Here is a 57,671-nt window from a genome sequence, read left to right on the forward strand (position 1 = left end):
AGTTCGAACCTCTCCACACCCACCAGTTGGTTAATTGTTTTTTTAAAGTGTTTTACGCCAGTAACTCACTGATTTTATTGAATTTATAAAAAACATTCATTTCTAGTTTTCTACTTTCACTTTTCTGAAATAAATAAAAATATTGCTTTAATTTTTCATGTGGTGAATCTGTGACCACTACGTGACCATATTCAATATTTCACTTTTCTGTATTTCTCATTAAATAACTTTTTTACTTATTTTTTAAGTGTTTTTTGACCTTCGCTTGTTTTGGTTTAGAAGAAAACCATGATATATGTGGTCACAAATATTATGTAACCACATTTTTTGCCAAGTGACTTTAATGTATCTAAAGTGTATTTTTCTTTATCAGTATAACTTACTGACTAATAAAGAATTTACTTGTTAGGGATGATTGGTCAGTTCAGTTTTAGCTAAAACTCCTATGTGACCAGAGCGCCTAAAATAAATCATTTTTTTGTTTATCTTATTTGAGAGGGTGTTTTCGTATTGGACACTCGCATATGGTTTTTACTCTTAATCAGAGGGGTAAATTGTGGGCACTAATTACACTGCGTTATTTCGTCAAATAGAGATCCTAAGAGCGATTCCAGATAAGCCAGGTTGTTATATATCGAGAAGTACAATACAGGTGGTGTTGGAAGGAAAAGGTTTTAGTGTTAAAACTCGAACTCTTCAGAGGGATCTCGAAGCTCTAGAAAAGTATTTTGGCTTAAGCTGTGATAAGTCTGGGAAGTCCATGCTTTAAAACGATTACATGCCCGTTATTTTATCCTTGATAAAAAATAACTCTTGGATAGGGAGCTAAATGCAGAGAATGAATTTGGTTGTAGCCAAACCCATTGCAACTTAGATATTATTGGAGATATAAAGTAGCGCCTACAAAAAATAGGCGCTGTTTTATAAAAGCTACATTAAAATTATAAATGTGCCTGCAATTGCAATTCCTGAAATTCCGAGCCAAATTACCAAATATCCCATGATGTCACGTGCTGATAGTCCAGCGACACTTAATAATGGTAATGCCCAAAATGGTTGAATTTGATTTGTCCAGCCGTCTCCCCAAGTAAAAGCCATAATTGTTAAGGCTGGGTCTGCGCCTAAATTATATGCGGCTTCCATCATGATTGGTCCTTGGATTGCCCATTGGCCACCACCAGATGGAATAAAGAAGTTTACGATACCTGCACACAAGAAAGTTAGTAGCGGAAATGTTTTTATAGTAGCTACAGATATTATTGCATTTGAAAAAATAGTAACCAACCCTGCATTTGTCATCATTCCTGCTATACCAGCGTATAGAGGGAATTGAACAATAATACCTCGTGCAGCTTTAACCGCTAGTTCTGCGGCGTTGAGATAAGAAGCGGAGTTCTTATGGAGTAATAATCCTAACGCTAGAAAGATTAAGATCATGGTGTTGAGATTAAGACTAAAAGTATCGCTAATGATTTTATTAATTATATAGCTTGCGGCTAATAGACCTAGAAACAAAGTCGGTATACGGCTGTGTTCAATCCAGTCCGAAAAACACATTTTTCCTTCAAACACTTTTGTTTCAATAATCTCTTCTTTTTCTTCTAATACAATAATGTCTTTCGGTTGCTTCTGAAGCAGAAAAAATGCAACTAATAGTACTAGAAGACCGATAGTAAGCGCTATGTTCCAGCTAGAATAGAGTGTCTGTGATACAGGAACTATACCAATCGCATCTTCCATAAAGTGGCCTGGAGTCGCAATAATCAAAGGTATAGAGGACGAAGGGCCACGTACTAATTCACCGCCGTATGCCGCGGCAACGAGGAGAGGGAAGTGTACTTTTACACTACTTCCCATTGCTCTTGCTAGAATAGCTCCAGCAACCATGCCAAACCCCCAATTTAGATAATAACAAATAAAGCTCACAACGATTGTGATTGCCAGAGCTTGTTTTGGGGTATTTGCTTGTTTTGCTAAGGCGTTAAGGGCATTTTTTATTATTGGTGTCATTGCCAGAACATAGCCTGTCAATAACACTAGAACCATTTGCATTCCAAATTTAAATAATTTCGAAAATCCATCGCCCCAGTAACCAGCCATTGTCATAGGACCTTGGTCTGCAATAGTAATGCCTAATACAAATATTATGGCGGTTAGTATCACAGCAAGTACAAAAGCACTTGGTAGGTATTTCTGTACAATACGTACAGAAAAATTTGTTATTTTTTCCATAATGATGTTCTCTTATTTTTATTAGTTTATTTACTCAATATTTATTTGGCTGCTCATTATTAATGAGTGTGATTATTGAGAAATTTTTATTGTTTTTAATGAATATATAGAAATATATCAACATTGAAGTTCGTGATATAAATTTTTATTTACTGATAAAAATATCATTCATTAGTAAGGTTTTTTGATCCAAAAAATCGATCTCAGAGATTTTTTATTCATACAGTTGATGTATAACTTGTGTAGATATAAGAGAGGTTAGATTTTTATAAACTAACTGCCTTTATCTGACAAAAAATACAAAGGTCAAATTTTATTGAATATCGAATCTTTCATTTAGTTAGAGTTAAGTGTTAATGAGTATCTGTTAGGTTTACCTCCTTCAGTCATTTTATTCATAGAGAGTTATTATTTTCAAAGCTCTGACGAAATGTATTTGGATCCATAATAGATAGATTTTTTTTCAGTGCATTTACTAAATCCTGTACTTGCTGTGCATTACTTTTTGCCAATGTTCCTGATTTTGTATAAAGATTGTTTTCAAAACCGATACGAACATCACCACCTAACTCAGCGGCTTTTATTAAACACTCCTGCTCTTTATTACCAAATGCACAGATTGCCCAGCGGACAGTCGTTTTTTCGAGTAAAGGTAAAAATGGCGAGAGATCTTCTGGTTGAGATTCTTGTTGGGCATGATAACGACCCAGTACCAATAGAAGGTGGTGATGAGAATCCGGTAGTAATTTTCGAGCCCTAAGATCTAGGTAATAGCTCAGTTGTTCAGCAGAATAAAGAATGTATTGAGCAATGATTTTTTGCTCGGCAACCCAATGAAAAAACTCGCTGGCTGCTTGTTCATGATGAACATCTGGAATCAACTCTGATAATGAAAAAGAGGCCGCTTCTGGCATGAGCGCTTTGATCAACGCCATTTGTTCAGACGGTTGATAAAGGCCAACAGCTTCAGTAGTGAGTTGGATGATGACTCTGTCACCTACAGCATCTTTTACAGCCTTCATCATTAATGCATTATCTTCGATTTCCAATGAATGACGACCGTCAGCAGTGCGTGCATGAAGGTGCACCATACCTGCCCCTGCATTGACGCAATCCTGAACTTCTGCAGCCATCTCATCTGGCGTGATAGGTAGGTTTTGATGATCGGTTTTTGTTTTCCGTGCGCCATTAGGTGCAACTATGATTAAACGTTGTTTCGAGTTGGTTAATTTCATTAGTACATACCTTCTTTAAATAAGGACTGAGTAACAGAATCAACGCTTTCAAAAAGTTTTTCTGTTAATTCATCAATTTGTGTATTGCTGATAATGAAAGGAGGAGCTAATAAAATGTGATGTCCGTTTTTTCCGTCTATCGTTCCTGACATTGGGTAACATATTAAGCCGAGATCCATTGCTCTTTCTTTTATTTGTGTATGTAGGTTTGAAGCCGTAGAAAAAGGTCGTTTAGTGTCTTTATCAGCAATAAGTTCTACTGCTCTAAATAGGCCTCGACCACGAATATCGCCAACAAAAGGATGATCAGTAAAGCGTTCAGATAAACGTGTTTGTAAAATATCACCTGCCTCTTGAACTCTGGGTAGAAGTGCTTCTTTCTCGAACGCATTTAATACAGCAAGAGACCCTGCCATGGCTGTTGCGTGGCCCATATAAGTATGACCGTGCTGAAAAAAGCCCGAACCTTGAGAAATGGTGTTGTGAATTTCGCTGGTAGCGATCATTGCTCCAATTGGTTGGTAACCTGCGCCTAAGCCTTTGGCGATTGTTACTATGTCCGCATGGATATCTTCTTGTTCGTGAGCGAAAAGTGTACCGGTACGACCCATGCCACACATTACTTCATCAAGAATCAACAAAACGCCGTATTGATCACAAATTTCTCGGATACGTTTAAAGTAACCTTCCTCTGCGGTTACCGCGCCAGCTGTGGCTCCGACAACCGGTTCAGCAATAAAGGCAATAACAGTATCTGGCCCCATCTCTAATAAGCGTGTTTCGAGTTCGTTGGCCGTGCGTTGGCCGTAATCAAAATAACTCTCAGATTCGAGTTTGTTGTGATATGCAAAGCAAGCTGAAATATGTTCTGTCGGCATGAGTAATGGTGCAAATGGTGCGCGACGTAGTTCATTACCGCCAACAGCAAGAGCTCCTAACGTATTGCCATGATAACTTTGTTTACGAGAAACAAATTGAGTTCGTTGAGACTCGCCTTTTTCTACAAAATATTGACGAGCTAGCTTAAGTGCTGACTCTATTGCTTCTGAACCTCCAGATACGAAATATACGTGATTTAGATTACCTGGAGCTGCTTGGGTGAGTTTCTCTGCAAGCTCTAGGGCGTTGTCTGTATTGAAGAAACCAGTATGAGCGTAAGCGAGCTGATCAATTTGTCTGTGTAAAGCCGCGCGAACATCGGGATGACTATGTCCTAAACAGGAAACGGCTGCCCCACCGCTTGCATCTAGATAAGCTTTACCTAACTTATCATAAAGATAAATACCATCACCTTTAACAGCGATAGGTAGGTTTGAATGGCAGTGGCGTTGAAAAATATTGTTCATTTAGAATAAGGCTTTATTATGATTATGATGGTCTAACCTTAATGTCTCTTTACAGAGAGCCGCAAACGATATATTTTCAGGCCCTATGAGAAAAAGTAATGGGGTATTGTAGGAGAAAAAAATGTCGATAAAACTTCCACCGCTCAATGCGTTAAAGGTATTTGAGGTAGCGGCACGAAAACTAAGTTTTTCTCAAGCAGCCATGGAATTGTGTGTTACTCAAGGCGCTGTTAGTAAGCAAATTAAGGCATTAGAAGAACACTTACAGTTGCCGTTATTTTACCGAACTCCAAAGGGATTGGAGCTGACAGCGCCCGGCAAACTGTATTTACCAACTATCATGAGTGCGTTGGAGCAAATTCATAGCTCTACGGTTACTTTGCAACAATTTTCCGCGGAAGTTCAACATTTGGTTTTGGATATTTCACCTTCTTTATCCAGTTTATGGATGATTCCTCGTTTACATTTGTTAGATGAAAGGTTTCCGTCTTTACGACTTAGCCTTATTTCTGGTGATGGTGCTTACCAATTTAATCAATCTAGTGCGGATGTGGCGATTCGTTGTTTGCCGCTTTCGTTAAGTCATCAAAATGCGACCTTACTTACAAAAGAAATTTTATTGCCAGTAATGCACAAAGACCTGCTGGTGAATTCACCAATCAATGAGGCGAAAGATTTACTGAAGCATTCATTAATTCGCCCAACTACTCGACCTCAGCTGTGGAACCAATGTTTTAATCGTTTTATTGGAGATGATTACGGTGATAATGTTCCAACATCTCGTCATGCTTTTGAACATTTCTTTATGTCTTTGGAAGTAGTAAAGCAAAAGCAAGGTATCGCATTAATACCAGAATTTTTAGTCGAAAATCTATTAATTGATAATCAAAATGAAGACGAGCAGATAGAATCTTTAAGTAACAAAGAATTGGTTAATCCTCTGGGACTGAAATACGAAAGTGGTTATGGTTATTATTTCTTAACTCCTTCATTTAGACATCAAGATCCCATGATAAAACAACTACTAGAATGGTTTCAGGTCAATCTTAGTGATGTGTAGAACCCAAATAAAGCTGTAGCTGAGTTATGTGTTGTTGGTATCTAGGTAGGTATTTTTAATGATTCTTATTATAATCGTTATTTTTTGATGAAAACGATGTTTTTTGCGACTAAAAAAGGTTCAATCACCTTGTTTAGTCGCGGTTTAATTTCATTAACTAGATATAAAAGATTTTAAAATATCGGCTAATGCTTTTGGTGATTCTACAGAAGGGACATGACCGACATGATCCAACTGAATGGTTGAATCAATATGCATTAAAGACGCTAAGTTATTCATTAGTTCGGGCGTTGTTGCGACGTCTTTTTCACCACAGATGAGCTGAGTTTTAACGTTCTTGATACCATGCTTTTTCGTTAGGTCAGTATTGCCTAACCATGCGCATAGTAAATCATAACTATGATTATCTACCTTCATTAACTGTTGCTGCCAAAATTCCATTAAGGCAGGTTTACTTTGGACACTGTCTTCGCTAAACCAGCGAGATACCAAGGCATTCGCCATGTTTTTGAGACCTTTAGCTGCAACATCATTTTGACGGTTTAACCAGAATTCTAACGTACCAATTTTAGCGCCAGTATTGGTTTGAGGAGGCGTTCAGAATAATCAATCAGCAATTGCTGTCCAATGACACCACCTATAGACGTTCCAATATAATGGAATTTTGTGATACCTAGCGCATCGCATTTCTCTATTAAAGGTGTCACTAAAGCATCTTCCTTAAGAGAGGTTACCGCTGGGTCTATTGCAGAGCTTTGTCCATGACCTGGAAGGTCCCAACGAATAATATAAAAATCGTCTTTAAGATGTGATGCGATCTCATCCCATACCATACCTGTAAGTTCATTCCTAATGGATGACCTAAAACTAGGGCGGGCTTGGTTTTATCACCTTCAACGAAAAAATGTAATTCACTCATTAAATAGTGTCCCTTTCAATTAGGATAGCAATGCCTTGGCCAACACCAATACACATAGTACACAGTGCGTACGTTCCGTTGGTGCGTTTCAATTGTAATGCGGCAGACTGTATCAAGCGAGCGCCAGACATACCGAGAGGATGCCCAAGAGCAATGGCACCACCATTAGGATTAATACGCGGGTCTTTAGGGTCAAGCCCTAGTTCTTTCATACAGGCAAGACCTTGAACGGCAAAGGCCTCATTCAATTCAATAACGTCTATATCGTTTAATGACAAACCAGTACGTTTTAATACTTTTTGCACCGCAGGAACGGGCCCCATTCCCATAATAGAAGGTTCAACGCCAGCTGTCGCCATACTTAGAATTTTAGCCAATGGTATGAGTTTATGCGTTTTGACTGCGCTTTCGCTGGCGACCAACATAGCGGCTGCGCCATCGTTTATACCTGAGGCGTTACCTGCCGTGACACTGCCACCTTCACGGAAAGGCGCTTTTAGCTTGGCTAAGCCTTCTAGTGTTGTACTGGCACGAATATGCTCGTCTTTATCGACAAGAATTGGATCACCTTTTCTCTGCTTAATGCTAATAGCGGTAATTTCTTCTGCAAACTTACCTTGATCTTGAGCTTTCTGGGCTTTTTGCTGTGACTGATAGGCGAATTCGTCCTGTTCTTCACGGGAAATCGCATAGCGAGTGGCAATATTCTCAGCGGTTTCTGGCATGGATTCTGTGCCGTATAAGCTTTTTAAGACAGGATTGATGAAGCGCCATCCCATGGTTGTGTCTTCGAGTGTTTGCTGTCTATCAAAGGCCATTGACGGTTTGCCCATGACGAAAGGAGCTCGTGACATGGATTCTATACCGCCAGCGATCATCAACTCAGCATCACCTGATTTAATGGCCCGAAATGCAGTACCAATAGCATCCATTCCTGATCCACAAAGACGGTTCATTGTGGTACCAGGAACACTCTGTGGCATGCCTGAAAGTAGGCTTGCCATGCGAGCCACATTTCGGTTGTCTTCACCAGACTGATTTGCACAACCAAAAATAGCATCTTCGATTGCTTCAGGGTTTAGGTCTTTTGCCTCTGTAAGCACGGCTTGAATCACTTGAGCAAGCATATCGTCAGGACGTATGTTCGCTAAGGCTCCTGCATAACGGCCTATCGCGGAACGTCTAGGGTGACAGATGTAAACAGAGCTCATATCGCCTCCTTAGCACTGTGTGCTTTTTCAGTTCGTGCTTTTAATTCACGTAATACTTCTAGCTCTTTTTTACTTGGCGTTGGTGTGGTTTCAAGTGTTTCGGAAAATTTAATTTCCCAGCCTGTTGCTTCAATGACGTCTTCTTTCGTCGTACCAGGGTGCAAGCTGGTGACAATCAACTCTTTGGTTGCTGAGTCTGGTTTTAAAATGCATAAATCCGTAATAACCACACTTGGGCCACGACCAATATTTGATAAATTATCTCTCCCTTTACCGTCACGACCAAAACCAATAGTGGTGATAAAATCCACGTCTTCCACAAACGTACGTTTGGAGTGTTTAACGGTAATAAAAACTTCTTTGGCATTGGTCGAAATTTCAGGTGCACCACCACCACCCGGTAAGCGGACTCTTGGATTAGCGTAGCTGTGTGCGCCATCTTTGCCTGTTTCTTGATGGTTAGCGGCAATAACGGTTGTATTTAAATTCGCAAATCGATCGATTTGAGCGGTGCCTAAAAAGCCCACATCGATGTGACCACCTTGTAGCCAATAACGGAACATTTCTGGTACTGAGACGGTGGTTAGAGCTGACTCACATAGTTCACCATCGCCAATAGATAATGGCAAAACATCCGGCTTGGTTTGCAAAGTACCTGATTCGTAGATCAGAGTAACATCAGGAGCATGAGTTAAACGTGCTACGTTAGCGGCTTCGCTTGGTAAACCAATACCAACAAAACAAGTCATGCCGTTTTGTAAGGCGCGAGCTGCTGTAATCGTCATCATTTCTGCCGAAGTGTATTCAGTCAATGGATTGTTAGTTGTCATATTAAATGTCTCCTTGAGTCAAAACATGTGACTGTAACCACTCATTAAAAGTTTCTCGATTACGGCTAATGGCATCCCATTCTTTGTAGTAGCTATTATCTCGGTCGTAATAACCTAAGGCATAAGAAGGTTTCGCGCCTTGAGGTGCAACGGCGACAACATCAATCGCCCAAGCAGGCAGTACACAAGCGTTTGGCGTGACCTCTAAGTTATCAACGATTTCTTCCACCGTTACAATACTGCGTTTCGCAGAAAGAACGACTTCTTTTTGGACACCGATAATACCTTCTATTAATACATTACCTTCGCGATCTGCTTTTTGAGCGTGAATAATACTCACGTCTGGTTTGATGGATGGAATAGCCGCCAGTTTTTCACCCGTAAAAGGGCAGGTAATGCTAGAAATGTCTTTGTTGGCAAGTGGCAGCTCGCTTCCGATATAGCCTCGAAAAACCGCCAGAGGTAAGCCAGCTGCGCCAGCTTCATAAGCGTTGGCCATGGCCGCGTGGCTGTGCTCTGTTATCTCTAGAGCACAAGGGTAACTGTGTTCAATCGCATCACGAACTCGGTGTAAAGATCCAACGCCTGGGTTACCACCCCAAGAAAAAAACAATTTTTTAGCACATCCTGCACCCACCAATTGATCGTAAATAAGATCTGGTGTCATGCGAATGAGAGTGAGGTCACGGAGCTTTTGGCGAATAATTTCATGGCCAGCGGCAAAAGGAATAAGGTGGGTGAAGCCTTCTAGGGCGACGGTATCGCCGTTTTTTACTATTTCAGCAATAGCATTTTTCAGGGTTAAAAATTTAGTCATATGCCTTTCCTTTTCACTATTCGTTATGCGAATATGTGTTTGCAATGCGAATATATTAAGTTGATACTTCTTCTTAGGTCAAGTGCTGAAACAACTCTTTCCTTCAATTTGGTTTAGTGATCTTGATATTGCTGGCTTGAATGGTATGAATCAGAAATAATGGAAATATATTGAATGGAAGTGAGTAGATAGATAATGAGTGAAGAAATACTGCTTCCCGATCATCGGGATTATGTAGGCGCATTGGCTTCAGGTTTGAATGTGATTATGGCTTTTAGTCCTGAGCATAAAGAAATGACGCTTTCGGAAGTCGCAGAGCAAACAGGTATGGATAGGGCGAAAGCGAGACGATTTTTATTAACCCTACATTCTTTAGGTTACATTAGTCGCCAAGGTCGAAAGTTTTCATTAACACCAAAAATACTTAGCCTTGGCTATGCTTATAATGCGAGTAATAATCATCTTAGTGTAGTGGAGCATTACCTGCACGATGTCACCTCTCGTCTTGGGGAGTCGTCGTCACTGGCGATATTAGATAAAAATGAAATAATGTATGTAGTGCGCTCCCCAGCGCCACACCGCCTAATGTCTATAACGTTAAGTGCCGGAACACGATTACCTGCTGCCTACACTTCTATGGGGCGTATGTTAGTCACATTGATGAGTGAAAGTGAGCAAATTGATTGGTTGGCTGATGTGAGGCTAGAAAGTCTTACAGAGAACAGTATTGTCGACAAAGCAATGTTTCTAAAAGAATTAAAAACTATTTCTCAGCAAGGGTATTGTTTGGTCGATCAAGAACTAGATCTTGGCTTACGTTCTTTAGCTATTCCTGCTGTTGCACATGATGGCACTTTATTAGGAGCTATTAACTTGAGTACGAATGCTTCGAGAGTCAGTTATCAAAAACTAGTCGATGAATTTTTACCCGTACTACAAGAGGCCGCAGAGCTGATTCGAATGCATACACAGTAGTTATTTTAATTCAGCTTTATTTATCGACTTTCGATTAATGTATTTAAAATATCCATTGTTGATTTGGTTATATCATCCATTGGCCCTTTGCGACGGCTGAAAATAACTGGACTGGTAATGGATTTGTCTTGAAGTGGTATGAATACAACATCATCACGCTTAAGTCGATTTACTTGCTCAGACACCAAAGTAACGTCCATTTCAGACGCTACTAATCCTAATGCTGTTTGTAGGTCATTTACTTGTTGAGTAACATTTAATGTCAATCCTCGACTAGTAAACAATGAACTGCAAATATCTGCAAAAGTAGGTGTTGAGGACGTTCCTGCAGGATAGAGAATCATTGGGTTTTCGGCTAACTCTTTCAATGTAAGCTCAGATTCAGCAAGGAGATGGTTTGCTGGAAGAGCGGCGAATAAAGGTTCATGAAAGAGAATGGTTTGCTCTACTAATTCATCAGGAATAATCAACCGTCCAAACCTGTAATAGTCTAATGATTCTAGAAGGTCTTATAGCCTATAATTTACCTCAATGTAGGGATCAGATCATGACCATCAAAACCCGAAAAGAGCGATTAAGTTACACTGTCAAGCCAAAGTGTGAATACGCTAGATTGATGGTAGAAGAGCACTATTCCAATCAGCAGATTATGGATATATCAGGTTCCGGAGCGACTGCTGTAGCACGTTGGAAAAAACAGTATTTAGATGAGCTGCGCGGTGAGTTTACTCAAGGTGAAATTCCTTTAGATCCAGATAAGCGATTGATAGGAGAACTTAAAAAAGAACTCACTGAATCAAGAAAAAATGTGCGTTTGTTAAAAAAGGGAACCGCCTTGTTCATACGCGACAATCCAAATTTAAAGTGATTCGTCAATTGATCAAGATAGAGCCTCAGACAACCATAAAGAGAGTGTCAGTTACTTGAACTACCCGTGTCGAACTATTATTACACGCCTGATATTTGACCTGAAGATGAGGCAATTAAGAAAAGAATCGTAAAGATATTTGAAGGTTCTTTTCAACCTTATGGAAAACGCCGACTGGCCTTTGAGTTAAAAAAAGAGTCGTTCAACATTGGTGTGTTCAAAACAGCTAGTTTGATGAAAGCATTGGGATTAGTCGCGAAAAGGTCGAAGAAACCGCATTACTATACAGCGGCTAAAGAGCAACCAACGACACGACACTTTTAAAAACATACTTTTTTGAAGTATGAGAGATCCAAGATTCTCAAATAGAGAAAATCTGATTAAGCCTTTTTACCCTTATCTTATAGCATTAGTCGCGATATGGACGGAGCAAATTGCGTGTTCAATGCCAATGCGGCTGCGCCAGCAGCAATAGACCATTTACCTGCTCTCCCTCGGAGTACAATAACGTCTTTTGTGGATCCTATTCTTAGTGGATATGGCTTAGCTTCTTCCATCAATAGGTTCAGTAATTCATCAGGAATGGTTCCTGTGATAATAATTTCGGACGGAGATAAAAGCGCATCCAAAAATTGTATTGCTTGCCTAAGCCTTAAAGCGGCCGAAGTAATCCAATTCATTAACTCAGGAGAGCGAATGGTTATTAAATTTCGAATAATTTCATAGCTCTCTGACTCATCTGGAGATAGGGCTAATTCTCGGCATAATGAGTCATAAGATAGGTATTGTTCTAAACACCCTAATCGACCGCAGTGACACTTTTTCCCAAATGGATCGACTTGAATATGGCCGATCTCTCCAATATTGCCATAAGCACCTTGATAAATAGTGCCGTCAATAATTAAAGCAGCACCTAGCCCCGCACCAAAATGAAGCGTTGCGAAATCCGCCTGATTGCCATTACCACGGTATAATTCTTCACCTATTGCTGCCGCATTGGCGTCGTTACTTAATGCCACAGGTAGAGCTAACGTTTCCTTTAAATAAGTCAAAGAGTCAGTAGAGCCTAGGCTACTAAAACCAGTAGGGTCAGGTAGGTGGGTTTCAGTATCGAAAGGTCCTGCAGCAGCGATACCACAGCCTAATATATTGGAAGCAAAATCTTTGGTTTCTTGCCTACCAATTGAAATTCCTTGAACGATAACTTGATGAATATGCTTAATATTTTGTTCTGGTAAAGATAATTTTAAGTTCCATCTGATCTCTCCAAATACATCTGTTAGTACAAAATTGATCCAAGTACGGTCAGCGTGAACGCCAAAAAAATGCGCTGCGTTGCGTCTCATTGAAACGTTTACTCCTGGATGGCCACGGCCAACCGCAACACCAGAGCGTAGTTCAACCATTTCGAGTTCATCTAATTTCGCGACAATGTTTTGTACTGTCTGACGAGAGAGAGAGGTAGACCTTGCTATATCCGCTCGTGATATAGGGCCTTGGCTACGAATAAGATCCAGAACAACTGCACTATTATGATCTTTCGCTTTAATTAGGTTTGTCCCTGACATTCTTAAAGCACTTAGTTTGTTCATAGACTTCATATTTCATTCCAGATTCGAAGAAACGCCCTAATTTGTATCAAAGATCGTTTAAATGCACTCATTTGAGCTCCATATAATATAGAATTTATTTTTTAAATCAATTTGACAAAAAAAAGGAAGTGCGCCATCTTTGTATTTCCTAAACACGGTGAAGGGGAACAAAATGATAATTAAAAAGTTACTACCGATGTCAATGTTAGCACTTGCAACATCAATGGCATTTGCAGATACAGAACTTAATGCACTGTTCATGAGTCAAGCGGCGTACAGCGAAGCCGACATAAAAGCAATGACGGCTGAGTTTGAAGAAAACAATCCTGGCATTTCAGTTGCGTTGGAATTTGTTCCTTATGAAGCGTTACATGACAAGATCATAACGTCTGCAGCGGCTGGAACAAATGGCTATGACATTGTTCTTTACGATGTAGTTTGGCCTGCGGAATTTGCTGAAGGCGGCTTCTTAACAGACGTAACTGATCGTGTGCCAAAAGATTTGGGGAATCAAATCTTTGATGGTGCATGGACGACAGTTACCTACAATAGCCGTATTTTTGGAATGCCTTGGATTCTTGATACGAAATATCTGTTTTTTAACCGAGAAATGCTCTCTCAAGCGGGCATAGAGACACCGCCTTCAACCTGGGCTGAAGTCATGGAACAATCCCAAATTCTTAAAGATAAAGGGGTTGTTAAATATCCTTTGGTTTGGAGTTGGTCGCAATCGGAAGCAATGATCTGTGATTACACCACATTAGTGGCTGCACATGGTGGCAGCTTCTTTGAAGGGGCTAAACCAGCCTTCAATAAAGATGGAGCTCTTGCTGCTATTGATTATATGGCAACGTCATTGAAAAGTGGGCTTACTAACCCCGCTTCCACTGAATATTTTGAAGAAGACGTCAGACGTGTATTTTCCAATGGTGAAGCAGCATTTGCTTTGAATTGGACTTATATGAATGCGTTGGTTAATGATCCTAGTGAAAGTAAAGTTGCAGGTAAGATTGGTGTAATGCCTGCTCCGGGTGTAAAAGGAGTTTCTGAAGCTTCCGCTGTCAATGGATCCATGGGCTTAGGCATACCATCAAACAGTGCACATAAAGATGAAGCTTGGGCGTTAATCTCGTATTTGACTGATAAAAAAGTACAAGAAAATTATGCGAAGTTAAGTCTTCCAGTATGGAAAGAATCTTATAGTGTGAAATCTGTCACTGAAGGTCAGGAAGAATTGGTTTCTGCTGCGAGCAAAGCTATTGCAGTTATGTCACCACGACCAGTGGTGCCAGCCTACACTGAAGTGTCCAACATACTGCAAAAGCACTTACACAGTATATTGTTAGGTGAGGAATCTTCAGAGGATGCGTTAGCGGATGCCGTGAAACGTGTATCACGAATTCGTTAAAGTCAAAAATCATGCATCGGGAGAGTGAGTTATTATGGTAATAAACAAAAGACTAGAGAAATGGGCGTTATTGAGTCCTGCTCTAGTGGTACTTGGGCTCGTTACTCTTGTGCCGTTCGTTCAAACTTTGTGGCTCAGCTTTACCGATGAACGTATTACTGCTATCTCCAAGCCGGTCAATTGGATTGGTTTGGAGAACTATATTTATGCGATAACCGATCCTGATTTTATCGAAGCTCTCGGACGTACCATTTATTTCACGTTGACATCAGTTGGTATCGAAGGTGTTTTAGGTGTTGCAGTGGCTTTATTGCTGAATCAAAAATTTCCAGGACGTAACGTGTTGCGGTTTTTAATTATATTACCGTGGGCTGTACCGACAATTGTGAACGCAATAATGTGGCGCTTAATTTATCATCCTGAATATGGGGCATTAAACTCTTTTCTATGGCAAATGGGGATTATTCCTGACTATCAAAGTTGGTTAGGAACACCAGGACGCGCCTTGAATATGATCATTTTTGCGGATATTTGGAAAAACTTCCCACTAGTCGTTTATATCTCACTTGCAGCTCTACAAACTGTTCCTATGGATTTGCTTCAAGCGTCACGAATTGAAGGTGCAGGTGCTTGGAGACGATTTCGAACTATCACATTACCTTGGATTATGGGGCCACTATTGGTTGTGTTAGTACTGAGGACAATCGAAGCCTTCAGAGTATTCGATATTGTTTACGTTATGACTCGTGGTGGACCATCTGATAGCACCAAAACTGCCAGTTTCTTTGTCTATCAAGAATATTTTAATTATCTGAGGTCTGGAAGCGGTGCTTCTTATGCAGTGCTTTTAGCGGCCATCAGTACTGTGTTAATTTCAATTTACTATATCGGCGCACGCCGTCAAGCGCAGGGATGAGAGCATGAAAAATACTAATTTTAAGTTATTTGGATTGCTAAGTGCCTCTTTAATCTTGGTGGTTTTTACGCTATCTCCACTGATTTGGCTAATCATAATGAGTGTTTCAAGTGCCGCTGAACTCACCGCTAAACCTCTTGTTTGGTGGCCAGATACGATAGACTTTTCACGCTACAGTGATCTCTTAAATATGGATTCAGGTAGTGGTGAACGGTTTCTCATGGCTCTAAGAAATAGCCTGATTACAGCGATAACAGCCACTTTAATGGCATTAATTATATCTATCCCCGCTGCTTTCGCATTTTCTCGTCGTGGTGCTTCTCTTGTGTTGTTGTTTGGCTTTTTGGCTACAATTATGATGCCGCCAATCACGTATATATTACCTCTTTATAATATTTTTGGGTCGCTCAGCCTTTTGAATAGTTCGACGGCGCTAGCCATTGTTTACTGTGCGATGTTACTACCATTTGCAACATGGTTGATGAAGAGCAATTTTGATGCAATACCTGCCGAGTTAGATCAAGCATCTATGCTGGAGGGGGCAAGCACTTTTTATACATTACGTCGGGTGATATTACCCTTGGCATTACCCGCTATTGCAGCAACTTTCATGTTGTCATTTTTAGCCGCATGGGATGAATTTTTCTACGCGTTAATTTTCACTAGTGATTTGTCAACCAAAACACTTCCTGTTGCCATCGCTGATTTTACGGCAGGCCGAGTGACAGATTATGGCGTTATTGCAGCAGTAGGGGTTTTAGCGTCACTGCCTCCAGCTATTGTTGCAATGTGCTTTCAACGTTTCATTGTGTCTGGCCTGACGGCAGGCAGTGTTAAAGGATAATTAGAATGACTCAAATAGCCAATACGAAGACATCAGATCAGCATCAAGCGCCCATTCTGACAGTGAGTAATCTCACCAAAAGCTATGATCAAACGCTCATTTTAAAAGATATTAGTTTAACCATGCCAAAGGGCGAGTTTCTTGTGTTAGTTGGCCCATCAGGCTGTGGTAAGTCTACTTTGCTGAGTTGTATCGGTGGACTAACTGATATCTCCTCGGGCAGCCTAGCTATAGCTGGACGAGATGTAGCCAACTTGCCTCCGGCGAAACGCGATATCGCAATGGTATTTCAGTCCTATGCACTGTTTCCGAATTTAACTGTATCAAACAATATTGCTTATGGGTTAGATGTGCGCGGTGTTGATAGTAAAGCTCGTGAAACCTCAATTCTACGAGTGGCTGAAATGTTAAATATTGTCCATTTACTGGATCGTAAACCGTCGCAGTTATCGGGAGGTCAGCGTCAAAGGGTGGCCATGGGGAGAGCCTTAGTAAGAGAGCCGCAATTATTTCTCTTTGATGAGCCACTGTCGAACTTGGATGCAAAGTTACGCTTTTCAATGCGAACGGAAATTAAACGATTACATCAACGCTTAAATGCTTCGATAATTTATGTTACTCATGACCAAATAGAGGCTATGACTTTGGCCACGCGGATTGTGGTAATGCGTAGCGGTGTTATTCAACAAATTGGCTCACCTCGCGAGATATATAATTACCCTGCAAATGCTTTTGTTGCTGATTTTATGGGGGCACCAGCGATGAATTTAATAGAAGCTCATGTTACGTCTACACCAACAGGATTGGATATTTGTATCTCTACTCCAGGCAGTGAACCGGACCTGATATTGCATGATACTTTGCCGCCAGAAACTCTGAAAAAGTCGTCTAACCAAAGGGTTATTTTTGGCATTCGCCCTGAAGCAATTACCGATCGTATGACTGGGAATGACAAAGTTAGTTTTCAATCTTGTCTATTGGATGTCGTTGAACCAACAGGTTCAGACACCTATGCGACACTAAAATTTAGCCAAGGTGACATGGTTACACGTCTTCATGGACAGTGTGAAGCAGTTATGGGTGAGCGCATTGATTTGGAATTTGATATGTCACTGGTTTCTTATTTTGACCCAGAAACAGAGGTACGATTTTGAGCATTAGCTTACTTGCAGATATTGGTGGAACCAATACTCGCTTTGTATTGGCGAATAATAATTGTGATGTGTTATTTGACAGCTATGAAGCCTTTCGCAATACCAGTGCAGAGAGTCCAGAATTACTGATTAAGCGTTATATGAAACGGCAAGGCATTGATTCTTGCGATCACGTTGTATTGGCATTGGCCGCACCTGTCAATGAAGAAGAAGTCGTTCTAACGAATCATAACTGGCGATTTACAGTTAAAAGTATTTCAGCTGCATCAATGTCGAATGATGTTTTATTTATTAATGACTTAGAGGCATTAGGGTACGGTTTATCGGAATTGGGCGCTGAGCAATTACAACATTTAGCAGGGCCTCGTTCTCTTGATAAAAAAGGGCCACGAATAGTGATTGGTGCAGGTACAGGGTTTAATGCTGCCATAGTCACGCAACTGGAAAATGGTGAACACTTTGTAAAAGCAATGGAAGCGGGGCACATGACTCTTACAGTAGAGACTCAAGATGAGTTCGAATTGTGGCAATACCTGGCAAAAGGGCGTGGACGGGCATCAGTTGAACGTGCCATTTCAGGGCGCGGTATCGAACAAACTTATCAATGGTTTTGCCAAAGAAACTCAACACCCGTAGTACATATGAATGCACGTGATATTTCTATTGCAGCATCAAATCAGTCCGATTTAATGGCAGAGAAAACTATGCAAACAATAGCCAATATTTTTGCTCGCACAATAGGTGATCTCGTTTTAGCTTTTTTACCGACTGGTGGGATATTTTTATCCGGCAGCGTAACCCGTGCAATGATGCCTTGGTTGCGACGTGCCAGTTTCTTCGATGCTTTTGTTGCCAAAGGCAGGCAGTACGATTTGATGCATCAGTTTCCACTTTATATTCTGAATGATGACCAAGCGGCTTTGCATGGTTGTAAAATCGCAGCAAAACAGCACTCACTCCGCTTACGCGGAATGTAATGTGTTAGGAAGTGATGGAGGCCACTTAAGTTGAGTTATATAAAAGGCTTTCTGTCTCTTTTTAAGCAAGTATGAACAAGTACAACAGAGAAGAGCTTTATATTACGCTTTTAGAGAGTTATTTATGCGGATAGTTATTTTAAAGGATGATCTGGCGGTCGCGGAATTCGGGGCAAACTATATTATCGAGTCTATTAATAAAAAACCAAATACAGTACTAGGTTTGGCCACCGGCTCAACTCCAATCAGACTTTACGAAAAAATGATGATTGCTAATCAAACAAAAAGAGTGTGTTTTAAAAAAGTTACTACTTTTAACCTTGATGAATACCTAGGGCTTGCGGTCGGACACCCTCAAAGTTATCGCTATTTTATGGATCATCGTTTATTTAATCATATAGATATCGACAAAGAGAATACTTTCGTACCCAATGGCGCTTCTGATAATCCGATAGCTGATTGCACTCACTATGAGGAATATCTAAGAGAAAAAGGCGGTGTCGATTTACAGCTCTTAGGGATAGGAAGTAATGGTCACATTGGATTCAATGAGCCAGGCTCGAGTTTGGCGAGTAGAACTCATATTGCAGTGTTATCAAAAGAGACTATTTCAGCGAACAAGCGTTTTTTTTCTGTGGGTGAAAGTCAGCCCCATTTATCGATTACGATGGGGATAGGAACGATACTAGAGTCCCGTGAAATTATGCTGATAGCTACTGGAGCTAATAAAGCTGAAGCCATTAAAAATACGATTGAAGGGCCGGTAAGTTCAAGTTGTCCTGCTTCAATATTACAAATGCACCCTTACGTTACGATAGTTATGGATGAAGAAGCCGCTAAAAGCTTAAGAAATATTGATTTTTATAAATACACGGAATTAGAAAGTCAAAAGTTTATGTTGAGCCAGTATAAATAGAATTTATGGCTCTATATGAAATTGATGATTTGGAAATTAAATATAGTAAAAAATCAAAAGACCATAATCGAATAAAGATAGTTTCTTAAAGAAGAATTATTGATTTTTTGATGGGAAAGTATTTATTTAGTACTGTAAATTAGATATGCCTAAATAAAATAAAATAAAATAAAATAAAATAAATTATTATTTAGGCATATTTTCTATTTCTTATATTCCAAAAATCTGTAATAGCATGCGTACACCAGTAATAAAAAGAACAATGCCGAATGCTTTTTTCAACTGAGCGGAGTTTAGCTTAGCGCCTATTTTTGCTCCTATTGGAGCAAAAATAATAGTGAGCGGGATAATTAATAAGAATGCAGGTAAATTTACTAGTCCTATGGTGCCAATCGGAGCATCGATACGACTACCACCAACAGCAAGGAGGGTAACAACTCCTGGCAAAGCAATTAATAATCCAAATGCAGCAGCGGTACCAACTGCTTTGTGAGCAGCGACGTTAAAAAGAGTCAACAATGGTACACCAATGGTGCCTCCGCCAATACCGATCATCACTGATAAGCCACCTACAGCGGAAGCCATAATGCTTTGGCCAAATTTACCTGGTAGTTTACTAAATAGGGCAGGAGCACCAGCGCGAAACAGCATGTTCATGCTGACTACAATCGCAATGATAGCGAATAAAAGAGTGAGAGTATTACCTGGGACATTTGATGCAGCTAGGCTACCTAGTATGGCAAATATTAATACGAATCCACCCCAAGACTTCAAAATATTAACGTCGACATTACCTTTAATATAGTGCGCGCGAATTGATGAAATAGACGTTGGGACAATAGTTGCCAAACTTGTTGCGGTAGCAATTGCAATAGCAGATTCTGGGCTAACATCGAAAAGCTGAAGCAAAAAATATAGCACTGGTACAATGACTATTCCACCACCAACACCAAGTAAGCCAGCTAATAACCCAGCGAAAACCCCAGTAATTATTAGCGCTATAATAATCGGCCAAGCGGCTAAAACTTCATTCATAAAAACCTTCTTTACTTTTAAGAGAATTAATCTCAATTTATCAGAGCTTATAATGGAATATCGGCACATAATCTTCTTATAAAATATGCCGATATTCCTTACTTGCTTACATTAAAAACCAGCTGCTTGGCCATCTTTACGAGGATCAGAGCCTGCGGCATAACTTCCGTTTTCAAAGCGCTGGACAATTTGCGCTCCGCCAAAACCAAAAGCGTTATCAGGTGCTTCAACTGTGATTTTGTGACCCAAGCTTATGAGTCCATCGATAAGTGATTTTGACATAGTTGGTTCACAAGCAACTTCAAGCCCTTCTACCATACGCCAGCGAGGGGCGTCTGCGGCTACTTGAGGGTCTTGATCCCAAAGTTGAGTGCGTAATAATAATTGAACATGACCTTGTGCTTGTATTGGTCCTCCCATCATGCCAAAAGCCATTAGAGGCTTGCCATTTTTCATTGCAAAGCCTGGAATAATGGTATGAAAAGGGCGCTTGCCAGGAGCAACCTGATTAGGGTGTCCTTGTTTATTGGTAAAACCAAAGCCTCTATTTTGCATTGATATTCCAGTTCCTGGTACAACAACGCCTGAGCCAAACCCTGAATAGTTTGATTGAATAAAACTCACCATCATGCCTGACGAATCACCAACATTTAACAATACGGTGCCACCAGTTTTAGGTGCACCAGCTTCAAAGTCTTGGGCTTTATTTATGTCAATAAGCGCTGCACGAGATTGAAGATACGCTGCATTAAGTAAATCATCTTCGTCTATGTCTTTCATATGGTCGCGGTCAGCAACAAAAGCATCAAGATCGCGATAAGCAAGCTTAATAGCCTCGATTTGTAGATGAACTGCAGAGATGTCGTCAGGTTCATAATTACGAATATTTGTATGTTCAAGTATACCAAGCGCCATTAATGCAGCAATTCCTTGACCGTTAGGCGGGATTTCATGGAGCTCAACATTATCAAAATTATGACTGATTGTGCCGCACCAGTCATTGCTATGGGAAGCTAAGTCGCTTACTGTCATAGCTCCACCGTTCGCTTTAGCAAAAGCAGCGATTTCTTCAGCGATTTCACCTTCATAAAATGCCTTGCCATTAGTTTCTGCAATTGCTCGAAGGGTTCTGGCGGCACCTGGATTACGGAATCTTTCACCTGCTTTTGGTGCATGTCCATTCGGCATAAAAGTTTCTGCGAAGCCTGGTTGATCTTTTAAAACTTCAGCGCCTTTGGCCCATGCTGCGCCAACTACAGGAGAAACAATAAAGCCTTCTTCTGCATAGCGAATAGCAGGAGCGAGTACGGTTGAAAGGTCAAGCTTTCCGAATCGCTGGGAAAGAGCAACCCACGCACTTACTGCACCAGGAACGGTTACTGAATCCCAGCCGTGTTGAGGCATACCTTCGGCAAAACGCTCTGGCGTCCAAGCTGCTGGGGCTCTGCCAGAAGCATTGAGGCCATGTAATTCTTTGCCATCCCAAAGAATACAAAATGCATCTGATCCCAGACCACATCCTGTAGGCTCGACAATTGTTAGAGTCGCTGCAGTTGCAATAGCCGCATCAACGGCATTACCACCTTGTTGTAAAATCGAAATCCCAGCCTGAGTCGCCAATGGCTGAGAAGTCGAGACAATATTTTCCGCAAGAATGGGTGAGCGGCGAGAAGGGTATATAGGATCATGACGCAGGTTCATTAGACGTCCTTTTGGTTGTTTTGCTATTTTTAAGATGGCTTCGAATTGCCCAAGCAATAGAAAGCACAGCGGCTACTAAGAAGATTAGACTAATAGGGCGGCTTATAAATAAACTCATATCAGCGTCAGTCATAAGAGCGCGACGCAGATTGGTTTCAGCAATAGGACCTAAAATTACACCTAGCACTAATGGCGCAAGTGAATACCCTAAAGCTCGCATGGCATAGCCGACTATACCGATAATAATTAATAGATAGAGGTCTGTTACGCGGTTATTAAGTGCAAACGCACCCACTACGCAACAGGTCATTACGACAGGTACGATTGCCCATTTTGGTACTTGAGTAATTCGTAAAAAGAGGCGCATTGAAAAAACGGAAACGATTAACATCATGAAAGATGCTACAGCCATTGCGATAAACATACCGTAGACTAAATCGCCATGGTCAAGAATTAAGCGTGGTCCAACTGAGATACCATGAACCATAAGTGACGCCATTAAAATTGCATCAACAGCAGACCCTGGGATTCCAAGCCCGATAAGAGGTATAAGGCCACCGCCTGCAGTTGCAGAGTTACCTGCTTCAGAAGCGACAATGCCATCAGTTTCACCTTTACCAAATCTCTCAGGGTATTTTGATGAGCGTTTGGCTTGGTCATAGGCTAATAGATTCGCGATTGAGCCGCCTGCACCTGGAAGCGCTCCAATTAGAACTCCGAGGATTGAAGACCGTAATAAATTTACTGGTCGCATTAATACTTCTTTAAAGACTTTCCATGTCTGAAAATCTATTGCGCCAGTTACTAATGAGTTACCAGAACGTATATTTTTGGCATCTTCTACTTCAGAGGCAAGTTGTGAAATTGCAAAAATACCAATTAGCACGACGAGAAATGGGAAGCCGGTTTGTAGCATTTCGATGTCGAAATCAAATCGGGCTCGACCTAAAATTGGATCAGTTCCGACGGTTGAAATTAGAAGGCCGACAAGACCAGCAAGCATCCCACGAACAACTGAACTGCCAACAAGACTGCCAACAATTGTTAATGCAAAAACAATGAGAGAAAAGTACTCCCAAGGACCAAGCTGTACAGCAAACAGTGCAAGCGGTGGGGCAGCAAAAATCAACACAATTGTTGAAATTATTGTTCCAAAAAACGATGCCCAAACACCGATGGATAGGGCGCGCCCTGGTTCACCATTTCGCGCCATGGGATACGCATCAAAAGTTGTTGCTACAGACGAGGGTGTACCTGGTATTCCTAACAATGCTGCAGAAATTAAACCTCCTGTATATCCACCGACGTATACGGAAAGCATGACTGCAATACCTTGTAGTGGCTCCATAGCAAATGTAAGAGGAAGGGTTAAGACGATTGCCATAGTAACAGTGAATCCTGGTATGGCGGCAGCAACAATACCGGCAATGGATCCTGCAAACATATAAATAAGTGTTGAAAACGTAAATATTTGCGTGGCTCCGGTGAGAAAGTCATTCATGTTAAAACACTCCTCGTGGAAGAAATACCGTAAAGACTTCAGAAAATAGCCAATTAAGCCCGAAAGAAAAGACCAGTGCAGTTATTAGGGCAATCACAATGGACTTAGTGTTACGAGGCATCAAAATCACTTGAACTGAGAATATGAAAATCATGCTCGCAATTGAGAAACCTATGATAGGAATTACAAGGATATAAAGTGCTAGTGCGCCAAGCGTGATGAATACTAAATAACGACGGCACATCCAGGCTTTCACCTCAGTATAAAAGCGACCATAGCCTAGGTAAGAAATTTTGCGTAAGGAGTCAACGATGGCAACTATAGAGAGCAACCCAATTGCGGCACAAACAATTTGTGGAAAAGCGCCAGCTCCAAGTGTTTCAAATCGTGATGTTGGTATTTCACTCGCTGCAAAGAATAATCCAACAGAGGCTATCAGAATAATAAAATAGCTTAGCAGACGGGCAATCTCGCCCGCCTCCATAGCTTTGTCATGACTTAAATTACTCATGGAGCAAGTACCGCAGATAGTGATGTTACGGTTTTTTGTAGTGTGCGAAGGTACGTTTTATATTCTTCTTGACCACGAAACCCAACATTAGCACCCGCGTTGTTTGTTTGTTTAATATAGTCAGGGTCTTTAGATAGTTTTTCGAATGCTACTTCGAGAGTTTTGCGAACATCAATAGGAGTGCCTTTTGGAACAACAATACCTCGGGTTACATTTAGCTCTAAGTTCTGGCCTAGTTCGGTTAATGTTGGAACATCTGGGGTTTCGTCCATTCGTTCAAGCGATCCAACGGCAAGGAAAATCAAATCACCATTGTCAACAAATTGCTTAGAAGAGCTGACATCTCCTATAGCGGCATCTAGATTGCCTCCAACGAGAGCTCTCACTCGTTGACCTGTTCCTTCGTAGCCAACATATTTAAATTGAAGACCGAATGCTTGCTCGATCATAGCGGCATGAAGATGTGGTACGCCTGCAAGAGTGACACCCATTGTTATTTTACCTGGATGAGATTTAGCAAAGGAGACGAACTCTTCAAAATTGCTATAGTTCTCGTTTATTCCAATAACAAGGTATTGTGGTGAAGATGTCATCAATGCAACAGGTTCGAAATCATCCCAAGCAATATCAGTGATGCCAGTTTCAGTTGCCACGAGAAGGCCTTCGTGAATTTGGCTAATAGTATACCCATCTGCATCGCGACGAGATGTTTCACGCAAGCCAACGGTTCCACCTGCCCCAGGCATATTGATGATTGGCATTTTTACACCAAGAAAAGGTTCCGCATTATTAGCGATTAACCTCATTAGAGTATCTGACCCCCCACCTGGAGACCAAGGAACAATAAATTCAACGGCATGCTCTGGATAAGCTTCTGCATAACTTGGTGTCGCGAACGTCGTTGCTAAGGTAATAATAGCAGCACTGATTTTCATGGAAATACTACAGTTTTTCATTGAAACACTCCTGATTGAATGAGGCCGCAGTTTTAATGCCACAGCTAGGGTTACCACTCGATACTAACACAAGTAAAACATAGGGAAAGCTCGAATAATTTGACATTATGTTTAGTAAAACTTATCTTATCGATATGGATACAAAACAACTTGAAACACTTCTCGCTATTGAACAGTGCGGAGGATTTGCTGCCGCAGCGAAAAAAGTGAATATTACCGCCTCTGCAGTAAGTCAGCAGATTACTTCATTAGAATCAGAGGTTGGTGCGACGCTTTTTGATCGTACCTATCGTCCTCCAATGCTTACGGCTAAAGGGGAGGAGGTCGTTCGCTCAGCTCGAGCTATATTGCAAATTATGACTGAAACCAAGACATCGGTTTCGGGCATGCAGGTGCGTGGAACCATAGCGTTTGGTTCACTCCGAACTGGGACAAATTCGTTGGTTCCACGGTCACTTGCAAGCTTACGTAAGACCTATTCTGAATTAAACTTTCGATTGCGTATCGGTATGTCTGAAGAGTTGATGAATGAAGTTGTTTCAGGGCAGCTTGATGCTGCACTCGTTGCAGACTATGTCGCGGTCCCGCAAAGCTTGACCTGGACTCCAGTTGTTAATGAGCCACTTGTGGTTCTATTGCCGAGAGGGACAGGTGCACGAACTCTTGAAGAATTGGTACGTAAAATCCCCTTTATTCGCTATCGCACGCAGGTGCAACTTTCTAGGCAAATCGATACTGAGATTGCACAACTCTCATCGGAACCGATAGAAGTCGTATCAGTTAATACAATGACTGCTGTGGTCGGATGTATTCAAGCAGGACTTGGTTTTTCCATTGTGCCAAAAATGGCGTTACAGGATACGATTACTACTTCACTTGACTGGTTTCCATTTGGCTCTCCGCCGATTTATCGAAGACTTGGTGTTGTTCAGCGGGAAAACTCAAGTCGTAAAGATGTTCTTGGTGCGCTTATCGTCGCGTTAGAGCATCAAGGTCAAAAGATGTTAGAGGATATCTAGGCTGAACACATACAGCCAATGGGGGAAGCCACCTCACATGGCTGCTTAAATGCAGTTAAAAAATGGAGGGTTACCTAACCACCTTTTCGTATGAGAAAAGGTGGTTTAGTTAAGTTTTTTAATTTTTCTGACACAAAAATAGTATTTCTTTGGTTGTTTTACCTCGTTCAAGACAGATCCAATTTGGATAGTTTGTCGCATCGTTTTGAGATTGAACAATAAAGAAAGCATGTTGTTGTGATGGGAGCCAAGTACTCAAATTACCTATTCTTTTTTGAGCTTTTCCTGATGAGTAGTATTGGCCAGAAAAAGGGCGTTTATGAAGGTAAAATAGATCGCTTTCTTTAGCCTCAGATTGTCGTTCCCATATTGAAAGAATGGCTTGTTGTGATTTAGGGTGAATAAGGTCAAGGTGTAACGCACCAACTAAAATAATCAAGAGAGCTGGTGTTATGAAACCTATCTTGTATACCCAATTAGACAAAGGTCTTTGATGGTGAAGGTGAGATAATAACAAGGCCGCTGCGGGTAAGCATGGCATTGTATAGCTGGCGAGAATGTTTCCAGAAAAACTGAATAACAATAACGGTGCCATAACCCACAATAAGAGAAAACTGCCAAAACCATCAGAGCTTTCTTCTGTGTCTTTCCCTTCTTTTAGCGAGCGAATCCATTGCCATAATAAAATAGGGCTCCACGGCAACATTGCAGTAAAAGCATATACCCAAATTGTTCCGCGTGTCCTTTCATGTGCTGTACCATATAAATCACCTTGCCAGCCACTGACGATAAAACGCTTAATGTGTTCGCCAATAATAAAGTAATCTAAAAAACCCGGCGTTTTAAGTTCTGCAATTGCATACCAAGGCACAAATAAAACGAGACACAGCAGACTTCCATAACCCCAAGGTAAAATATTCCAAAGCCGTTTCCAACGACCATGTGGTAATAGCCAAAGTGTTAAGCTAATGCCAATCAATACAACAGCTAAAGGGCCTTTAGATAACATTCCTAGCGCTAATCCCACAAAGAACAAATATCCCCAATGCTTTCCTTTATTAGACCAAGCCTGCCAGAAACTAATCATGCTAAGAGTGATTGAAAAAGTGAGTGCTGTATCTGTCATCACTGCGCCGCTTAACAAGATAAACGAGAATGTAGACGCTAATATGACGGCGCTGAATAATCCCATTTTTACGGAATGGAATACTTCTTTTGCTAATAAATACACCAAATAAATCACACCAAGACCAACAACAAGATGCGGTACACGCGCTGCAAATTCATTAATACCAAAAAGACTAAACCCTAAGCTGCTTAGCCAAGTAAAAATAGGTGGTTTACCCCAAAATGGAATATTGTAATCAAACATAGGCGTGATCCAGTCGCCAGTTTCAAACATGATGCGTGCCATTTCTCCGTATCTTGCTTCTGTCGTATCCATTAATGGATAGAGTGACAGTGAAATAAAACGAAGTACCAGACAGCTTATGAGTAATATTAATAATGATTTTACGGACGGCAAAGATAGTGTTGTTTTCTTCATCATTCTGCCCCCATTGATTGAAAGGTTGGCTTCATCGTAGCGTCTTCCATAAGGATATATAAGGGGCGTTGTTTCGATTCAATAAAGAGCCTACCGACGTATTCGCCCAGTACGCCAATAGACAAAAGTTGTATTCCTCCAAGAAATAAAATAATAAGAATCGTAGAAGGATAACCTGCTACAGCATCTCCCCACACCAAGGTTTTAGTAAGAATGACCATTGCCATGACAAAGGCAATGAAAGACGTTACAAGCCCGGCCATGGTGGCCCAACGTAGTGGTTTGGTACTGAATGAAGTAATGCCTTCTAATGCTAGATGAATTAATTTCGGGTAATTCCATTTTGTAATACCCGCTAGTCTAGGATCGCGATCAAAAGTCAAAATTGTGCGAGTAAAACCCGGCCATGCAAGTAAGCCTTTCATAAAGCGAGTTCTTTCTGGCAAGGTGTTGATGACTCTCACGACTTTTTGATCCATTAACCGAAAGTCGCCAACATTTTCTGTAATTGGATAGTCACTTATATAGGACATAAATCGATAAAAGCAATGTGCTGTGGTGCGTTTTACCCAACCTTCGCCATGGCGTTCTTTACGCTGCATTTCTACCACTTGAGCGCCTGCTACCCATGCTTTGACCATATCAGGTATATATTCTGGGGGATCTTGTAAATCAGCATCTAATAAAATGACGCAACGGCCAGAGGCTACTTTCATCCCCGCACTCATTGCCGCTTCTTTTCCAAAGTTTCGACTTAAACGAAGGCTGCGTACTTGGTGAAGCCTATGGGTGAATTGGCTAACTAATGCCCAGCTGCTGTCTTGGCTTCCATCATCAATGTAAATGATTTCACAATGCTGGTGTAGGATAGACAAGGCATCGCAAACTCTCTTATGGCAGGTACTTAGAACCTCAGCCTCATTTAGAAAAGGAATGATGACAGTCACTAAGGGCTGTGCTTTTGTGATGGGCTCTAGTTGTTCGTATGCTTTATAAGGCAATGCATTCATATAAGTTTCCTAACATGTCAGTCGTTTTCGACATAGTAAGAAGGTAAGTGTCGCAAAAAGGTGATTCACTTTTTTTTCACGTAATTGTGTGACAATGTCGTTTATCAAATAACGTGAGTTATAGTGCGTGAATAGCCTCCTTTATACAGAGAAGACGATGAAACTATTGTTGGTGGAAGACCATAAAGATATTGCAGGCGTAATTTTTGACTATTTTGAAATCAAAGATTATGTATTGGATTACGCTAATAACGGCTTACAGGGCTATGAGTTAGCGAAAAAAGGCCATTATGATGCGATTGTGTTAGACATTATGTTGCCAAAAATGGATGGGTTGACTGTGTGTAAAACATTACGTGCGGAGGGGATTGATACTCCAATTCTAATGCTGACAGCGCGTGATACAAAAGATGATATTTTAGCTGGCTTTGAACATCTTACAGATGATTATTTAGTGAAGCCTTTTGATTTAGATATTTTAGATTCTCGTCTGCAGGCCTTAGTGAGAAGGCGAAAAGGGAGTGTGGCAAACCGTACATTGGTATTTGGTGAGCTTAAGCTTGATATGAATACTCGAATCTTACAAAGAGAAGGAAGCCGATATTCTTTAAATCCCTCTCAATACACTATTTTGAAATGCTTAATACAGAAGGCGCCAGATTTAGTATCCAAAGAAGAAATTTGTGATGCTTTATGGGGTGATGAAGAACCAGACAGTAAAGTGTTAAGAAGTCATATTTACCAACTACGAAGCTTAATTGATAAACCCTTTGAACATGCGTATTTAAGAACCGTTTCAAAGGTAGGTTATCACTTAGTGCAGGAAGATGAAGTATGAAACGTATAAAAACGGCTAAACAGCTCACCTTTACTTACTTTTCTATTGTGGCGTTCGCCATCATAGCGTTTCATTTTTCGATGTTTGAATCCTTGATTGAAAATATCGAGAGTATCTACGCTGAAAACCGCATGTTGAAAGACAAAAATACAGCCGTAAGCCTATTAGAAGGGACTGATTTTACTTATGTATCCGTACCGCCTTTTTCTGAGGCTTATGTAGGTAAAGAGAATTTGCCTGCAGGCATTGTATTAAATTCAAATATTACGGATGACAAGCCCTATGAACTGGATGAGCGTTCAGATATAGATCGTGAGATTTTTTCGATGCGCTCGCAAGTGATATTAAACGGAAAACGTAAAGAACTGTATTTACTGCATTATGATGAAATATACGAAATCAGTGAAGTGCAAATGTTTGAGACGCAAAGTACGCAATTGTTTCTGTCTCTTTTGTTGCTGGTGGTTAGTTTATGGGTGGTGATGCGTATATCTGCTCGACTAACAAAACCTTTGGCCCTGTTATCTAGAGATCTTGGTAATCGAAGTTCAAGTAACCTGTCTACTATCGAATTACCAGAAGGTGCCGCAACATTGGAAATACATCAATTGGTAGAGCGCCTTAATGTTTATCAAAATCAAATTAAGGCCATGATTGACAGAGAGCGAGCCTTTAATCGTTATGCAAGTCATGAGCTGCGAACGCCTTTGATGGTGATGAAAGGGGTTGTGACTTTATTGGGTAAATCAGATTCAAAGGAGTTCTTAGAAAGACAGCGTCAACGCATAGATAAGGCGTGTCAGGAGATGGAAGACTATATTTCGACCTTGTTATCGTTAACTAGAGCGGAAGATTTGTCGTTGACGGCGTATCGACTAGTTGAAGATAAAGAGTTTTATGATATTCGAGAAGCGCATTTAGTGTATCTAGCGGATAAAGCAGTCGAAGTTGATATTATCAATACCGGGCAGATAATTACTCAATTACCGATGCCCACATTTCATATATTAGTGTCCAATCTACTCAAAAATGCAATGGCGTGTACCGAGACAGGGAGTGTGACAATAAAGGTTTTTGATAATACGTTGTCAGTAGTTGATACAGGTTGTGGTTTGCAAGGTAAGCCTGGTGGTGAAAGTTATGGCCTCGGTTTAATGATTGTTCGTGATATTTGTGAAAAATATGATTGTGAATTTAGCTTATTGGATAATGAAAGTGTTGGTTGCACTGCCAAAGTGAGCTTTCCTAAACAATCCAGTTAACTATTATTTCATGGTATTAGAGAAAATCCAGAACCGAGAAAATACGTAATTAATCGTCATGCCCATTAATACTCCTGGCGCCATTGCTAGGTAAGGCCATAACTCATAAAGTGTTTGGTTGGTAATATTGGGCTGAACAGCAAGCAAAACGACATAGCAGCTCCAATTTGGTATGAATGCGATAAAAGAGCCGCCAATAAATTGCAACCATTGCAAGACGGCGGCTTTTTTATAACCTGAAGTAAGACTTTTGTTATGGGAATAGACAAAGGTGATATTTCTGTTTAGCCACCAATTTGATGTGGCTGCAATCCAGAATGCGATACCCCTCGCAACAATGAAAGGAATCCATGTTGAAAGCAACAACATGGAGATTACATCGACAGCAAAACCACTTGCGCCAACTAAAGCGAAACGAAAAAAAGAGTGATTAAATAAAGTTTTCATTGGGTGATTTTACGACGGAGAACATCAAAAAAAAGTGAATTTAAAGATGAATAGAACTTTGAGTGGTCAAGAAAAAATAGACGCTTGACTCGGGATTGTTGGCGAAGTAGCTTTCGTCCTAATATTAAATTGCAATACTGATGGGGTGGTTAATATTACTACTGAAAAAAGTCATTGTGAGGCAATTGTAGAATTTTGGTTTTGTCTCGTGCTTGCTTATACAAAACAAATAGTTGCTCACTTCAGAGCTCTTTTAAATCGTAAGTGACATTATTGTATAAATCATCTATGCAAGCGTATTCGAAATAGGGCTAGGGTTGATTGGTTTAGTAAAACGCATGGGAAATAAGGAGTAAAGAAACCTATTTTTAAAAATAGCCACTAAATAAAGTCTTTTTATATCTATAATATTTGCTTAGCTTTTGACCTATCTCCTTAATGGAATTGTTGGGGAGTGTGCTTTATTGAGTATCTTGCTTAATCACCATAAAGGATTGAAATTAAGTGTAAAAAATATAATGGCCACTTCTGTAAAAAAGATTAGACAATACTAACTTTTAGTGTAATATACGCCCCGTCTTGAAGTGAAGATCATTCGTTGATTTATAAGGGATTTTTCTGTAAATTTGAATTATGGTGATTTTGAGTTAGATGACGTAGCTCAAGTTTTCACGCCTTACAAGGCGAATCCCCACCACTTACTAAGCAGTGGTACTTATGAGAAGTAAGTAAAGAGCTAGATTGTGTTGGAGTGGTAGTTCAGTTGGTTAGAATACCTGCCTGTCACGCAGGGGGTCGCGGGTTCGAGTCCCGTCCATTCCGCCAATTTACTTAATAGTGATAATTCTATTAAAATTAAGTAAATTGATTTGTACAAAAAATCTATGATTCTATAGATAGTACTTAACCTTTATAAATTTCAACACCTTCAAAAATTCTTTGTTTTCAATCCTGTCTTAGTTTTTATCTGATATTTTCAAAAATTCTTTGTTTTTCAATCCTATCTTAGTTCTTATCTGATACTTTCATCTATATTATGGTGATGCCTTTTGTTTTTTACATAATTTTTTTGAATATTCTATTGCAGAAGAAATGCATACTGGTAATATCTGGTTATGAGCTTCTATAATGGAAGCGTATAACTAATGCATTCAAAGAATAATTCCGAATAAAAATAACAATGGAGCTTATTATGACTACCTCTTCAAAGCATCTCTTCAAAGCAAGTTTGGTCGCTGTGTCTGTCGCAGCGGCTTCTTCAGCGTATTCTGCTGGTTTTGCTTTAAATGATCACAGTGCAACAGCATCTGGTACCGCTTTAGCTGGTGCGGCCGCATCTGGGGCAGATATTTCCTTTAGCTACTGGAACCCCGCTTTATTTCTAAATGCCACAGAAACGACTGTGTATGTTTCTGGTGCGTATGTCATGCCGAGTATGGATGTGACGGTAAATTCTGCAAATAGTGCTGATGCAAATGGTTCTGCTCCTGGTGGTGTTTCGCCCTTAGGCACTCAATCAACGAATGACTCTGTTGATAATACCTTGGTTCCATCTTTATATTTAGCAATGCCAGTATCTGAGAAAACAGTAGCGGGTATTTCCTTAAATGTACCTTTTGGTCTGTCTGGGGATTATGGCGATGAATGGGCTGGACGGTATCATGCAACGGAGACTGGAATACAAGATATAGCGTTAAGCTTTGCGTTAGCTCATCGCCTAAGTAGTTGGGCGTCAGTTGGTGCAAGTGTTCAAATTCATACAGCGGAGGTTGTGCTCGCATCTCAGGTTGGCTTTCCTAGTGCCGAGGGTAATGGCTACATTGAAGCTGATGATACTAGCTATGGATATAGCCTTGGTGCAGCTTTGGAGCCTGTTAAAGGTACTAGAATCGGTTTGGGTTATCGAAGTGAAGTTGATTTTGATTTCAAGGGAGATGTTAAATATAAGAACGTGGCAACTCTAAACGGAGCACTTGGTGTTGCAGGTCAACCTACTCTTGATAATACCACTGTTTCAGATTCTATTACTTTTCCTTCGGTGCTTACATTAAGTGTTGAGCAGGATTTAACAGCTAAGTTAATTTTAAGTTTGACGGCCATGCGAACTGGTTGGGGTTCTATGGATGAGTTAAGGATTGATTTTGACAGTAATCAATCAGATTCTGTCTTGACTTTTGGCTTTGAAGACCAATGGTTTTATTCTGCCGGTTTGACTTATGCCCACTCTGAGAAATTAACCTTACGTACCGGTGTTGCTGTTGATAATTCTCCAGTAACCGATGAGTATCGTTCTGCTCGTACGCCAGACGGAGACCGTACTTGGTTATCACTTGGTGGAACCTACAGTTTGAATGACATGACGTCACTGACGTTTGCTTATACCCATGTGATGATTGATGATGTGTCTGTGAGTCGTGATGGTACAGGTGAAGATGCTGCGCGCGGAACGTTGGACGCAGATTATGAATCATCAGCCAATGTGTTCTCTGTTGCGATGAATATGGCGTTCTAATTAGCCATAAATAAAAGTGTTAATGAAAAACCAGAGCCTATTAAGGTTCTGGTTTTTTTATGTCTGGATATTGAGTTTGTTTATGTTGTTACAGAATAGGTGAACGTGCGGATTTCAATCTTTTTTAGAGTTTAATAGACCATGCGAAGTTCTTTTGCTTTTTCATTGTCACGGGCTGTCCAATCAGACAGGGGAGCTGGTTTACCAAAGTAGTAACCTTGTAGAGTATGACACCCTAATGACGCGAGTAAATTTGCTTGCTCTCTTGTTTCTACACCTTCTGCAATGACCTTCATATTGAGCGATTCAGCCATTTGTATTGTCGATTTAACGATCTCTATGTGGCGCTGATCACCAGGTAGTGGCTCTATAAAGCGACGGTCTATTTTAAGTATGTTTGCTGGTATATCAATTAATTGACCTAGGGAAGCTTGTCCTGTTCCGAAATCGTCAATAGCAATGGATATACCATACTGAGAAAGACTTCTTAGGCGTTTGTGTATAAGGGGATTCGTCATCACTGAACTTGTTTCAGTTATTTCTAGTTCTAGCATTTTGTTTAACCAAGGGTTGTCAGAAATAAGCGACATGAGTAATGCGAAAAAAGCATCGTTCATGAGCTCTTGACCAGCAAGATTAAAAGCAATAGGTGTGTGTATGTGTTCTTTGTTCCACACTGAAAGCGTTGTGACAAGTTCACGCAATAAGTTCTCAGCAAGACTGGGTAATAACCCTAAATCCTCGGCTACTTTGATGAAAGTAGTTGGTGGTATAAATCGTTTACCATCATTCCATCGAGCAAGCGCTTCGAATGATCGAATTTGTCCATTTGGAGAAACTTGAGGTTGCAGCCAAATACTCAATTCTTTGTTTTTGATGGCGGCACTTAGCTTTAAGCCGAGCTCATGCTCTTCAATCAGTTTGTTTTCAAGGTTGTGATTGTAGTATGAGAGTCTGTCTGTGCTAGTAGAGTATTCTAAAGCCATTTCACAGTGCTCAAGTAATTCTTCGGCGGTTGATCCGTCTGTATGGTAATAAGCAATACCCACTTGGTATTCCATATTTAACATGCTGCCATCAATATTGATTTGTCTAGGTAGTACCGAATGAATCAAGGTGGATAGATTTTTCTGAATTAAATAAGCTTGACCTAATGGCACGAAACACGCAAATTTTACTCCGCGTAACCTGCCTATAATGGCTTGATCTGATAGTTTTTTCTGTAGAGATTTTGAGAAATTAAGGATGATTTTATTCGCGTTATCTTTGCCATATTGCTTATTAAGAAGTTTGAATTGGCAAATCCGAATAATAAACATAGCGCCTGTTAAATGACTCTCTTGTTCTTTGAACTTTTGATTAACCTGACGACAAAAATGCCGATTATTTGGAAGTAACGTTAATAAATCAAAATGAGCTAGGCGGGTGTTGGTTTGTTGTGAGGTTTCTAATTCTTGCTGTATCGCCCGTAGCTGAGTGGTATTTTGTAAATGTAAAACGTAATGCCCATGTTTAGTCAGTGAGGCTCTTCGGATTTCTATATGGACATCTTTGTTTTGTTTTAATGTGCACTCTGCTGTATTTGATTGCCAAAAAAACTTACCAGAGTCACCAAGTGGTGAAAGCCAATCAGACATTCTTGTATCCGCAAGTTTATTCTGTTTGGAATGAGCCAAAAGGTCTCGAGCAAGTTGATTTACTTTAATAAGCCTGCCCCGTTGGTCACAGAGTAAGGTAGGTGTACCGGTATTTTCAAAAAACTCTTCATACAGTGCATAGTTTTGATTTAGTTTTCGATAGAAGCCTCTCATACGCGAAGCGTTGTTTTCCAATGTGTAAATAATTCTTGAAACGGCTAGAGGTAACCCAACGTTAAGAGTAATGAATGTAAGTAGTTGGAAGTAAAATGAAACGGCTATGTTTGCTTGGCTAGAAATAAGGTTTTCACTGGTGATTAAGTAAAAAGGAAAAATATTCGCAAGCATGGTCACTAAAGAGACTTTAAAGCTAAACAATAGACGAGTTATTAAAGGGAGTGAGTAGAGTGAGATAAGGGCGTATTTTTGCGCGTTTAATTCATCGTTTAATGTTAGCAATAAAGAACTGGTGGTTAATAAGGTGATAATGAAAAGACTTGCAGAGATTTGAGTGTATTTTTTACTGAAAAAAAGTAAGCCTACGAGAATACATAGGAACAGACTGTTCATACCGAAAAGTGATGTTTCAGTGAGAATGAAAAAAGAATGCACTTCTGAAATAGCAAAAATACAGATAGTGAGCGCTAGAAGGATTCTAAGAGCGCTTTGTTGGAGTGCTTTTTGGTTTCGCCCAAATGTTTGGTCCGAATCGACAAAAAAATAATTTTTAAGAGAATCAATAAACATTATTCAACTTCATAATGTAGGAAAAAAAGAAGCCATAACGAATTATGACAAAATTAAACATTACCTAAAAAGCGCTAATATCGCCACGCTATTTACAACACCGATATCATATTTAGGTAAAAATCATGTATTAATTTGCTGAAAATGATTATCCCAATGAATGCCTGGGTGTTTTTTAATCATTTTTGTGACGTCTTGTATTGGGTTATTCTTCATTTGAACACCTGTGCCACTGGTTAATAAAAACTCATGTGAATTATTTGTAGCAGCAAGACCGCAAACATCGCGGCAGTTTTCTATGCCTAAAAAAGTTTTTGAGGCAATATGCCAATAGGCAACTAAGCCGCCTCTTGGTGTGCTGATGGCTAACACTTCCCCTGATTTATCAAAACAAACGCTACCGCAATATTGTTTAAAGCGCATACGAACGTTTTCCGGTATAGGAAGATATTCCATTACAGGGTTGTCAATTCTAGATAAGGCGACCAAAGGAACTTGATCCCAGATTTCCCCTTGATATTGAAAACCTAGAGCAACAACACCTTGCTGATTGACATCCAAATGTCTAATGCTGAGTTGATGTAATTCATCTTCATGAGAGGCGTGATTTAATACTTTTCCATTTTCTAGTGATAGATAAGTAACGTTTGGTTGCATTGTATCAAGGTTTAGTATTTCTCTGTCTTCATCTGGTCGAGTCATCAGGCCGCCGTTTGCAATGACAAGAACCTTATCACTTAAAAAGACAGATTCATGAGGGCCAATTCCATTACTATTAAAAATATTGAGTATATTTCCGCTGGGCCATTCACGAATAAATATTTTGCCTTGGCCTGTTGGGTAGTGGTTTTCTTGAGTAATTAAACGCTTACCGTCTGATGTAAATAATGCATGACCGTAAAAATGATGATCTTGGGTTGGCTCAATGCGCTGAATTTTTTGATGACTGGATACATCAAAGAAGTCTATGAAAAAACCTGGCCTTCTGGCGACGATGCCAATAATACTTTGACTTGGATGGATGATTGGAGCGTGCGCTCTTTGACTTAATGGTGCCGACCAGAGTATTTCGCCTTCATCATCAAATACACCGAAGAAATGCTCCTGTTTACTCAATGAATAAGCTGAAGCGTACAGCTTACTCTTTGAGTTGTTGGGAATGACAGTGGCCCAAGATGGTACTGTCGCTATAACGCCTCCCAAGGCTAAAAAGGAGCGCCTAGATATCACGACTAATCTCCATCTCTACTATTAAAGCCAATTTGAAAACCTAATGAGGTAACGAGGCTTGATAAGTAGGATTGGCTGTTTGATATAGATTTAACCAAAGGTGTCGCCAAAGCAATACGATCTTCTTTTGATTTGCTCGTGTGGAAAAAATCTATTGGCAACTGAAGTGCCAGTTTTACGTTTTCAATCAACTGTTGTTCAAATTGTGTGGCTAGTGCAGGGTTTGACTGCTTAGCAATATCATACAAAGAAGGCGACCCTGCATGATAAATTTCACGATAAGACGTCAAGTTTTTTTGCATAGCTTGAAGAGACAAATCGCTTCGATAAAATTCTGCTAGTTTTAAATTTTCACGGCTATTATAACCAATTGGCGTTTCAAGCTTTGCGTCTTTAACGGCAGACATATGTTCGATCCATTGTTGCAAGAATTGCTCTAATGCAACCTTTTCTGGATCGAAACCAGTACCTTCTTCATCAAATACCCAGTCTTCCGCTTTTCCTTCTTTCCACTGGTTTGCAACGGCATCAGCACTTTCAAGGTGATGTTTCGTGACTCTTGTAAGAAGTTGGCAATGGTTGGCGGAATTTAATGGCTCGAAGTCAGGGTGATAAAGTAAGCTCTCTATCGCGGTTAATCCGCGTACGGCAATACTGGCAGAAGTCCAAAACCTAGGTGCATCCATTACAGATGGATCACCTTGAGTTAAGGCGCGAAGTTGGCGCTGTGTTACGCCTTTTTTATCTGGCCAATACTCAAAAGCGTAATAACGCATAAAGTAGGTGACAGGGCCAAAATTTAACCATTGGACTTGTTGCCAATCTAATACGTTTTCTTTAAACGCTTCTTGGGCAGAATGTAATGATTGTCTGGAGGGCGTGGTGCAAAGTTCATCAGTGCGTTGCTGTAATGTTTTTGATGAAATAGCATAGGATTCATAACCTTGATTAATGACATTGTTAACAATGCCATTAAGAGGACCTTCCCATTGACCTGCAGATGCGAGTAAAGGGGCGGACGCGCTTATTGCTAAAGCAATTAGCTTAGGAAAATATTTCATTAAAGCGACTCCAAGAAGTAAATGAGTTTTTTTCGATGTTCTTTATTTAACTGTTTGTAAAATTCTTTGCTCTGCTGTGCTTCACCGCCATGCCAAAGGATTGCTTCTTCAATCGTCTTGGCTCTACCATCGTGTAAAAAACCGATGCGACCTGATACTTTTTCAGATAAACCTATCCCCCAAAGAGGGGCTGTTCGCCACTCGTTTGGTGCAGCAGAGAAACTTTGGAAACCACTTGAAAGCTCTGGCCCCATGTCATGCAGCAACATGTCTGTAAAAGGATAAAAAGTGCGATTGCTTAACTCGCTAAATGTCACGTCTTTGCCAGTTTGCATTTTGGGTATGTGGCAACTGACGCAACTTCCTTCTTCGAATAAAGCTTTTCCTTCAAGAAAATCAGAGTTACTTAGGTTGCGCATTGCTGGTGGAGAAGACAATGAAACAAAAAGATCAACCAATCTCACTTGCTGTTTATCAACTTCCAAGTTGTCTAAGTGTGGACTGTTCCCATTTGGGCTTTCAATACATGCTTTTTGTAACTGGGTACAATCTCCAGATGCGGCCGGGTTTAATGGCGTAGATAGTCCCAAATCAGTATTAAACGCTAATTGATTCTGTGCGCTAACACTTGGGGTGGCTGCTTTATAGCCAAAACGACCAATAGCTTTGCCCTTACCATCATTACTTGGGATCCAGCTTACTCGACCACTAATGCCGTTATTGTCAATATCTTCAGGGTCAGCATTCTCGATAATTATATCATCTGAAATATTGCCTAATAAACCCATTCCAACCAGCGCAGGGGCGACAAGGAGGGTTACGCCAGTACTATCCTCTAATTTTCCATAATTCAATGTCGTCCAATGAATATTTGGCTTTCTTAATTCAACCTTTGTGCCGTCAGAAAGTGTTTCAGTGTGAGTAATGTAAGTAAGATGGTAGTCACCTTCAGGAAGAATACCTGGAGAGGCGTGACCTTGAAATTGACCACCGTAATTTTTGTCGCCAATGTTTGGGTAGATAAAGTCTGCTACTTGAGAGGTGTTTTTATATGACTTACCAAACCGAATTAAAAAAGAGGGAACAGTTGCTCCACTTACGCCAGACTCGGGTGCATGACCGCGACCATTTTTGATATGGCAGCTGTTGCACGATCGAGTATTGAACAGAGGGCCTAAGCCATCGCTGGCTGTAGTTGAGGAAGGCGAAGGTACCCAAAATTTCTGGAAAACACCTTCACCAATGCGAAAATCTAATTTGTTCTCAGGTTTTATGCCTGAAATAGGTTGTGAGTAATCACTTGCAAAAGCAAGGTCTTGAAAACAAAAAAAGCTGGCGAAAGCGCCAGCTGTAAGAAAAGTTAACTTCTTCAAATTTGTTGTCATAAGTAGACAAATACCATTAACTGACTAAATGACACATCTTTCCAGGTATCCCATTTAATTATTTATTTATCGGGATAGCAGTATTATTCAAATACTGCGCTTGGGTTATCAAGGCTATCTGACCCTTCTAGAGCAATGCCTTGAAGATCCAAGTGGTGGATGATCTCTTCGGTAACACGAGTTTCATCAACCAAGGAGTCAACAAATGTTTGTACTAGCTGATTGCCAGCAGTATTGTTCATAGCAATTAGAACATCAAATGTTTGGCCTTGTTTCGCTGCTTCAACCATAGCTTGAGCTGCAGTTTCAGTAGTTTCTAGTTTGGCTTTCATTTCAAGATCTAAAGTAGCGTCTTCTTGAGAAACCAATTTAGACAAAGATGGGCCTTTTACCCAGCTACCGTCAACGCGTTTGTATTCACCTAGATATACATTTTTGATGCCTAATGCGTCGTGGTAATGAGACCAATGAGTGTTATCGGAGAAACAATCATGCTCTTCTTCTGGATCATGCAACATCAAACCAAGTTTCGTTCTTTCACCGCCAAGTTCGCCATAGGCTAAGCTACCCATACCAGTAAGGATAGTTGAAAGACCTTCATCTGTAGATTGGTCTAATAGGGCAACACGAGCGTCACCGCCATTTTTCCAATTATTTGCCATTTCTTCTAGATCAGAAATTAACAAATCAGTTGCAGCGACTAGGTAATCACGACGACGGTCACAGTTGCCGTTTGTGCAGTTTTCTAAATCGAAATCTGTCGCTGGGCGCTCACCGGCACCTGGATTAGTCCCATGTAAATCTTGGCCCCAAAGCAAGAATTCGATTGCGTGGTAACCACTTGCTACGTTCGCTTCAACGCCATCGGCTTCTTGTAGCGTTTCAGAAATAAGTTCAGGGGTAATGTTTGTTGTATCTACTTTCTTGCCACCGATGATTAGGCTTTTAGAGGAGATAACATTTGCAGAGTAAAGAGGGTTTAAATCAGATTCTGTGCCGTAGCTGCTTGTAGAAACATAATCGATCAGGCCTTCGTCAAGAGGCCAAGCGTTAACCTTGCCTTCCCAGTCATCTACGATTGCATTACCAAAGCGGTAAACTTCACTTTGTTGGTAAGGTACACGAGCGGCAATCCATGATGTGCGAGCGGCTTGTAAGTTTGCTTCTGTTGGATTAGCCAAAAGTGTATTAATTGCAGTACGTAATGTTTTCGCAGTGCTTAATGAATCACCATAAATAGCTTCAGCAATGTCTGCATAATGAACAACAACTGAATCAGCGGTAACTGAGCTAGATTCATTTTTTATTGCTGTAGAACCGCAAGCAGTAAGCATCGCGCTTGCAACGCAAATTGCAATAGGGGTTAACAATTTTTTCATATCCGAAGCTCCAATATTAGTTAGTGGAAATATAGTATTCGAAATGAAAACGATTATCAATATGTGTCTTTACACATTGTTTATAATTTTTCTACAAAGTCTTTGAGGCTGTACTTAGCAGTGTTGTTAATAGTTGCATTGTTGTTCAAAAGCATTTCCAGCTGAACCCTTCAAATTATACTCACATGCTTTTTCTCTTAATGGGCTATCTCCTTCCCAAGAAACACTCATGGTGATTGGTGATTTATTCTTATAGCTGGGTATAAAGCGATAAGCTGCAACAACATCAATAGAACTATTTGCACCTAATTGAATTGATTGTCCAATCAACCTTTGACGCGTTTCTGAATTGTATAAAGTGTAATCAGTCGTATATTCCTGATCACCATTTTCATGGGAAAAGTTTAACCAGATTTTTCGATATGTTTTTGAGTCAGATGTTGGATTTGTCAAACGCAGCTTTGTATAAATGATTTGAGAGCGAGATAAACTCGACTGTGCATTTTGACTTACTTTTAAATAAGATGCGTTGTTTTCTTGCCATGGCATCTTTGTACCAAAAGAGGCATCAACAATCTGGATGGTTTGCTGTGCAAAATGCGTTTTTGTAAATTTAACTAAGTCCTTCGCTGGAGCGTATAAAGCCAGAGCAATTAGACTAAATAGTGCTGTCTTATGAATAGAGCGAGTGGAGTTTATTAACTTAATCATATTCACAACCTTTAAATTATCTTTACTGTTCATTTATACAGTACTGTATATAAAAACAGTTTTTGTGTATAGATTTTTTTTAGAAAGCATTTGCATTTCTTAGAAAAAATTATTGTTTTTCTTATTGCTTATAAATTTTAAAAATTTATAAAATAATGTTTGATTTTATTTAGTTGATTGAATTTTAAGGATATTTTGATGATTCCCACAGCCTTCTTAACGGTTTCTGTGGACAATATTTTGAAATATATTTTTTCTTCTCTTTAGGTGATAATTTATTCAGATTCGATAGCAATAAAAGGATCAGACACTATAATGCAGCCATTAATAGGTGATGAGGTTGGTTGTGGATAAAGTCGATGTGATTGTGGTTGGCGCGGGTGCGTCTGGTTTAATGTGTGCGGCGACGGCAGGTTACCGTGGGAAAAAAGTACTTGTCTTAGATCATGCCAATAAAGCTGGTAAGAAAATTCTCATGTCAGGAGGAGGGCGTTGTAACTTTACCAACATGGATGCAGCGCCAAAACATTTCTTATCTGACAATCCTCATTTCTGTATTTCTGCGTTACGTCGTTTTTCTTCTCAAGACTTTGTTGATTTAGTGGATCGACATGGATTGGAATACGTTGAGAAAACGCCGGGGCAACTTTTTTGTGAGCATTCTGCCAAAGATCTACTTGAAATATTAATGACCGAACTTGAATGGTCAGGCGCAGAGTTAAAACTCAACACAAGCATTTCTAACATTGACTATAAAGATGACCATACAATAGTGACCACCAATCAAGGTGTCTTTACTTGCGAATCATTGGTAATCGCCACAGGTGGATTGTCGATTCCAACCATGGGCGCTTCAGGGTTTGGTTACGACATTGCAAAACAAGTTGGCCATGATGTTTTATCGACCAGAGCCAGCTTGGTTCCGATTACTGTACAGCCAGATCGTAAAGCACAACTTGCTGAATTATCCGGTATCGCGTGCGATGTCTCCGCGACGGCTAATGGCACAACATTTAGCGAGCCAATGTTGTTTACCCATCGAGGCGTGAGCGGCCCAGCTATTTTGCAAATCACCAACTTCTGGCATCCGGGCGTCGCACTAGACATAAACATTACGCCAGAGTTGTCATTGGACGATTTGTTCGCCGTTCGCCAAGGCAGCCCAAAGAAAAGCTTTGAAAATATATTATCGAATGTTTTGCCAAAGCGTTTGGTCGAATTAATCAAAGCCGAATTTCCTTGGTTAAACGAACGATCAGCGCAAACCTCGAATGATCAGATTGAAGCCTTGTATCAATACTTAAGCCATTTTGACATCGCGCCAAATGGCACAGAAGGCTACCGAACCGCCGAAGTGACTCTTGGTGGCATTAACACCAACGAAGTGTCCTCGAAAACCTTTGAGTCACAAAAACAAAAAGGCTTGTACTTTATAGGCGAAGTGCTCGACGTAACTGGTTGGCTAGGCGGATACAACTTCCAATGGGCGTGGGCGAGCGGTTACTGCGCAGGGCAGTACGTGTAGTGACTCCTACCAATTAAAACTAAGATAAACTAATTGCAACGAAAATAATCTCTTGTTAATTGGTTTTGATTCAAAATCAGCGTATAGATAAAAAATCGGTTGTTTGGTAATTCGCTTTGGGCTTATGGAACTGGAAAGCAGCAAGCCCAATATGGTATTACTCGCCCTAGAGACATTATTAAACAATGGGAAAGTGAAATTGTAGAAAATGGATTTATTTAGGTTTTATTTTAGGTGAATAATGTCTAGTTACACAAAATCATTTACAGTCGCTGCATTCATTTTTTTCCTATTTCTTATTACGCTCTAGTGCTTTAATAATCTGTCTTTAGACTAATCCTCTCCAAACTAATGAGTTCACTCAATGACGGTTTCTATGTTCAATAAAATTCCAGTCGGCATTCGCTATGCATTAATGTCTGCGATTGGCTTTGCCTTGATGTCGAGCTTGGTTAAATTAGTTGGCACGTATGGTATTCCTCTTTTTGAGATTGTCGCGGCGAGATCCTTAGTGTCTATTGTCATCAGTTATCTCGATGTTAAGCGTAAGGGTATTTCTATTCTTGGCAATAATAGAAAACTACTACTTTTGCGCGGCGCGGTAGGGACATTCGCATTGGTGTGTGTATATTACTCGTTGATTACTTTGCCTTTGGTGGAAGCGATTCTTCTGCAATACATTCATCCTATTTTTACCGCTTTGCTTGCTTTATTTCTACTTGGTGAAAAAATTGGTAAATACACTATTGTGTGTATTGTGCTGAGTATGTTGGGTTTACTCTTTATTGCAGGGGCTGATCTGTTTTCTGTGGAGCCTTCTAATTTGCCGCCGTTGAGTGTGTTGCTGGCATTGTTAGGGGCGTTAGGCAGTTCTATTGCGTATGTTATTGTGCGTCGTTTAAGCACGACAGAAGACAGTTCTGTGATTATTTTTTACTTTCCTTTGATTGCGCTTCCTTTGTCGATATTTTTACTGGGCGACGATTTTGTGATGCCAAGCTTTAATGTGTTAATCCTATTGATTTGTGTGGGAGTTTCTACGCAAGTAGGGCAATTGGGTTTGACTAAGGCAATGCAAACATTAACGGCAGGAATCGCTTCTGCTTATTCTTATATTCAAGTGCTCCTTTCGGCGCTATTGGGGTGGATTTTATTCAGTGAAATCCCGATTTTGACGACTTGGATTGGAGGCGGGCTTATTATTTTGGGTGCTTTGGTGAATGTTTACGGCAGTATGAGAAAGGTGAAAGGTCGATAAGTGTTTTGGTTTAATTGGAAAGGAGAAAAGCCTAGAAAACATATGGCTTTTCTAGGCTTAGGTATTAGGGAATATCTGAACCAGTCCTTCTCATGAGGTGATTTATTCTTAAAACCTCGATCCTGACTACACCGTATTAATTCATTTTTTTCAGATAAGTAACTCAACTAATGTTGTCAGATACTTAAATTAACTATGAGATTCAATGTCTGAAACCAATTGTTCAACTTTGTTGTAGCCCTGCTGCATATGTTCTGTCACATGATCGAGCATGGTTGTTAAATTATCACCTTTAGCCAGATTCACGTATTTGTCATGAGCGCTGATTAATGGGCCTGCTCTATTGTGAGCTTTTTGATGCAGTGTGAAATAGAGGTGTAACCGACCTCTGAGCCTTTGCCATGTATCTTGTAAAAGAGTATGGCCGCAATGTTTATACACAATATTATGCAGTTCTAACTCTTCAAATATTGCTGCACTTCGATTGTTGCCTTTTATCGCTGCAGTAAGTTTATCGAGCTGCAAATCCAATTCATTAAAAAAAGCATCATCTCTTTTTTCCCATACTAACTTAAACGCAAATTGTTCCAGTTCTGTTCGAAAAGAATAAAGTTCTTGAATCGCCGTTACTGTGATGTTGGCCACATAAGTGCCGGTATAAGGAATGCTTTCAATTAAGCCTTGATCAACTAGCTGGCTGATGGCCCACTCTAAGTGGGCCTCGGCTAACGCCTAATAATGACGAAAGCTGTGATTCAACCAATTTCGTGCCTGGTGGTAGGTCGCCACTGATAATAGCGTCTTTAAGTTGCTCGGCAACATTGGCTCTTAATGTACGATTTTTATGTATAGGTTTTAAGTTTAATACCGACATAAATTCCTGATTTTAATAAATAAGTTAGAGCGGATTTTGATTGATAAGGGTAGCAAATATTATCTAACGAGAGAATACTTAATTGCATTTTGTAGGATTGTTAACAATCTACCGTTGACAATTTATTATTATAATTTTACTCTGAATTCATCATTTTGCTCGTGGAAAGAGCGAATCCACCCTTGGTTATTTGGAGTTAAAGCATGTCATCCCATTCATTTAGTGCCCACACGGCTGAAGAAGATAACCGCAACGAGTCGATTAAAATTTATGTAAATGGTGACTTGTTACCTAAGAATGAAGCTATGGTTTCTGTTTATGACAGTGGGTTTATGCTCGGTGATGGTATTTGGGAAGGATTGCGTATTTACAATGGCAAAATTGCTTTTTTAGATGACCATCTAGATCGACTGTATGCATCGGCAAAGGTATTGGATTTTGAATTGGGGTTGTCTCGTGAAGACATGGTTAAAGCGCTTTATAACACCTTAGAAGCAAATGGCATGACTCATGATGCGCATCTTCGATTAATGGTAACTAGAGGGAAAAAGAAAAAACCTTTCCAAGATCCTCGTTTAAGCATTTATGGTGCAACCACGGTAATTATTGCTGAACACAGTAAGCCAAGTGAAAAAGTAAAAAATGAAGGCATGAGTCTATTTACGGTTCATGTCGTTCGTGGCCAACCTAATAGCCAAGACCCTAAACTGAATTCACACAGTAAAATCAATTGCATCACCGCTTTAATTCAAGCCCAAAAAGCCGGTGCTGATGAAGCGCTTATGCTTGATCCACATGGCTTCGTTGCTACATGTAATTCCACTAACTTCTTTATTGTCCGTAAAGGCGAAGTTTGGACGTCTACACCTAAATACTGCATGAACGGCATTACTCGTCAAAAAGTAATCGATATTTGTAAAGCGGATGGCATTGTCGTACACGAAACGGACTTCTCTCTCTTTGAAGTGTATGGCTCAGATGAAGCTTTCGTCACTGGAACATTTGCAGGACAAACGCCGGTTAATAGTATCGATGGACGTATTGTTGGTGATGGTAAACCGGGACCAGTCTTTAAGCGTATTAATGCTTTGTATAAAGAGCTAGCAACGGCTCAATAAAAGTGTCTGTGCCATTAAAACAGTGTAATAACGTAATAAAAATAGAACGTAAAAAAACTAAAAAAATATCATAAAAGAAACGAGGAAATGAACGAATGAGTAAGATTAATTTTAAACATATAGCAGCGACAACATTATTGTTTAGTAGCCTTGGCGCGACACAAAGTTACGCTGATATAGAACATTTTTCTATTGGAACGGCTGGGCAAACGGGTGTTTATTATGTTGTCGGTCAATCCATTTGTAAAATGGTAAACCGTGAAACAAAAGAACATAACTTACGCTGTTCAGCACCATCAACAGGGGGTTCTATTGCTAACCTTAATTCTATTCGATCTGGTGGTTTGAATTTTGGTACGGTTCAATCTGATTGGCAGTTCCATGCCCTTAATGGTACTTCGAACTTCGAAGCGGCTGGTCCTTACGAAGAGTTGAGATCTGTTTTCTCTTTGCATTCTGATATTTTTACCTTGGTCACACGTGCCGATGCAAACATCAAAACATTTGATGATCTAAAAGGTAAGCGAGTAAATGTTGGTAACCCTGGTTCTGGTCAACGTGCCACTATGTTGACGCTAATGAAAGAAAAAGGCATGACCTTGTCTGACTTTAAGTTAGCCGGTGAACTTAAGTCTTCAGAGCAGTCTCAAGCTTTGTGTGATAACAAAGTTGATGCGTTTGTTATGGTTGCCGGTCACCCAGTTGCGAATGTAAAAGAAGCAACCAGCACCTGTTCAACACACATTATTGATGTGACAGGCCCATCAGTTGATAAATTGATTTCACAATATCCTTACTACAGTGAAGCAACTATTCCTGGCGGCATGTACGAAGGTACGCCAAACGATGTGACAACATACGGCCTGAAAGCAACCTTGGTTGTTTCTACTGACACATCAGATAAAGTTGTGTACAACATGGTTAAAGCGGTTTTTGAAAACTTTGATCGATTCAAGCGTTTGCATCCTGCTTTTACACAGTTAAATCCAGAAGAAATGATTACAGCAGGTCTTTCTGCTCCATTACATGATGGTGCGGTGAAGTACTACAAAGAGCGTGGTTGGATTAAGTAACCGAGCAGCTTCGTTAATTGGTTAGTAAACCGAGCTCAAGTAGCTCGGTTTTTTTTAAAGTGCTCTGCTAAGGCGTAATTATGAGTCTATTAGAAAAGAATACAAGTTCGATAGATGTCGATAACTTGGTGACTTCGAATGATATTGGAGGACGTAAGGCAAGCGGTATTCCGCTTAATATTATTCTTTGCGTTGCGTTTTTATGGGCGCTGTTTCAAGTCTGGATTGCCTCTCCTTTTCCCTACATGATGGATTCAGATTTATTGCGTTGGAACAGTAACCAAGCTCGATCAATTCATTTAGCCTTTGCTATTTTTATAGTGTTTCTGAGTTTTCCTTTTAGTGCTAAATCGTCTGTTAAAAAGATCCCTCTAGTAGATTGGTTGCTTGCTATTTCTGCGAGTCTTTCCGCTTTATATTATTTAATCGAATACGACAATATTTCGACTCGTGTTGGCGCCCCGATTCTGCAAGATATTATTGTGGCTTGTATTGGTATTCCCCTGTTATTTGAAGCTGCTCGACGCAGTTTAGGTATTACTTTACCACTTATCGCAACGGTATTTTTAGGGTATAACTTCTTTGGTAATTACATGCCGGAGATGATTGCCCACAAAGGTTTTGGTTTACAAGAAGTCGTTAATCACCAGTGGATTACTACCGAAGGTGTATTTGGTATTGCGCTTGGTGTATCAACTGACTTTGTCTTTTTGTTTGTTCTATTTGGTTCTTTACTCGATAAAGCGGGTGCCGGTAATTATTTTATTAAACTGGCGTTCTCATGCCTTGGTCACTTTCGCGGTGGCCCAGCAAAAGCCGCTGTTGTTGCATCTGGATTAACCGGTCTTATCTCTGGTTCGTCTATTGCTAATGTTGTGACGACAGGTACTTTCACCATTCCTATGATGAAAAAAGTGGGTTTCTCTGCAGAGAAAGCGGGCGCTGTAGAAGTGGCTGCTTCTGTAAACGGGCAAATAATGCCACCTGTTATGGGCGCTGCGGCTTTCCTCATGGTTGAGTATGTGGGCATCAGTTATCTCGAAGTCATTAAGCATGCTTTTTTACCGGCGCTTATTTCGTATATTGGCTTGGTTTACATTGTTCATCTGGAAGCGATTAAAGCGAATATGCAAGGTTTGCCTAAGTCTGCTAGGGCCGTTTCAGCGAGTGCTGTTTCTAAGGTGACAGGCTTTCTTTTCGGTTTCTTAATGCTTTGTGCGACTTCTGCTGCGGTGTATTTTGGCCTTGGATGGATAAAACAGATTGCTGGCGATAACTCTATTTATGTTGTTTCTGGTCTTGTGATTTCATCGTTTTTCGGCTTGTTGTATGCGGGATGTAAATTGCCTAAATTGTCCGACGACATAGATCAAGATTTAAGTGCTTTACCCCCTCCAGGTGAAATTTTCCGATCTGGTCTTTACTACTTATTGCCTGTTGTTGTATTGGTTTGGTGCCTAATGATAGAGCGATTAAGCCCTGGTCTAAGTGCGTTTTGGGCTTCTTTGTTGACTATGTTTATGATTGTGACTAAGCCAGTTTTAGAGACTTTATTTAGACAGGAAGAACGCGATTTAGATGAAGCGGATAAACAAGCGTCGTTGCCCTTGTTCAGTGGTTTAAAGAGCTTGGCTGATGGCATGATAAGTGGCGCGAGAAATATGGCGAGTATTTCAATCGCTACTGCAACCGCTGGTGTCATTGTCGGCGTTGTCTCCCAAACCAGTGTTGGTGCTGTACTTGCTGACGTTGTGGAAGTCTTATCATTCGGAAACATTACCTTAATGTTACTGCTGGTGGCTGTGCTGTGTATGATTCTGGGTATGGGATTACCGACCACTGCGAACTACATTGTGGTGTCTTCTTTAATGGCGAATGTCATTGTGGAGGTGGGTGCGTCTAATGGTTTAGTGGTGCCTCTTATTGCGGTGCATTTATTTGTTTTCTACTTTGGTTTAATGGCTGATGTCACGCCACCAGTTGGGTTGGCTTCTTTTGCAGCCGCTGCTGTTTCGGGCGGTAAACCTATTCAGACAGGGATTATTGCTTTTAAATACGCTTTAAGAACGGCTGTTTTACCTTTCTTGTTTATCTTCAATCCTGATTTATTATTGATTAACGTTACCGTATTGCATGGTATTTTTATCTTTATAATCGCGACATTAGCAATGCTAATATTCACGGCAGCGACACAAGGGTATTTCTTTGATCGTTGTAAGTTGTGGGAAAGAGGGGTTTTACTGCTGATTGCCTTTAGTATTTTTAGACCTGATTTCTGGATAAATCAGATGGTTGAACCTCATCGCTATATGGAATTGAATGAGTATTTGGCGCAAGAAGAACAGATACCTGTAGGTACCCCTTTGCGAATTCATGTGGAGGAGGACAGTTATTCCGGTGAAAAGGATATTTCTATTCGTATGCTGATTGCGAGAGAGCAGGGCTCTGCTTCTGAGGTTATTGCGGCGTCAGGGCTAAATCTTTATCAAGCGGATGAGCTGATCGAAGTCGACAGTGTGGATATTGGCAGTGATGCTTATGAGGCTGGATTTGAAGCATTTCAGGTGTTGGTTGGTGTCGATGTTGCCAACAAACAACCGTCAACTGTATTTGTTTATCTTCCTTGTGTGTTGCTTATTGTTTTGATCGCACTCTCCCAAAGAAAGACTCAAAGACAACGTCAAAAAAAGCGTGAAGGGCTGGCGGCGTAGCAAAAACATTTATTAGCCTGTTCAAACTAATGGCGATCTATTAAAGATCGCCATTTTTATTTTTTGGAAACCTTCATGTTCTCATTTATTCATTGTTGCCTTTTTAAAGTAGTCAAAAGAGGTTAACCAAACCACACTAAAAGCCGATGTAATTGCAATGATACAGGTGCGGTTCTCGCTTTTCTGATGCGTAGCCTATGCCTTAATTACTGGTTTGCCTCCAGATTTTGGTCTTTATGCGACGATTGTTTTAGCTACATTTGCTGATTTTTTTGCAGTTCGATGCATATGACATTTAGGCCAATGGCGGCGTTATTGATTGTGGCTGCAACGGCCATAATGAGTGCTACAAAAAAAACAGCTCAGTCGTGCAAGCTTTATATCTGGTGCTACGATTACTATCAGGGTAAGTCAAATAAAAAACTTGTTAGGCTTTCACGTGGCAAGCAATGGCACCTTGCTTAGTTATATTGTTAGTGAGCTGGATAATATTAAAGAAACGAACTGGATTTCCCTCGACTGTCCAACTTCCTTGCGAGCCTTGTGAGTGTTGTACTCATTTATCTAAAATCAAAAAAATAGTGTTTATTGGGCTATATGAGTTAAGTGCGCAGGTAAGCTAATCATTTCATGTAATGTGTTGATTTGTTCTCGACAATCTTGCTGTGAAGAAGGGCCTCCGAAACAGATGCGCAATGCTTGAGGCGGGTTGTTGTCAGTAGCGAAGGCGGCACTGGAGACGGCATTAACACCGTATGATCGTAGTTTTGTTGCTAAATCTGATGGGTTCCAGCCAAGGTTTTTTGGCAATTTCAACCAAAGATGAAAGGCATTTTCCTCCATTGAATAATGATGTGCTTTAAATTTTTCTTTGATTAACGTTTGTCTTAAGTTGGCTTCTCTTTTGATACTTTGAATCATATGGTCAAGCGTCCCTTCTTTTATCCATCGACAAATAATCGCGTGAATAATAGGGTTCTCCATCACGTTTAATGCGCGCAGGGCACCTGCTGTGTATTCTGCTTGTCTCTGTGTTGGGCAAAGAATAAAGCCAGCTCGTAATCCTGGACCAAAACATTTAGACAAACCGTTTATGTAATAAGTGATTTCTGGTGCCAGTGTTGCAAAAGTAGGCGCAGTATCATCACTTATTAATCCATAAGCATCGTCTTCAATAATAGCGACGCTAAAGCGAAGTGCGACATCGACTAACGCTTCTCTACGGCTTTTTGAAATGCTGGCGGACGTCGGGTTTTGCATGGTCGGATTAATATACAGCGCCGCTACTTCATGTGTTTTACAGGCATCTTCGAATGCATTAACCAATGGGCCGTCACTGTCTCTTTCAAGGGATAAAAGGTTTTTTCCAAGTTGGGCTGCGATAGATTTAATGCCGGGATAAGTTAAGCTGTCTACGCAAATAACCTGTTGATTACCGCACAGCTGAGATATCAGCGCCACTAAACCGCCATGAATGCCGGGACAAGAAACAACGCGATCTAGTGTGGCGTTTTTTACACGACGATCTATTAAACTAAGAAAGCACTGTTTTGTTTCTTTGTTTCCTCCAAAGTCTTGGTAACGAACACTGCCCAAAATATCGGCCATGGCAATGCTGCTCAACGCACCGTCTTTTATTTCTTCAATGAGAGTCGGAATGGCCGGCTCAATTACCATGTTCATGGTCATTTCATAGGGCGCTAAGCTGGGTTTGATTGCAGGCACCTTACCTTTAATAAAACTACCGGCGCCAGTTGTGGTGTCAATTAAACCTCGTTTTTTGGCTTCACTGTAGGCACGAGATGCCGTGGAATAGTTGATGTCTAAAGCATCGGCCAGGTCTCGCATAGGTGGCAGTTTGTCTTGGGGCTGGAGTTTTCCCGATTCAATACCTTCGTTTATTAATTCAGCGATGCGCTTGTAAGCCGGATACTTCCCCTTCTTGTCGAGTTCCTTTTTCCATGTTGTCAGAATTGAGATAGGCATTTTTTTTCGTTCCTTGATAAAGGTAGAAGGGTTTATTGATTGGTTTTATTTTACATTCAATTTGTCTCATATTCCAATAGCATCGAATTTGGTTGATTTTTATATGAGCGCACTGAATTGGCGTTTTTTACTATTTTTGTGACTTATAAGGGCATTCCTATTGTTTTTAGTCTTGTTTTTTTAATTGAGTATACGCAGTAAAAAAATATTCATCATGATCAATCGTTTTGTTTTTTTACTTTATCGCATTGTTTTTGATAATTGATCGCTTTTTAAAATGCAATCATTGGCATCTAGGTTGCAATGTATTAATTGAAATTGATGAGATCGATTTTTTATAAAACTAATAGACCGGAGAGAACAAGATGCCAGAAGTAAAATACGAGATGAATAAAGACGGTGATTTCCTAGTAGATTACGAAGAAAAAGTGTTCGAAGACGTGAAAGCGAAAGAAGGCGAGAAAGCGTTAGTGACTTTTCATACCGTAGCTTTTGAAGGATCAATTGGTTTTGTAAATATGTTGCAAGCAACGCGCTTACAAAGAAAAGGTTATGAAACCAGCATTCTTTTATACGGACCGGGTGTCACTTTAGGTGTACAGCGAGGTTTCCCTACTTTAGGTGATGAAGCATTTCCGGGTCATATGAACTTCAACAACCAGTTGAAAAAATTCATGGCGGAAGGCGGTAAAGTGTATGCATGTCGTTTCGCTCTACAAGCTCTGTATGGACACGGTGAGCGTTCATTGATTGAAGGGATTATTCCAATTAATCCTCTTGATGTTTTGGATATCAAACTTTTGCATACTCGTGATAATGCGGTAATTGTTGATACTTGGACAATGTAAAAGGAGCCGCGGCGATGAGTGATTATCCAATCGTTCGTGCCGCGGCCGTTCAGATCTCTCCTGATTTGGAGAGTTTGGCCGGTACGCTGCACAAAGTGTTAAACATGATTGATGAAGCGGCTGAGAGCGGAGTAGAGCTCATCGTTTTTCCTGAAACGTTCTTACCTTATTACCCTTATTTTTCTTTTGTATTGCCACCTGTTAGCCAAGGTCCCGAGCATTTACGTTTATACAAAGAAGCCGTTGTGGTGCCGAGTGATACAACTCGTACGATTGGTAATAAAGCCAAAGAACGCAACATGGTGGTGGTGATTGGCGTTAATGAACGTGATAACGGTAGTTTATACAATACGCAACTGGTATTTGATGCGACAGGTGAATTGATTCTAAAGCGCCGTAAAATTACCCCGACTTATCATGAACGGATGATTTGGGGGCAAGGCGATGCATCAGGTTTGAAGGTAGTTGATTCAGCTGTTGGTCGTATCGGCGCTTTGGCTTGTTGGGAGCATTACAACCCATTGGCTCGCTATTCTTTAATGGCTCAACACGAGCAAATTCATTGTGCGCAATTCCCCGGTTCATTAGTAGGTCCTATTTTTGGCGAACAAATGGAAGTGACTATTCGTCATCATGCACTCGAATCCGGTTGCTTTGTCATTAATTCCACTGGGTGGCTTACCGAAGCACAAATAGAAAGTGTTTCCCTCGACCCAGCAATGCAAAAAGCCTTAAGAGGTGGCTGTAATACCGCCATTATTTCTCCTGAAGGTAAACATCTTGCGCCAGCACTAACTGAAGGCGAAGGCTTTATCTATGCCGATTTAGATTTTCGCTTAATTGACAAGCGCAAACGCATGATGGATTCAGTAGGACATTACGCACGACCAGAATTATTGAACTTACAGATAAATGCTAAGAAGACGGAGTACGTTGAAGGTTTGCCTACAGAAAATGTAAACAAACCAGATTCGAACGTTTCCCTTTTTAATAAAGGAGAGTTAAGTGATGACACAGCTCATGATGAAACAATCTCAATTCCTAACTGAGTTACAAACCAAAGGGTTGCGTTTAAAGTCAGCTGATCAGGTTCATGTTAGCCGACGAGGCGGTGCTGGGCCGTCCGATCATCAGGCAATCACAGTAGATGGAACGACCTTGATGGTGCCAATTTACACGCAAACAGCATGGGCATCGCCTTTTAGTTTATCTGATGATGTGCAAAACGAAGATGTACAGAAGCAAGGCGCGACACTGTTATCCAATAATATACCTTTGGCGGATGTAACTTTTGCTAAAGACCCTGAATTTTATAATTTAACAACAGCAGACGGTATTCCTTATTCGCATATTGCTACGTTACACAGTACCGATGTGTTAGCAACGACGGTTTTACAAACCTGTATTCGTTATGAAAGTCGTCGTAAAGCCTGTCAGTTTTGTTCTATAGGCCAGTCTCTTAGGGCGGGTCGAACCATTGCTCATAAAACACCTGAACAATTGGCCGAAGTGGCAAAAGCCGCGGTGGAGTTGGATGGCATTAAGCACATAGTAATGACAACTGGGACTCCGGCTGGCGCTGATCGGGGCGCTAAAGTGATGTGTGAAAGTGCCCAAGGCATTAAAGCTGTGGTTGATGTACCGATTCAAGGCCAGTGTGAACCACCCAAAGATCCTGTGTGGTATCAGCGCATGAAAGACGCAGGTATTGATGCGTTAGGTATGCATCTAGAAGTCATTACACCTGAACTACGTAAAGCTATTACGCCAGGTAAATCAGAAGTGTCTCTTGATGAGTACTATCAGGCGTTTGAAGATGCCGTTGCGGTTTTTGGTCGTGGTCAAGTTAGTACTTACATTTTAGCGGGTTTAGGCGACACAGAGAAAACTATTATTGATACCTGCCAGAAACTGATTGGCATGGGAGTTTATCCTTTTGTTGTACCGTTTGTGCCTATCTCTGGTACGCCATTGGAAGATCGACCTGCGCCAACGTCTGAGTTTATGGAAGCTGTGCTTAGACCATTAGCTCAAGAGTTGGTTAATCTAGACATGACATCTGACAAGGTAAAAGCCGGTTGTGTTCGTTGTGGTGCTTGCTCTTCTTTGTCTCGCTTCGAAAAGGAGGCTGAGGATGAACGACAAATCGCTTAAGAAAGGTCGTGTATTTCAAGTGAAATGGGCAACCAATGAATGGGAAATAGAGCAGGCAAAGCGTATCGCCAAGCAGTGTTTTGTGAAGAGCAAGGCGTCTTCCAAGAACATGATAGAGATGAAATTGATCTGATTGCTCAGCCGTTAATTGTTACCACTTCTATTCTTGGAATGCCTGAAGAGGTGGTTGGTACCGTTCGCATTCATCAACCTGAACCTGGATTATGGTGGGGGTCACGTCTGGCGGTTAAGAAAGAGTTTCGTCGCCAAGGCGTATTAGGAGCCAGTTTAATTCGATTGGCAGTTTCCAGTGCCAATACATTAGGTTGTCATACTTTTCTGGCCACAGTCCAAGAGCAAAACGAAGTGCTTTTTAAGCGTTTGCATTGGGACACTATCGGATATGAATCCATTCATGGGATGAAACACGCCAAGATGCAGGCTGATCTTGAACATTATCCAGAATTAAAACAACCTGCACTTGGTTTTTGGGTCACTGGTCGTCCTGTTAAACCTCAAGCTGTTAGTGTTTATTTGTCAGGTAATGATGGAGACTCTAAGAGCGTTGCTTCTTCTGAAAGCGATTTAAGCAAGGAGGCCTCTTATGTTGGAGTCACTTCTTAATAAGGTTCGTCGTTATCCAGGTGTGATGTCCAAGGTGGCATTAGCGCCGGTAATATCTTCATTTGAAAAATGCAATTCGTCTGGTTTTTCAAATGGTGATGATACTGCAGTGCTCAAAAACCTTGATGGTTATGACTTATTTGCCATTGAAGGTTTTATTCCTAATTTTGTCGCACAAGATCCTTGGTTTGCTGGTTGGTGTGGCGTCATGGTCAATGTCAGTGATATCGCCGCTATGGGCGGTCGTCCTCGTGCTGTTGTGAATGCACTTTGGCAAAGCAGTGATGAATCAGCAAAGCAAATTTTTGCAGGGATGAAAGCGGCATCTGACGCTTATGGTGTACCTATTGTCGGTGGTCATACCAGCCACAAAAGTGACACCACTCAATTAGCAGTTTCCATTTTAGGTCATGCCAATAACGTGTTATCCAGCTTTGAGGCTAAATCGGGTGACGCCATCATTGTGGCGATGGATCAGCGAGGCGAATTTAGAGCACCCTATCTTAATTGGAATGCCACCACGAATGCTCCAACTGAACGACTAAGGGGTGATTTGGAATTACTGCCTTTGTTAGCTGAAAAAGGTTACTTGACGGGTTGTAAAGATATTAGTCAGGCCGGGCTTTTAGGGACGCTCGCCATGTTTATGGACTGCTCGAAAACGGGAGCAGATATCTTTTTAAATGATATTCCAAAGCCTAAACAAGTTAATTGGGAAGACTGGCTTTGTGCTTTTCCTAGCTTTGGATTTTTAATGACGTGCCCCGTTGATCAAATTGATGAGGTTCTGACCTTATTCCAACAGCGTGACATTGATTCCGCTTGTATTGGTCAGGTTACCGAACGTCCCTCCATTAATGTGACTTTTGTAGACGAAGCCAACGTCATTAATAAAGAAAAAACAGACACTAAACAAACCGCTGTTTTTTGGGACTTTGAAAAAAATCATTTTCTGGGTTTTAGAAAAAGCGAAGATCAGAAGGAGTCCTTATGCCTGTAGTCCATTTTGAAGTGGTTTGGCCTGATGGCAAAACCGAAGCCTGTTATTCCCCTTCCAGTGTGATCAAAGAGCACTTTGTAGAAGGTGAAATTTACCCATTAAAAGTTTTTTTAAACATCAGTGAAACAGCGCTTAACGCAGCAAGTAAAAGAGTGGGTGAGCGTTTTGGCTTTGCTTGTTCAAGTGCTATGGATCAGCTGAGTGTCATTAAAATGCGTTGTGCCAGTTTTGAAAACATGCCTGATGCTGCTGTAAAAATGACACGTTTCATCGATTAGAGGACAAAGTTATGTCTATTTCAATACCTAAAAAAGAGCCTTTAGAAATGCCAAATAAAACCCATTACTCCGTATTAATTGTTGGTGGTGGTCAGGCAGGTTTATCCATGAGCGCATGCTTGAAAGAGCGAAGTATTGACCATTTGATTTTTGAAAAAAACACCATAATGCACAGTTGGAAAACGCAACGTTGGGATTCCTTCACCTTGGTGACGCCTAATTGGCAGTGTGATTTACCGAATCATCCTTATGACGGTGACGACCCTAAAGGCTTTATGAAGCGGGATGAGATTATTGGTTATTTGGATCGTTTTGCAGAAAAGGTAAAACCGCCAGTTCTAGAAGGGGTTAGCGTCGAGAAAATTACTAAATTAGAAAATGACCATTATCTTGTGGTTACAACGCAAGGTGAATTTACCGCTGGACAAGTTGTG

Annotated in this window: 55 protein-coding genes and 1 tRNA gene (1 of these 56 running past the window's edge); 29 read left to right on the top strand and 27 right to left on the bottom strand. The window is 40.6% G+C overall.

The genetic code is table 11. From position 1 onward, the window contains the following. Positions 1–556: 556 nt before the first annotated feature. A complete protein-coding gene (locus tag MUS1_RS13245; protein WP_036163359.1) occupies positions 557–769 on the top strand; it encodes a hypothetical protein in 213 nt (70 codons plus the stop codon). 161 nt (positions 770–930) lie between these two features. On the opposite strand, the gene MUS1_RS13250 is transcribed toward MUS1_RS13245, so the two are convergent. From MUS1_RS13250 to MUS1_RS13260, 3 genes are all read right to left on the bottom strand, one after another. Then, entirely contained in the window at positions 931–2,232 is a 1,302-nt protein-coding gene (locus MUS1_RS13250) for a short-chain fatty acid transporter (RefSeq protein ID WP_036163360.1), read from the bottom strand. 395 nt (positions 2,233–2,627) lie between these two features. Then, complete coding sequence (locus tag MUS1_RS13255; RefSeq protein ID WP_036163361.1) at positions 2,628–3,467, bottom strand: beta-keto acid cleavage family enzyme; 840 nt, start codon at positions 3,465–3,467, stop codon at positions 2,628–2,630. Next, positions 3,467–4,813, bottom strand: coding sequence for an aspartate aminotransferase family protein (locus MUS1_RS13260; protein ID WP_036163362.1), 1,347 nt, complete (start codon positions 4,811–4,813; stop codon positions 3,467–3,469). The genes MUS1_RS13255 and MUS1_RS13260 overlap by 1 nt, the downstream gene beginning before the upstream one ends. 121 nt (positions 4,814–4,934) lie before the next feature. Here MUS1_RS13260 and MUS1_RS13265 point away from each other — a divergent pair, with 121 nt between their 5' ends. Continuing rightward, on the top strand, positions 4,935–5,873 hold the full coding sequence (locus MUS1_RS13265) for a LysR family transcriptional regulator (RefSeq protein WP_036163363.1): 939 nt from the start codon (positions 4,935–4,937) through the stop codon (positions 5,871–5,873). Positions 5,874–6,026: 153 nt separating this feature from the next. On the opposite strand, the gene MUS1_RS16275 is transcribed toward MUS1_RS13265, so the two are convergent. The 5 genes from MUS1_RS16275 to MUS1_RS13285 all read right to left on the bottom strand — a co-directional run bounded on the left by MUS1_RS16275 (position 6,027) and on the right by MUS1_RS13285 (position 9,650). Next, positions 6,027–6,377 carry an alpha/beta fold hydrolase gene (locus MUS1_RS16275; protein WP_051436265.1) on the bottom strand — a complete coding sequence of 117 codons (351 nt, stop codon included), beginning with the start codon at positions 6,375–6,377 and terminating at the stop codon, positions 6,027–6,029. A 50-nt stretch (positions 6,378–6,427) separates the two neighbouring features. Then, entirely contained in the window at positions 6,428–6,706 is a 279-nt protein-coding gene (locus MUS1_RS16280; protein ID WP_051436266.1) for an alpha/beta fold hydrolase, read from the bottom strand. Between the two features lie 85 nt (positions 6,707–6,791). Continuing rightward, complete coding sequence (gene pcaF, locus MUS1_RS13275; protein ID WP_036163365.1) at positions 6,792–8,003, bottom strand: 3-oxoadipyl-CoA thiolase; 1,212 nt, start codon at positions 8,001–8,003, stop codon at positions 6,792–6,794. Beyond that, positions 8,000–8,833 carry a CoA-transferase subunit beta gene (locus MUS1_RS13280; RefSeq protein ID WP_036163367.1) on the bottom strand — a complete coding sequence of 278 codons (834 nt, stop codon included), beginning with the start codon at positions 8,831–8,833 and terminating at the stop codon, positions 8,000–8,002. The genes pcaF and MUS1_RS13280 overlap by 4 nt, the downstream gene beginning before the upstream one ends. A gap of 1 nt (position 8,834) precedes the next feature. Beyond that, the gene (locus MUS1_RS13285) at positions 8,835–9,650 is read right to left on the bottom strand and encodes a CoA transferase subunit A (protein WP_036163373.1); all 816 of its coding nucleotides are present in this window, start codon (positions 9,648–9,650) and stop codon (positions 8,835–8,837) included. 195 nt (positions 9,651–9,845) lie between these two features. Here MUS1_RS13285 and MUS1_RS13290 point away from each other — a divergent pair, with 195 nt between their 5' ends. Next, entirely contained in the window at positions 9,846–10,625 is a 780-nt protein-coding gene (locus MUS1_RS13290; RefSeq protein WP_036163376.1) for an IclR family transcriptional regulator domain-containing protein, read from the top strand. Positions 10,626–10,645: 20 nt separating this feature from the next. Here the strand turns inward: MUS1_RS13290 and MUS1_RS13295 are convergent, their stop codons facing one another. Next, positions 10,646–11,095, bottom strand: coding sequence for a LysR substrate-binding domain-containing protein (locus MUS1_RS13295; protein ID WP_051436268.1), 450 nt, complete (start codon positions 11,093–11,095; stop codon positions 10,646–10,648). 77 nt (positions 11,096–11,172) lie between these two features. Here MUS1_RS13295 and MUS1_RS13300 point away from each other — a divergent pair, with 77 nt between their 5' ends. Further along, the gene (locus tag MUS1_RS13300) at positions 11,173–11,493 is read left to right on the top strand and encodes a hypothetical protein (protein WP_051436271.1); all 321 of its coding nucleotides are present in this window, start codon (positions 11,173–11,175) and stop codon (positions 11,491–11,493) included. Between the two features lie 114 nt (positions 11,494–11,607). After that, on the top strand, positions 11,608–11,817 hold the full coding sequence (locus MUS1_RS16410) for an IS3 family transposase (protein WP_084035624.1): 210 nt from the start codon (positions 11,608–11,610) through the stop codon (positions 11,815–11,817). Positions 11,818–11,894: 77 nt separating this feature from the next. Here MUS1_RS16410 and MUS1_RS13305 read toward each other — a convergent pair whose 3' ends face one another. After that, the gene (locus MUS1_RS13305) at positions 11,895–13,094 is read right to left on the bottom strand and encodes an ROK family transcriptional regulator (protein ID WP_036163377.1); all 1,200 of its coding nucleotides are present in this window, start codon (positions 13,092–13,094) and stop codon (positions 11,895–11,897) included. Positions 13,095–13,257: 163 nt separating this feature from the next. Between MUS1_RS13305 and MUS1_RS13310 the strand changes: the two genes are divergently transcribed. The 6 genes from MUS1_RS13310 (at position 13,258) to nagB (ending at position 19,300) form a co-directional block, all read left to right on the top strand. Further along, the gene (locus MUS1_RS13310) at positions 13,258–14,493 is read left to right on the top strand and encodes an extracellular solute-binding protein (protein WP_036163378.1); all 1,236 of its coding nucleotides are present in this window, start codon (positions 13,258–13,260) and stop codon (positions 14,491–14,493) included. 34 nt (positions 14,494–14,527) lie between these two features. Then, complete coding sequence (locus MUS1_RS13315) at positions 14,528–15,409, top strand: carbohydrate ABC transporter permease (RefSeq protein WP_211236468.1); 882 nt, start codon at positions 14,528–14,530, stop codon at positions 15,407–15,409. A 4-nt stretch (positions 15,410–15,413) separates the two neighbouring features. Next, positions 15,414–16,253 carry a carbohydrate ABC transporter permease gene (locus MUS1_RS13320; RefSeq protein WP_036163380.1) on the top strand — a complete coding sequence of 280 codons (840 nt, stop codon included), beginning with the start codon at positions 15,414–15,416 and terminating at the stop codon, positions 16,251–16,253. Between the two features lie 5 nt (positions 16,254–16,258). After that, positions 16,259–17,407 (top strand): ABC transporter ATP-binding protein, encoded by a 1,149-nt coding sequence (locus tag MUS1_RS13325; protein ID WP_051436273.1) that lies wholly within the window; start codon positions 16,259–16,261, stop codon positions 17,405–17,407. After that, positions 17,404–18,384, top strand: coding sequence for a glucokinase (locus MUS1_RS13330; RefSeq protein ID WP_036163382.1), 981 nt, complete (start codon positions 17,404–17,406; stop codon positions 18,382–18,384). Before MUS1_RS13325 ends, MUS1_RS13330 begins: the two co-directional genes overlap by 4 nt. Positions 18,385–18,508: 124 nt before the next feature. Continuing rightward, complete coding sequence (nagB, locus tag MUS1_RS13335; protein ID WP_036163384.1) at positions 18,509–19,300, top strand: glucosamine-6-phosphate deaminase; 792 nt, start codon at positions 18,509–18,511, stop codon at positions 19,298–19,300. A gap of 210 nt (positions 19,301–19,510) precedes the next feature. Here nagB and MUS1_RS13340 read toward each other — a convergent pair whose 3' ends face one another. From MUS1_RS13340 to MUS1_RS13360, 5 genes are all read right to left on the bottom strand, one after another. Continuing rightward, positions 19,511–20,335, bottom strand: coding sequence for a sulfite exporter TauE/SafE family protein (locus MUS1_RS13340; RefSeq protein ID WP_036163385.1), 825 nt, complete (start codon positions 20,333–20,335; stop codon positions 19,511–19,513). 111 nt (positions 20,336–20,446) lie between these two features. Continuing rightward, positions 20,447–22,036 carry a gamma-glutamyltransferase family protein gene (locus tag MUS1_RS13345; protein ID WP_036163387.1) on the bottom strand — a complete coding sequence of 530 codons (1,590 nt, stop codon included), beginning with the start codon at positions 22,034–22,036 and terminating at the stop codon, positions 20,447–20,449. Then, the gene (locus tag MUS1_RS13350; protein ID WP_036163389.1) at positions 22,020–23,537 is read right to left on the bottom strand and encodes a tripartite tricarboxylate transporter permease; all 1,518 of its coding nucleotides are present in this window, start codon (positions 23,535–23,537) and stop codon (positions 22,020–22,022) included. Before MUS1_RS13350 ends, MUS1_RS13345 begins: the two co-directional genes overlap by 17 nt. 1 nt (position 23,538) lies before the next feature. Further along, on the bottom strand, positions 23,539–24,048 hold the full coding sequence (locus MUS1_RS13355) for a tripartite tricarboxylate transporter TctB family protein (protein ID WP_036163391.1): 510 nt from the start codon (positions 24,046–24,048) through the stop codon (positions 23,539–23,541). Next, positions 24,045–25,004 (bottom strand): Bug family tripartite tricarboxylate transporter substrate binding protein, encoded by a 960-nt coding sequence (locus MUS1_RS13360; RefSeq protein ID WP_211236469.1) that lies wholly within the window; start codon positions 25,002–25,004, stop codon positions 24,045–24,047. Before MUS1_RS13360 ends, MUS1_RS13355 begins: the two co-directional genes overlap by 4 nt. Positions 25,005–25,138: 134 nt before the next feature. Here MUS1_RS13360 and MUS1_RS13365 point away from each other — a divergent pair, with 134 nt between their 5' ends. Continuing rightward, complete coding sequence (locus MUS1_RS13365) at positions 25,139–26,023, top strand: LysR family transcriptional regulator (protein WP_036163442.1); 885 nt, start codon at positions 25,139–25,141, stop codon at positions 26,021–26,023. Positions 26,024–26,141: 118 nt separating this feature from the next. Here MUS1_RS13365 and MUS1_RS13370 read toward each other — a convergent pair whose 3' ends face one another. Together MUS1_RS13370 and MUS1_RS13375 are read right to left on the bottom strand one after the other, a co-directional pair. Next, on the bottom strand, positions 26,142–27,572 hold the full coding sequence (locus tag MUS1_RS13370; protein WP_245595818.1) for an ArnT family glycosyltransferase: 1,431 nt from the start codon (positions 27,570–27,572) through the stop codon (positions 26,142–26,144). Next, positions 27,569–28,579: a glycosyltransferase family 2 protein gene (locus tag MUS1_RS13375; RefSeq protein WP_036163392.1), complete on the bottom strand. Its 1,011-nt coding sequence runs from the start codon at positions 28,577–28,579 to the stop codon at positions 27,569–27,571. Before MUS1_RS13375 ends, MUS1_RS13370 begins: the two co-directional genes overlap by 4 nt. Positions 28,580–28,736: 157 nt before the next feature. Between MUS1_RS13375 and MUS1_RS13380 the strand changes: the two genes are divergently transcribed. Both MUS1_RS13380 and MUS1_RS13385 read left to right on the top strand, forming a co-directional pair. After that, the gene (locus MUS1_RS13380) at positions 28,737–29,417 is read left to right on the top strand and encodes a response regulator transcription factor (RefSeq protein WP_036163394.1); all 681 of its coding nucleotides are present in this window, start codon (positions 28,737–28,739) and stop codon (positions 29,415–29,417) included. Beyond that, positions 29,414–30,679 carry a sensor histidine kinase gene (locus MUS1_RS13385; RefSeq protein WP_036163396.1) on the top strand — a complete coding sequence of 422 codons (1,266 nt, stop codon included), beginning with the start codon at positions 29,414–29,416 and terminating at the stop codon, positions 30,677–30,679. The genes MUS1_RS13380 and MUS1_RS13385 overlap by 4 nt, the downstream gene beginning before the upstream one ends. Before the next feature lie 3 nt (positions 30,680–30,682). Here the strand turns inward: MUS1_RS13385 and MUS1_RS13390 are convergent, their stop codons facing one another. After that, complete coding sequence (locus MUS1_RS13390; RefSeq protein ID WP_036163399.1) at positions 30,683–31,126, bottom strand: GtrA family protein; 444 nt, start codon at positions 31,124–31,126, stop codon at positions 30,683–30,685. A gap of 748 nt (positions 31,127–31,874) precedes the next feature. Between MUS1_RS13390 and MUS1_RS13395 the strand changes: the two genes are divergently transcribed. Then, positions 31,875–31,951, top strand: a tRNA-Asp gene (locus tag MUS1_RS13395). 367 nt (positions 31,952–32,318) lie between these two features. Continuing rightward, positions 32,319–33,638 carry an OmpP1/FadL family transporter gene (locus tag MUS1_RS13400; protein WP_036163400.1) on the top strand — a complete coding sequence of 440 codons (1,320 nt, stop codon included), beginning with the start codon at positions 32,319–32,321 and terminating at the stop codon, positions 33,636–33,638. Positions 33,639–33,769: 131 nt separating this feature from the next. Here the strand turns inward: MUS1_RS13400 and MUS1_RS13405 are convergent, their stop codons facing one another. The 6 genes from MUS1_RS13405 to MUS1_RS13430 all read right to left on the bottom strand — a co-directional run bounded on the left by MUS1_RS13405 (position 33,770) and on the right by MUS1_RS13430 (position 41,788). Beyond that, entirely contained in the window at positions 33,770–36,022 is a 2,253-nt protein-coding gene (locus tag MUS1_RS13405; protein WP_036163401.1) for a sensor domain-containing protein, read from the bottom strand. Positions 36,023–36,145: 123 nt separating this feature from the next. Next, a complete protein-coding gene (locus MUS1_RS13410) occupies positions 36,146–37,252 on the bottom strand; it encodes a DUF1513 domain-containing protein (protein ID WP_036163402.1) in 1,107 nt (368 codons plus the stop codon). Positions 37,253–37,254: 2 nt separating this feature from the next. Next, positions 37,255–38,313, bottom strand: coding sequence for an imelysin family protein (locus MUS1_RS13415; protein ID WP_036163404.1), 1,059 nt, complete (start codon positions 38,311–38,313; stop codon positions 37,255–37,257). Then, positions 38,313–39,698, bottom strand: a complete 1,386-nt coding sequence (locus MUS1_RS13420; protein ID WP_036163406.1) for a di-heme oxidoreductase family protein — start codon at positions 39,696–39,698, stop codon at positions 38,313–38,315. The genes MUS1_RS13415 and MUS1_RS13420 overlap by 1 nt, the downstream gene beginning before the upstream one ends. Positions 39,699–39,781: 83 nt before the next feature. Then, the gene (locus MUS1_RS13425; RefSeq protein ID WP_036163407.1) at positions 39,782–41,077 is read right to left on the bottom strand and encodes an imelysin family protein; all 1,296 of its coding nucleotides are present in this window, start codon (positions 41,075–41,077) and stop codon (positions 39,782–39,784) included. A gap of 126 nt (positions 41,078–41,203) precedes the next feature. Then, positions 41,204–41,788: a hypothetical protein gene (locus tag MUS1_RS13430; RefSeq protein WP_036163408.1), complete on the bottom strand. Its 585-nt coding sequence runs from the start codon at positions 41,786–41,788 to the stop codon at positions 41,204–41,206. Positions 41,789–42,122: 334 nt separating this feature from the next. Between MUS1_RS13430 and MUS1_RS13435 the strand changes: the two genes are divergently transcribed. Both MUS1_RS13435 and MUS1_RS13440 read left to right on the top strand, forming a co-directional pair. Continuing rightward, the gene (locus MUS1_RS13435; RefSeq protein ID WP_036163410.1) at positions 42,123–43,313 is read left to right on the top strand and encodes a BaiN/RdsA family NAD(P)/FAD-dependent oxidoreductase; all 1,191 of its coding nucleotides are present in this window, start codon (positions 42,123–42,125) and stop codon (positions 43,311–43,313) included. A gap of 364 nt (positions 43,314–43,677) precedes the next feature. Then, positions 43,678–44,571 (top strand): DMT family transporter, encoded by an 894-nt coding sequence (locus MUS1_RS13440; protein WP_084035626.1) that lies wholly within the window; start codon positions 43,678–43,680, stop codon positions 44,569–44,571. A 189-nt stretch (positions 44,572–44,760) separates the two neighbouring features. On the opposite strand, the gene MUS1_RS13445 is transcribed toward MUS1_RS13440, so the two are convergent. Both MUS1_RS13445 and MUS1_RS15755 read right to left on the bottom strand, forming a co-directional pair. Then, entirely contained in the window at positions 44,761–45,216 is a 456-nt protein-coding gene (locus MUS1_RS13445; protein WP_051436275.1) for an FCD domain-containing protein, read from the bottom strand. A 40-nt stretch (positions 45,217–45,256) separates the two neighbouring features. Next, positions 45,257–45,445, bottom strand: coding sequence for a GntR family transcriptional regulator (locus MUS1_RS15755; protein WP_051436277.1), 189 nt, complete (start codon positions 45,443–45,445; stop codon positions 45,257–45,259). 203 nt (positions 45,446–45,648) lie between these two features. Here MUS1_RS15755 and MUS1_RS13450 point away from each other — a divergent pair, with 203 nt between their 5' ends. The 4 genes from MUS1_RS13450 to MUS1_RS16415 all read left to right on the top strand — a co-directional run bounded on the left by MUS1_RS13450 (position 45,649) and on the right by MUS1_RS16415 (position 50,894). Further along, positions 45,649–46,563: an aminotransferase class IV gene (locus tag MUS1_RS13450; protein WP_036163411.1), complete on the top strand. Its 915-nt coding sequence runs from the start codon at positions 45,649–45,651 to the stop codon at positions 46,561–46,563. Between the two features lie 95 nt (positions 46,564–46,658). Then, complete coding sequence (locus MUS1_RS13455) at positions 46,659–47,636, top strand: TAXI family TRAP transporter solute-binding subunit (RefSeq protein WP_051436279.1); 978 nt, start codon at positions 46,659–46,661, stop codon at positions 47,634–47,636. A gap of 80 nt (positions 47,637–47,716) precedes the next feature. Then, complete coding sequence (locus tag MUS1_RS13460; protein WP_036163412.1) at positions 47,717–50,347, top strand: TRAP transporter permease; 2,631 nt, start codon at positions 47,717–47,719, stop codon at positions 50,345–50,347. 343 nt (positions 50,348–50,690) lie between these two features. After that, complete coding sequence (locus MUS1_RS16415) at positions 50,691–50,894, top strand: SulP family inorganic anion transporter (protein WP_425411746.1); 204 nt, start codon at positions 50,691–50,693, stop codon at positions 50,892–50,894. 38 nt (positions 50,895–50,932) lie between these two features. On the opposite strand, the gene MUS1_RS13465 is transcribed toward MUS1_RS16415, so the two are convergent. Next, on the bottom strand, positions 50,933–52,333 hold the full coding sequence (locus tag MUS1_RS13465; RefSeq protein WP_051436282.1) for an aminotransferase-like domain-containing protein: 1,401 nt from the start codon (positions 52,331–52,333) through the stop codon (positions 50,933–50,935). Between the two features lie 365 nt (positions 52,334–52,698). Between MUS1_RS13465 and MUS1_RS13470 the strand changes: the two genes are divergently transcribed. The 7 genes in view from MUS1_RS13470 to MUS1_RS13500 are tightly spaced (at most 39 nt apart) and all read left to right on the top strand, a layout consistent with a single transcriptional unit that may run on beyond the window. Further along, positions 52,699–53,181, top strand: a complete 483-nt coding sequence (locus MUS1_RS13470) for an MSMEG_0572/Sll0783 family nitrogen starvation response protein (RefSeq protein ID WP_036163413.1) — start codon at positions 52,699–52,701, stop codon at positions 53,179–53,181. A 14-nt stretch (positions 53,182–53,195) separates the two neighbouring features. Then, positions 53,196–54,230: a Nit6803 family nitrilase gene (locus MUS1_RS13475; protein ID WP_084035628.1), complete on the top strand. Its 1,035-nt coding sequence runs from the start codon at positions 53,196–53,198 to the stop codon at positions 54,228–54,230. Further along, on the top strand, positions 54,190–55,335 hold the full coding sequence (locus MUS1_RS13480) for an MSMEG_0568 family radical SAM protein (protein WP_084035629.1): 1,146 nt from the start codon (positions 54,190–54,192) through the stop codon (positions 55,333–55,335). Before MUS1_RS13475 ends, MUS1_RS13480 begins: the two co-directional genes overlap by 41 nt. A 39-nt stretch (positions 55,336–55,374) precedes the next feature. Continuing rightward, positions 55,375–55,959 carry an MSMEG_0567/Sll0786 family nitrogen starvation N-acetyltransferase gene (locus MUS1_RS13485; RefSeq protein ID WP_211236471.1) on the top strand — a complete coding sequence of 195 codons (585 nt, stop codon included), beginning with the start codon at positions 55,375–55,377 and terminating at the stop codon, positions 55,957–55,959. Further along, positions 55,940–56,959: a sll0787 family AIR synthase-like protein gene (locus tag MUS1_RS13490; protein WP_051436284.1), complete on the top strand. Its 1,020-nt coding sequence runs from the start codon at positions 55,940–55,942 to the stop codon at positions 56,957–56,959. Before MUS1_RS13485 ends, MUS1_RS13490 begins: the two co-directional genes overlap by 20 nt. Next, positions 56,950–57,237, top strand: coding sequence for an MSMEG_0570 family nitrogen starvation response protein (locus tag MUS1_RS13495; RefSeq protein ID WP_036163415.1), 288 nt, complete (start codon positions 56,950–56,952; stop codon positions 57,235–57,237). The genes MUS1_RS13490 and MUS1_RS13495 overlap by 10 nt, the downstream gene beginning before the upstream one ends. 11 nt (positions 57,238–57,248) lie before the next feature. After that, positions 57,249–57,671, top strand: the beginning of a protein-coding gene (locus tag MUS1_RS13500; RefSeq protein WP_084035630.1) for an MSMEG_0569 family flavin-dependent oxidoreductase. 894 nt of this gene lie beyond the right edge of the window; 423 of the gene's 1,317 nt are visible here — the first part of the coding sequence; it begins with the start codon at positions 57,249–57,251; its stop codon lies off the right edge, out of view.

The organism is Marinomonas ushuaiensis DSM 15871 (assembly GCF_000521805.1).
Classification (GTDB): Bacteria; Pseudomonadota; Gammaproteobacteria; order Pseudomonadales; family Marinomonadaceae; genus Marinomonas; species Marinomonas ushuaiensis.

Bases quoted from the DNA above. Each gene is read 5' to 3' on its own strand.
- MUS1_RS13250 (WP_036163360.1), bottom strand. From the start codon at position 2,232: ATGGAAAAAATAACAAATTTTTCTGTACGTATTGTACAGAAATACCTA.
- MUS1_RS13255 (WP_036163361.1), bottom strand. From the start codon at position 3,467: ATGAAATTAACCAACTCGAAACAACGTTTAATCATAGTTGCACCTAAT.
- MUS1_RS13260 (WP_036163362.1), bottom strand. From the start codon at position 4,813: ATGAACAATATTTTTCAACGCCACTGCCATTCAAACCTACCTATCGCT.
- MUS1_RS13265 (WP_036163363.1), top strand. From the start codon at position 4,935: ATGTCGATAAAACTTCCACCGCTCAATGCGTTAAAGGTATTTGAGGTA.
- MUS1_RS16275 (WP_051436265.1), bottom strand. From the start codon at position 6,377: ATGGCGAATGCCTTGGTATCTCGCTGGTTTAGCGAAGACAGTGTCCAA.
- MUS1_RS16280 (WP_051436266.1), bottom strand. From the start codon at position 6,706: ATGGTATGGGATGAGATCGCATCACATCTTAAAGACGATTTTTATATT.
- pcaF (WP_036163365.1), bottom strand. From the start codon at position 8,003: ATGAGCTCTGTTTACATCTGTCACCCTAGACGTTCCGCGATAGGCCGT.
- MUS1_RS13280 (WP_036163367.1), bottom strand. From the start codon at position 8,833: ATGACAACTAACAATCCATTGACTGAATACACTTCGGCAGAAATGATG.
- MUS1_RS13285 (WP_036163373.1), bottom strand. From the start codon at position 9,650: ATGACTAAATTTTTAACCCTGAAAAATGCTATTGCTGAAATAGTAAAA.
- MUS1_RS13290 (WP_036163376.1), top strand. From the start codon at position 9,846: ATGAGTGAAGAAATACTGCTTCCCGATCATCGGGATTATGTAGGCGCA.
- MUS1_RS13300 (WP_051436271.1), top strand. From the start codon at position 11,173: ATGACCATCAAAACCCGAAAAGAGCGATTAAGTTACACTGTCAAGCCA.
- MUS1_RS13305 (WP_036163377.1), bottom strand. From the start codon at position 13,094: ATGAAGTCTATGAACAAACTAAGTGCTTTAAGAATGTCAGGGACAAAC.
- MUS1_RS13310 (WP_036163378.1), top strand. From the start codon at position 13,258: ATGATAATTAAAAAGTTACTACCGATGTCAATGTTAGCACTTGCAACA.
- MUS1_RS13315 (WP_211236468.1), top strand. From the start codon at position 14,528: ATGGTAATAAACAAAAGACTAGAGAAATGGGCGTTATTGAGTCCTGCT.
- MUS1_RS13320 (WP_036163380.1), top strand. From the start codon at position 15,414: ATGAAAAATACTAATTTTAAGTTATTTGGATTGCTAAGTGCCTCTTTA.
- MUS1_RS13325 (WP_051436273.1), top strand. From the start codon at position 16,259: ATGACTCAAATAGCCAATACGAAGACATCAGATCAGCATCAAGCGCCC.
- nagB (WP_036163384.1), top strand. From the start codon at position 18,509: ATGCGGATAGTTATTTTAAAGGATGATCTGGCGGTCGCGGAATTCGGG.
- MUS1_RS13340 (WP_036163385.1), bottom strand. From the start codon at position 20,335: ATGAATGAAGTTTTAGCCGCTTGGCCGATTATTATAGCGCTAATAATT.
- MUS1_RS13345 (WP_036163387.1), bottom strand. From the start codon at position 22,036: ATGAACCTGCGTCATGATCCTATATACCCTTCTCGCCGCTCACCCATT.
- MUS1_RS13350 (WP_036163389.1), bottom strand. From the start codon at position 23,537: ATGAATGACTTTCTCACCGGAGCCACGCAAATATTTACGTTTTCAACA.
- MUS1_RS13355 (WP_036163391.1), bottom strand. From the start codon at position 24,048: ATGAGTAATTTAAGTCATGACAAAGCTATGGAGGCGGGCGAGATTGCC.
- MUS1_RS13360 (WP_211236469.1), bottom strand. From the start codon at position 25,004: ATGAAAAACTGTAGTATTTCCATGAAAATCAGTGCTGCTATTATTACC.
- MUS1_RS13365 (WP_036163442.1), top strand. From the start codon at position 25,139: ATGGATACAAAACAACTTGAAACACTTCTCGCTATTGAACAGTGCGGA.
- MUS1_RS13370 (WP_245595818.1), bottom strand. From the start codon at position 27,572: ATGATGAAGAAAACAACACTATCTTTGCCGTCCGTAAAATCATTATTA.
- MUS1_RS13375 (WP_036163392.1), bottom strand. From the start codon at position 28,579: ATGAATGCATTGCCTTATAAAGCATACGAACAACTAGAGCCCATCACA.
- MUS1_RS13380 (WP_036163394.1), top strand. From the start codon at position 28,737: ATGAAACTATTGTTGGTGGAAGACCATAAAGATATTGCAGGCGTAATT.
- MUS1_RS13385 (WP_036163396.1), top strand. From the start codon at position 29,414: ATGAAACGTATAAAAACGGCTAAACAGCTCACCTTTACTTACTTTTCT.
- MUS1_RS13390 (WP_036163399.1), bottom strand. From the start codon at position 31,126: ATGAAAACTTTATTTAATCACTCTTTTTTTCGTTTCGCTTTAGTTGGC.
- MUS1_RS13400 (WP_036163400.1), top strand. From the start codon at position 32,319: ATGACTACCTCTTCAAAGCATCTCTTCAAAGCAAGTTTGGTCGCTGTG.
- MUS1_RS13405 (WP_036163401.1), bottom strand. From the start codon at position 36,022: ATGTTTATTGATTCTCTTAAAAATTATTTTTTTGTCGATTCGGACCAA.
- MUS1_RS13415 (WP_036163404.1), bottom strand. From the start codon at position 38,313: ATGAAATATTTTCCTAAGCTAATTGCTTTAGCAATAAGCGCGTCCGCC.
- MUS1_RS13420 (WP_036163406.1), bottom strand. From the start codon at position 39,698: ATGACAACAAATTTGAAGAAGTTAACTTTTCTTACAGCTGGCGCTTTC.
- MUS1_RS13425 (WP_036163407.1), bottom strand. From the start codon at position 41,077: ATGAAAAAATTGTTAACCCCTATTGCAATTTGCGTTGCAAGCGCGATG.
- MUS1_RS13430 (WP_036163408.1), bottom strand. From the start codon at position 41,788: ATGATTAAGTTAATAAACTCCACTCGCTCTATTCATAAGACAGCACTA.
- MUS1_RS13435 (WP_036163410.1), top strand. From the start codon at position 42,123: ATGAGGTTGGTTGTGGATAAAGTCGATGTGATTGTGGTTGGCGCGGGT.
- MUS1_RS13440 (WP_084035626.1), top strand. From the start codon at position 43,678: ATGACGGTTTCTATGTTCAATAAAATTCCAGTCGGCATTCGCTATGCA.
- MUS1_RS15755 (WP_051436277.1), bottom strand. From the start codon at position 45,445: ATGTCGGTATTAAACTTAAAACCTATACATAAAAATCGTACATTAAGA.
- MUS1_RS13450 (WP_036163411.1), top strand. From the start codon at position 45,649: ATGTCATCCCATTCATTTAGTGCCCACACGGCTGAAGAAGATAACCGC.
- MUS1_RS13455 (WP_051436279.1), top strand. From the start codon at position 46,659: ATGAGTAAGATTAATTTTAAACATATAGCAGCGACAACATTATTGTTT.
- MUS1_RS13460 (WP_036163412.1), top strand. From the start codon at position 47,717: ATGAGTCTATTAGAAAAGAATACAAGTTCGATAGATGTCGATAACTTG.
- MUS1_RS13465 (WP_051436282.1), bottom strand. From the start codon at position 52,333: ATGCCTATCTCAATTCTGACAACATGGAAAAAGGAACTCGACAAGAAG.
- MUS1_RS13470 (WP_036163413.1), top strand. From the start codon at position 52,699: ATGCCAGAAGTAAAATACGAGATGAATAAAGACGGTGATTTCCTAGTA.
- MUS1_RS13475 (WP_084035628.1), top strand. From the start codon at position 53,196: ATGAGTGATTATCCAATCGTTCGTGCCGCGGCCGTTCAGATCTCTCCT.
- MUS1_RS13480 (WP_084035629.1), top strand. From the start codon at position 54,190: ATGACACAGCTCATGATGAAACAATCTCAATTCCTAACTGAGTTACAA.
- MUS1_RS13485 (WP_211236471.1), top strand. From the start codon at position 55,375: ATGGGAAATAGAGCAGGCAAAGCGTATCGCCAAGCAGTGTTTTGTGAA.
- MUS1_RS13490 (WP_051436284.1), top strand. From the start codon at position 55,940: ATGTTGGAGTCACTTCTTAATAAGGTTCGTCGTTATCCAGGTGTGATG.
- MUS1_RS13495 (WP_036163415.1), top strand. From the start codon at position 56,950: ATGCCTGTAGTCCATTTTGAAGTGGTTTGGCCTGATGGCAAAACCGAA.